Origin of the sequence: Streptomyces sp. NPDC001868 (genome assembly GCF_040297125.1) — a bacterium.
Taxonomy (GTDB): Bacteria; Actinomycetota; Actinomycetes; order Streptomycetales; family Streptomycetaceae; genus Streptomyces.
The window spans coordinates 173,015-228,871 of record NZ_JBEOYO010000006.1 but is presented as its reverse complement, the minus strand read 5'-3'; the positions used below and the strand labels follow the sequence as shown (position 1 = coordinate 228,871).

The 55,857-nt window shown below is 72.1% G+C and carries 52 protein-coding genes, 1 pseudogene and 1 riboswitch (2 of these 54 only partly in view); of the genes and pseudogenes, 19 read left to right on the top strand and 34 right to left on the bottom strand.

What is annotated here, in order from left to right:
- Window positions 1-413: the 3' portion of an immunity 21 family protein gene (locus ABT147_RS10140; RefSeq protein WP_351403919.1), read on the top strand. The gene continues 115 nt to the left of window position 1, outside the view; 413 of the gene's 528 nt are visible here — the last part of the coding sequence; its start codon lies beyond the left edge, outside the window; its stop codon occupies window positions 411-413.
- Between the two features lie 73 nt (window positions 414-486).
- Here the strand turns inward: ABT147_RS10140 and ABT147_RS10135 are convergent, their stop codons facing one another.
- Entirely contained in the window at window positions 487-2,178 is a 1,692-nt protein-coding gene (locus tag ABT147_RS10135; protein ID WP_351403917.1) for a DUF885 domain-containing protein, read from the bottom strand.
- A gap of 107 nt (window positions 2,179-2,285) precedes the next feature.
- The gene (locus ABT147_RS10130) at window positions 2,286-2,777 is read right to left on the bottom strand and encodes an Lrp/AsnC family transcriptional regulator (RefSeq protein WP_351403915.1); all 492 of its coding nucleotides are present in this window, start codon (window positions 2,775-2,777) and stop codon (window positions 2,286-2,288) included.
- Between the two features lie 59 nt (window positions 2,778-2,836).
- Here ABT147_RS10130 and ABT147_RS10125 point away from each other — a divergent pair, with 59 nt between their 5' ends.
- Window positions 2,837-4,063: a trans-sulfuration enzyme family protein gene (locus tag ABT147_RS10125; protein ID WP_351403913.1), complete on the top strand. Its 1,227-nt coding sequence runs from the start codon at window positions 2,837-2,839 to the stop codon at window positions 4,061-4,063.
- 128 nt (window positions 4,064-4,191) lie between these two features.
- Here ABT147_RS10125 and ABT147_RS10120 read toward each other — a convergent pair whose 3' ends face one another.
- The 5 genes from ABT147_RS10120 to pdxR all read right to left on the bottom strand — a co-directional run bounded on the left by ABT147_RS10120 (window position 4,192) and on the right by pdxR (window position 13,388).
- Window positions 4,192-5,487 carry a GNAT family N-acetyltransferase gene (locus ABT147_RS10120; RefSeq protein ID WP_351403911.1) on the bottom strand — a complete coding sequence of 432 codons (1,296 nt, stop codon included), beginning with the start codon at window positions 5,485-5,487 and terminating at the stop codon, window positions 4,192-4,194.
- A gap of 176 nt (window positions 5,488-5,663) precedes the next feature.
- Window positions 5,664-8,339, bottom strand: a complete 2,676-nt coding sequence (locus tag ABT147_RS10115) for a DUF7824 domain-containing protein (RefSeq protein ID WP_351403909.1) — start codon at window positions 8,337-8,339, stop codon at window positions 5,664-5,666.
- The gene (locus ABT147_RS10110; RefSeq protein ID WP_351403907.1) at window positions 8,336-9,808 is read right to left on the bottom strand and encodes an SWIM zinc finger family protein; all 1,473 of its coding nucleotides are present in this window, start codon (window positions 9,806-9,808) and stop codon (window positions 8,336-8,338) included. The genes ABT147_RS10115 and ABT147_RS10110 overlap by 4 nt, the downstream gene beginning before the upstream one ends.
- A gap of 79 nt (window positions 9,809-9,887) precedes the next feature.
- Entirely contained in the window at window positions 9,888-11,483 is a 1,596-nt protein-coding gene (locus ABT147_RS10105; protein ID WP_351403905.1) for an alkaline phosphatase D family protein, read from the bottom strand.
- A 378-nt stretch (window positions 11,484-11,861) separates the two neighbouring features.
- The gene (gene pdxR / locus ABT147_RS10100; protein ID WP_351403903.1) at window positions 11,862-13,388 is read right to left on the bottom strand and encodes a MocR-like pyridoxine biosynthesis transcription factor PdxR; all 1,527 of its coding nucleotides are present in this window, start codon (window positions 13,386-13,388) and stop codon (window positions 11,862-11,864) included.
- Window positions 13,389-13,435: 47 nt separating this feature from the next.
- On the opposite strand from pdxR, the pseudogene ABT147_RS10095 reads away from it, so the two are divergent.
- Window positions 13,436-14,269: pseudogene (locus ABT147_RS10095) on the top strand (EamA family transporter); the annotation flags it as partial.
- 303 nt (window positions 14,270-14,572) lie between these two features.
- Here the strand turns inward: ABT147_RS10095 and ABT147_RS10090 are convergent.
- Window positions 14,573-15,406 carry an alpha/beta fold hydrolase gene (locus ABT147_RS10090; RefSeq protein ID WP_351403901.1) on the bottom strand — a complete coding sequence of 278 codons (834 nt, stop codon included), beginning with the start codon at window positions 15,404-15,406 and terminating at the stop codon, window positions 14,573-14,575.
- Between the two features lie 160 nt (window positions 15,407-15,566).
- Here ABT147_RS10090 and ABT147_RS10085 point away from each other — a divergent pair, with 160 nt between their 5' ends.
- Both ABT147_RS10085 and ABT147_RS10080 read left to right on the top strand, forming a co-directional pair.
- Window positions 15,567-16,454: an RNA polymerase sigma-70 factor gene (locus tag ABT147_RS10085; RefSeq protein ID WP_351403899.1), complete on the top strand. Its 888-nt coding sequence runs from the start codon at window positions 15,567-15,569 to the stop codon at window positions 16,452-16,454.
- Window positions 16,455-16,608: 154 nt separating this feature from the next.
- A complete protein-coding gene (locus ABT147_RS10080; RefSeq protein WP_351403897.1) occupies window positions 16,609-17,370 on the top strand; it encodes a GntR family transcriptional regulator in 762 nt (253 codons plus the stop codon).
- A gap of 88 nt (window positions 17,371-17,458) precedes the next feature.
- On the opposite strand, the gene ABT147_RS10075 is transcribed toward ABT147_RS10080, so the two are convergent.
- On the bottom strand, window positions 17,459-18,616 hold the full coding sequence (locus ABT147_RS10075) for an ROK family transcriptional regulator (protein ID WP_351403895.1): 1,158 nt from the start codon (window positions 18,614-18,616) through the stop codon (window positions 17,459-17,461).
- 340 nt (window positions 18,617-18,956) lie between these two features.
- Here ABT147_RS10075 and ABT147_RS10070 point away from each other — a divergent pair, with 340 nt between their 5' ends.
- Window positions 18,957-19,394: a hypothetical protein gene (locus ABT147_RS10070; RefSeq protein WP_351403893.1), complete on the top strand. Its 438-nt coding sequence runs from the start codon at window positions 18,957-18,959 to the stop codon at window positions 19,392-19,394.
- Between the two features lie 70 nt (window positions 19,395-19,464).
- On the opposite strand, the gene mug is transcribed toward ABT147_RS10070, so the two are convergent.
- The 13 genes from mug to ABT147_RS10005 form a co-directional block, all read right to left on the bottom strand.
- Window positions 19,465-19,962, bottom strand: coding sequence for a G/U mismatch-specific DNA glycosylase (gene mug, locus ABT147_RS10065; protein WP_351403891.1), 498 nt, complete (start codon window positions 19,960-19,962; stop codon window positions 19,465-19,467).
- A gap of 44 nt (window positions 19,963-20,006) precedes the next feature.
- Window positions 20,007-21,449 (bottom strand): adenylosuccinate lyase, encoded by a 1,443-nt coding sequence (purB, locus tag ABT147_RS10060; RefSeq protein WP_351403889.1) that lies wholly within the window; start codon window positions 21,447-21,449, stop codon window positions 20,007-20,009.
- A gap of 59 nt (window positions 21,450-21,508) precedes the next feature.
- Window positions 21,509-21,859 (bottom strand): DUF4326 domain-containing protein, encoded by a 351-nt coding sequence (locus tag ABT147_RS10055; RefSeq protein WP_351403887.1) that lies wholly within the window; start codon window positions 21,857-21,859, stop codon window positions 21,509-21,511.
- 83 nt (window positions 21,860-21,942) lie between these two features.
- Window positions 21,943-23,046 carry an amidohydrolase family protein gene (locus ABT147_RS10050; RefSeq protein WP_351403885.1) on the bottom strand — a complete coding sequence of 368 codons (1,104 nt, stop codon included), beginning with the start codon at window positions 23,044-23,046 and terminating at the stop codon, window positions 21,943-21,945.
- 346 nt (window positions 23,047-23,392) lie between these two features.
- Window positions 23,393-24,454 carry an aminotransferase class I/II-fold pyridoxal phosphate-dependent enzyme gene (locus ABT147_RS10045; RefSeq protein ID WP_351403883.1) on the bottom strand — a complete coding sequence of 354 codons (1,062 nt, stop codon included), beginning with the start codon at window positions 24,452-24,454 and terminating at the stop codon, window positions 23,393-23,395.
- Window positions 24,451-25,791 carry a radical SAM protein gene (locus ABT147_RS10040; protein ID WP_351403881.1) on the bottom strand — a complete coding sequence of 447 codons (1,341 nt, stop codon included), beginning with the start codon at window positions 25,789-25,791 and terminating at the stop codon, window positions 24,451-24,453. The genes ABT147_RS10045 and ABT147_RS10040 overlap by 4 nt, the downstream gene beginning before the upstream one ends.
- A gap of 121 nt (window positions 25,792-25,912) precedes the next feature.
- Window positions 25,913-26,752 (bottom strand): SGNH/GDSL hydrolase family protein, encoded by an 840-nt coding sequence (locus ABT147_RS10035; protein WP_351403879.1) that lies wholly within the window; start codon window positions 26,750-26,752, stop codon window positions 25,913-25,915.
- A 182-nt stretch (window positions 26,753-26,934) separates the two neighbouring features.
- Window positions 26,935-27,951: a hemolysin family protein gene (locus ABT147_RS10030; protein ID WP_351403877.1), complete on the bottom strand. Its 1,017-nt coding sequence runs from the start codon at window positions 27,949-27,951 to the stop codon at window positions 26,935-26,937.
- On the bottom strand, window positions 27,948-29,348 hold the full coding sequence (locus ABT147_RS10025; RefSeq protein ID WP_351403875.1) for a hemolysin family protein: 1,401 nt from the start codon (window positions 29,346-29,348) through the stop codon (window positions 27,948-27,950). The genes ABT147_RS10030 and ABT147_RS10025 overlap by 4 nt, the downstream gene beginning before the upstream one ends.
- 177 nt (window positions 29,349-29,525) lie before the next feature.
- Window positions 29,526-29,951 (bottom strand): GNAT family N-acetyltransferase, encoded by a 426-nt coding sequence (locus ABT147_RS10020; protein ID WP_351403873.1) that lies wholly within the window; start codon window positions 29,949-29,951, stop codon window positions 29,526-29,528.
- Between the two features lie 260 nt (window positions 29,952-30,211).
- The gene (locus ABT147_RS10015) at window positions 30,212-31,093 is read right to left on the bottom strand and encodes an LLM class F420-dependent oxidoreductase (RefSeq protein WP_351403870.1); all 882 of its coding nucleotides are present in this window, start codon (window positions 31,091-31,093) and stop codon (window positions 30,212-30,214) included.
- 49 nt (window positions 31,094-31,142) lie between these two features.
- Entirely contained in the window at window positions 31,143-33,713 is a 2,571-nt protein-coding gene (locus tag ABT147_RS10010; protein WP_351403868.1) for an ABC transporter permease, read from the bottom strand.
- Window positions 33,714-33,717: 4 nt separating this feature from the next.
- Window positions 33,718-34,551: an ABC transporter ATP-binding protein gene (locus ABT147_RS10005; protein ID WP_351403866.1), complete on the bottom strand. Its 834-nt coding sequence runs from the start codon at window positions 34,549-34,551 to the stop codon at window positions 33,718-33,720.
- Window positions 34,552-34,769: 218 nt separating this feature from the next.
- Here ABT147_RS10005 and ABT147_RS10000 point away from each other — a divergent pair, with 218 nt between their 5' ends.
- Window positions 34,770-35,045: a toxin-antitoxin system HicB family antitoxin gene (locus ABT147_RS10000; RefSeq protein ID WP_351403864.1), complete on the top strand. Its 276-nt coding sequence runs from the start codon at window positions 34,770-34,772 to the stop codon at window positions 35,043-35,045.
- 4 nt (window positions 35,046-35,049) lie between these two features.
- The gene (locus ABT147_RS09995; protein ID WP_351403862.1) at window positions 35,050-35,424 is read left to right on the top strand and encodes a fic family toxin-antitoxin system, toxin component; all 375 of its coding nucleotides are present in this window, start codon (window positions 35,050-35,052) and stop codon (window positions 35,422-35,424) included.
- On the opposite strand, the gene ABT147_RS09990 is transcribed toward ABT147_RS09995, so the two are convergent.
- A complete protein-coding gene (locus ABT147_RS09990) occupies window positions 35,393-36,079 on the bottom strand; it encodes a class I SAM-dependent methyltransferase (protein WP_351403859.1) in 687 nt (228 codons plus the stop codon). The two genes, ABT147_RS09995 and ABT147_RS09990, sit on opposite strands and share 32 nt — an antisense overlap.
- A gap of 127 nt (window positions 36,080-36,206) precedes the next feature.
- Entirely contained in the window at window positions 36,207-36,893 is a 687-nt protein-coding gene (locus tag ABT147_RS09985) for an esterase/lipase family protein (protein ID WP_351403857.1), read from the bottom strand.
- Between the two features lie 169 nt (window positions 36,894-37,062).
- On the opposite strand from ABT147_RS09985, the gene ABT147_RS09980 reads away from it, so the two are divergent.
- Window positions 37,063-39,219 (top strand): LuxR C-terminal-related transcriptional regulator, encoded by a 2,157-nt coding sequence (locus ABT147_RS09980; RefSeq protein WP_351403855.1) that lies wholly within the window; start codon window positions 37,063-37,065, stop codon window positions 39,217-39,219.
- Between the two features lie 105 nt (window positions 39,220-39,324).
- Here the strand turns inward: ABT147_RS09980 and bioD are convergent, their stop codons facing one another.
- The 3 genes from bioD to bioB are packed head-to-tail and all read right to left on the bottom strand — an operon-like array spanning window position 39,325 to window position 42,614.
- Window positions 39,325-40,050, bottom strand: a complete 726-nt coding sequence (bioD, locus tag ABT147_RS09975; RefSeq protein WP_351403853.1) for a dethiobiotin synthase — start codon at window positions 40,048-40,050, stop codon at window positions 39,325-39,327.
- Window position 40,051: 1 nt separating this feature from the next.
- The gene (locus tag ABT147_RS09970; protein ID WP_351403851.1) at window positions 40,052-41,359 is read right to left on the bottom strand and encodes an adenosylmethionine--8-amino-7-oxononanoate transaminase; all 1,308 of its coding nucleotides are present in this window, start codon (window positions 41,357-41,359) and stop codon (window positions 40,052-40,054) included.
- Complete coding sequence (gene bioB / locus ABT147_RS09965; RefSeq protein WP_351403849.1) at window positions 41,352-42,614, bottom strand: biotin synthase BioB; 1,263 nt, start codon at window positions 42,612-42,614, stop codon at window positions 41,352-41,354. The genes ABT147_RS09970 and bioB overlap by 8 nt, the downstream gene beginning before the upstream one ends.
- Before the next feature lie 197 nt (window positions 42,615-42,811).
- Here bioB and ABT147_RS09960 point away from each other — a divergent pair, with 197 nt between their 5' ends.
- Window positions 42,812-43,942 carry an 8-amino-7-oxononanoate synthase gene (locus ABT147_RS09960; RefSeq protein WP_351403846.1) on the top strand — a complete coding sequence of 377 codons (1,131 nt, stop codon included), beginning with the start codon at window positions 42,812-42,814 and terminating at the stop codon, window positions 43,940-43,942.
- 57 nt (window positions 43,943-43,999) lie between these two features.
- Here the strand turns inward: ABT147_RS09960 and ABT147_RS09955 are convergent, their stop codons facing one another.
- Together ABT147_RS09955 and ABT147_RS09950 are read right to left on the bottom strand one after the other, a co-directional pair.
- A complete protein-coding gene (locus tag ABT147_RS09955) occupies window positions 44,000-44,224 on the bottom strand; it encodes a DUF397 domain-containing protein (RefSeq protein ID WP_351403844.1) in 225 nt (74 codons plus the stop codon).
- A gap of 9 nt (window positions 44,225-44,233) precedes the next feature.
- A complete protein-coding gene (locus ABT147_RS09950; RefSeq protein ID WP_351403842.1) occupies window positions 44,234-45,094 on the bottom strand; it encodes a helix-turn-helix domain-containing protein in 861 nt (286 codons plus the stop codon).
- 263 nt (window positions 45,095-45,357) lie between these two features.
- Between ABT147_RS09950 and ABT147_RS09945 the strand changes: the two genes are divergently transcribed.
- Window positions 45,358-45,816: an ATP-binding protein gene (locus tag ABT147_RS09945; RefSeq protein WP_351403840.1), complete on the top strand. Its 459-nt coding sequence runs from the start codon at window positions 45,358-45,360 to the stop codon at window positions 45,814-45,816.
- On the opposite strand, the gene ABT147_RS09940 is transcribed toward ABT147_RS09945, so the two are convergent.
- The 4 genes from ABT147_RS09940 to ABT147_RS09925 all read right to left on the bottom strand — a co-directional run bounded on the left by ABT147_RS09940 (window position 45,788) and on the right by ABT147_RS09925 (window position 48,396).
- The gene (locus ABT147_RS09940; protein WP_351403837.1) at window positions 45,788-46,333 is read right to left on the bottom strand and encodes a DUF6328 family protein; all 546 of its coding nucleotides are present in this window, start codon (window positions 46,331-46,333) and stop codon (window positions 45,788-45,790) included. The genes ABT147_RS09945 and ABT147_RS09940 overlap by 29 nt on opposite strands.
- An 82-nt stretch (window positions 46,334-46,415) precedes the next feature.
- Entirely contained in the window at window positions 46,416-46,889 is a 474-nt protein-coding gene (locus ABT147_RS09935; protein WP_351403835.1) for a C40 family peptidase, read from the bottom strand.
- A gap of 3 nt (window positions 46,890-46,892) precedes the next feature.
- A riboswitch (cyclic di-AMP (ydaO/yuaA leader) is annotated at window positions 46,893-47,063 on the bottom strand.
- Window positions 47,064-47,435: 372 nt separating this feature from the next.
- A complete protein-coding gene (locus ABT147_RS09930) occupies window positions 47,436-47,753 on the bottom strand; it encodes a hypothetical protein (protein ID WP_351403832.1) in 318 nt (105 codons plus the stop codon).
- A gap of 7 nt (window positions 47,754-47,760) precedes the next feature.
- Complete coding sequence (locus ABT147_RS09925) at window positions 47,761-48,396, bottom strand: ATP-dependent Clp protease proteolytic subunit (RefSeq protein WP_351404101.1); 636 nt, start codon at window positions 48,394-48,396, stop codon at window positions 47,761-47,763.
- A 445-nt stretch (window positions 48,397-48,841) separates the two neighbouring features.
- Between ABT147_RS09925 and ABT147_RS09920 the strand changes: the two genes are divergently transcribed.
- Window positions 48,842-49,120, top strand: coding sequence for a type II toxin-antitoxin system Phd/YefM family antitoxin (locus tag ABT147_RS09920; RefSeq protein WP_351403830.1), 279 nt, complete (start codon window positions 48,842-48,844; stop codon window positions 49,118-49,120).
- A gap of 244 nt (window positions 49,121-49,364) precedes the next feature.
- Here the strand turns inward: ABT147_RS09920 and ABT147_RS09915 are convergent, their stop codons facing one another.
- Window positions 49,365-50,483 (bottom strand): ABC transporter permease, encoded by a 1,119-nt coding sequence (locus ABT147_RS09915; RefSeq protein ID WP_351403828.1) that lies wholly within the window; start codon window positions 50,481-50,483, stop codon window positions 49,365-49,367.
- A gap of 166 nt (window positions 50,484-50,649) precedes the next feature.
- Here ABT147_RS09915 and ABT147_RS09910 point away from each other — a divergent pair, with 166 nt between their 5' ends.
- From ABT147_RS09910 to ABT147_RS09880, 7 genes are all read left to right on the top strand, one after another.
- Window positions 50,650-51,279 (top strand): TetR/AcrR family transcriptional regulator, encoded by a 630-nt coding sequence (locus ABT147_RS09910; RefSeq protein ID WP_351403826.1) that lies wholly within the window; start codon window positions 50,650-50,652, stop codon window positions 51,277-51,279.
- Window positions 51,280-51,410: 131 nt separating this feature from the next.
- Window positions 51,411-51,713, top strand: coding sequence for an urease subunit gamma (locus tag ABT147_RS09905; RefSeq protein WP_048819736.1), 303 nt, complete (start codon window positions 51,411-51,413; stop codon window positions 51,711-51,713).
- A 10-nt stretch (window positions 51,714-51,723) separates the two neighbouring features.
- Window positions 51,724-52,035: an urease subunit beta gene (locus ABT147_RS09900; protein WP_351403823.1), complete on the top strand. Its 312-nt coding sequence runs from the start codon at window positions 51,724-51,726 to the stop codon at window positions 52,033-52,035.
- Entirely contained in the window at window positions 52,028-53,749 is a 1,722-nt protein-coding gene (locus tag ABT147_RS09895) for an urease subunit alpha (protein ID WP_351403821.1), read from the top strand. The genes ABT147_RS09900 and ABT147_RS09895 overlap by 8 nt, the downstream gene beginning before the upstream one ends.
- A gap of 90 nt (window positions 53,750-53,839) precedes the next feature.
- A complete protein-coding gene (locus ABT147_RS09890; RefSeq protein WP_351403819.1) occupies window positions 53,840-54,514 on the top strand; it encodes an urease accessory protein UreF in 675 nt (224 codons plus the stop codon).
- Window positions 54,515-54,832: 318 nt separating this feature from the next.
- Window positions 54,833-55,522: an urease accessory protein UreG gene (gene ureG, locus ABT147_RS09885; protein ID WP_351403817.1), complete on the top strand. Its 690-nt coding sequence runs from the start codon at window positions 54,833-54,835 to the stop codon at window positions 55,520-55,522.
- Window positions 55,519-55,857, top strand: partial view of an urease accessory protein UreD gene (locus ABT147_RS09880; RefSeq protein WP_351403815.1) — the beginning only. Its footprint extends 438 nt past the window's final position; the window shows 339 of its 777 coding nt (coding positions 1-339); the start codon lies at window positions 55,519-55,521; its stop codon lies beyond the right edge, outside the window. The genes ureG and ABT147_RS09880 overlap by 4 nt, the downstream gene beginning before the upstream one ends.

Below are 55,857 nucleotides of genomic sequence, written 5' to 3'. Positions count from 1 at the left end.
ACGGCGACGAGACGTCGTCCGACTACGACCGCGCCTGTGACGTCGACGGATACGTGGGCCTCCTGCCGGTCGGCGACACCCGGGCCCTGGTCCTCGGCCACGAACCCGCCTCCACCGCCTATCTGCCCGAGCACGGCACCTTCGTACGCCGGTACGCGGCCGACTCCGAGGCCGAACCCCTCGCCGACGTCCCGACGGCGCTCGGCCAGGCCGCCTGGGAGCCCGAGGTGCGGTGGCGGGTGCCGGGTCCGGTCGTCCTGTTCGACGCCGCCCGGCCCGGGGACGCCTTCCGGGAGACGGACCATGTACGGGTGGACCTGGACCCCGGCCACTACGGCGTGCGCGCCGCCCGGGTCCCGACGGGACCGGAGACCTGGCTCGGCCTCGTCCAGGTGAGACCCCTGACCGACTGAAGCGGCGCGGAGGCCGGGCCCGACCGCACCTATGGCGAACCGCACCTGTGGCGAGGGGCCCGGCCTGCCCGGATCACAGCTGGGACAGCTCGTCCACCAGGTCGTCCAGGCCCAGGGACCCCTGGGACAGCGCGGCCATGTGCCAGGCCTTGGCGTCGAACGCGTCGCCGTGGCGCCGCTTGGCGTTCTCCCGGCCCAACAGCCAGGCGCGCTCGCCCAGCTTGTAGCCGATGGCCTGCCCCGGCATCGTCAGATAGCGCGTCAGCTCGCTCTCCACGAAGTCCGCCGGGCGGCTGCTGTGGGCACCGAAGAACTCCTGCGCCAGCTCGACGGTCCAGCGCTCACCCGGGTGGAAGGGCGAGTCCGCCGGGATCTCCAGCTCCAGATGCATACCGATGTCGACGATGACCCGGGCCGCCCGCATCATCTGCGCGTCCAGATAGCCGAGCCGCTCCTCCGCGTCCTTGAGGAAGCCCAGCTCGTCCATGAGCCGCTCCGCGTACAGCGCCCAGCCCTCGGCGTTGGCGCTCACCCCGCCGATCGTGGCCTGGTAGCGGGACAGGTCGTCCTTGACGTACACCCACTGCGCCAGCTGGAGGTGGTGGCCGGGGACGCCCTCGTGGTACCAGGTCGAGACCAGGTCGTACACGGGGAAGCGGGTCGCACCCATCGTCGGCAGCCAGGTGCGGCCCGGGCGGGAGAAGTCCTCGGTCGGGGCCGAGTAGTACGGAGCCGCCGCGCCGCCGGGCGGGGCGATGCACGACTCGACCTTGCGGACCGGCTCGGCCAGGTCGAAGTGCGTGCCGTCCAGCGCCTCGATCGCCTCGTCCATCAGGGACTGCAGCCACTCACGGACCTCGTCGACACCCTCGATGTGCCGGCCGTGCTCGTCCAGATGCGCCAGCGCCACCCACGGCGTCTCGGCGCCGGGCAGGATCTTCGCGGCCTCCTTCCGCATCTCGCCGAGCAGCCGGTGGAACTCGGCCCAGCCGTACGCGTACGCCTCGTCGAGATCCAGGTCCGAGCCCGTGAAGTAGCGGACCAGCTTGCCGTAGCGCTCCCGGCCGACCGTGTTCGGCGCGTCCTCGACCGCCGGGGCGTACACATCGCGCATCCAGTCGCGCAGCTCCACCACGGCCCGGGTCGCCGCGCGGGCGGCCTCGTCCAGCTCGGCGCGCAGCGACTCGGGGCCCGCCGCCGCGAAGTCCTCGAACCAGCCGCGCCCCGAACCGTCCGTGTCCGCCCACTCGGTGAGCTGGCCGACGAAGGTCGCGGTCGGGCGGGGGCCCGCGTACAGCTTGCGCTCCAGGCCCAGCGCGAGCGACTCGCGGTAACCGGCGTACGCCGTCGGCACCGCGCGCAGCCGCTCCGCGATCGCCGCCCAGTCCTCCTCGGTCTCGGCCGGGGTGATGGTGAAGACCTCGCGCACGTCGTGCGGCGGCGTGACCATGTTGCCGACCGCGCGCAGACCCTCGTCGGCCTCGTGCACGGCCAGCTCCGCCGACAGCCGCTCGCGCAGCAGGCGCGCGCACCGGCGCTCGGCGTCACTGTCCGCGCCCGGCTGCCGCTCCGCCTCGTCGAGCCGCGCGAGCGTCGCCCGGATCAGCTCCGCCCGGGCCTCCTGGCCCGCCGGCGAGGTGTCCGGCAGCCTGCTGGAGCTCTCCTTCACACCCAGATAGGTGCCGGTCACGGGGTCGAGGGCGATGAGGTCGTCGACATAGGCGTCGGCGACCTCACGGGGCAGGGGACTCTTGGTGTCAGACATGCCGACAATCTTGGTACGGCGACGGGGGCGACGTCAGCTGCTTAACGGGCGCTTGAGCCTTACGTCGGCCGGATTCCGCTCACGGCGTGATCCGTACCCAGGGGGTTTCAGAGCGTGGGTCGGTCGGTGTCCGGTGGGAGCAGAGGCCCGCAGTCCCACTGCTGGAAGATCAACCGCGTCTCCACCCGCGCCACCTCCCGCCGGGACGTGAACCCGTCGAGCACCAGCCGCTGCAGATCCGCCATGTCCGCGACCGCGACATGCACGAGATAGTCGTCCGGGCCGGTGAGGTGGTAGACGGTCCGTGACTCCGGCAGCGCCCGGATCCGCTCCACGAACGGCCCCACCAACTCTCGCCGATGCGGCCTGACCTGCACCGAAAGCAACGCCTCCAACCCGCGCCCCAGCTTGGCCGGATCCAGCCTCAGCTGATGGCCGAGGATCACGCCCGCGCGGCGCAGCCGTGTCACCCGGTCCAGACAGGTCGACGGCGCGACCCCGACCTGCGCGGCGAGATCCCGGTACGTCGCCCGGGCGTCGTTCTGCAACAGCCGCAGCAGATGGAGGTCCACCGGATCGAGTACGACGGATTCGGCCATTGTTCGAACGTAACACGGGGTGCGACCGCCCCCGCCCGGTCGATGTTCACTCTGACGCCATGAACTCAGCGAGCACGCACGCGTACGACCACGCACGCACCACGCCGAGAGCGCTGGCCACCGAGGCCGTGCACGCCGGCCGCGACGACCTCGCGCGCCAGGGCCTGCACGCCCCGCCGATCGACCTGTCGACGACCTACCCCTCGTACGACAGCCGGGGCGAGGCCGCCCGCATCGACTCCTTCGCCGGCGACGGCGCCGAGCCGGAGGGCCCGCCGATCTACGGACGGCTCGGCAACCCGACCGTCGCCCGCTTCGAGACCGCCCTCGCCCGCCTCGAAGGCACCGAGAGCGCGGTCGCCTTCGCCAGCGGCATGGCCGCACTGAGCGCGGTGCTCCTGGTCCGCGCCTCGATGGGCCTGCGCCATGTCGTCGCCGTACGACCCCTGTACGGCTGCAGCGACCATCTCCTCACCGCCGGGCTGCTCGGCACCGAGGTCACCTGGGTCGACCCGGCCGGCGTCGCGGACGCGCTGCGCCCCGACACGGGCCTGGTCCTGGTCGAGTCCCCGGCCAACCCGACCCTCGCCGAAATCGACCTCCGCGCCCTCGCCCACGCCTGCGGCTCGGTCCCGCTCCTCGCGGACAACACCTTCGCCACGCCCGTCCTGCAACGCCCCGTCGAACAGGGCGCCCGGCTCGTCCTGCACAGCGCCACCAAGTACCTCGGCGGCCACGGGGACGTCATGGCCGGGGTCGTGGCCTGCGACGAGGAGTTCGCCGGGCGGCTGCGCCAGGTCCGCTTCGCCACCGGCGGCGTCCTCCACCCGCTCGCCGGATACCTCCTGCTGCGTGGCCTGTCCACCCTCCCGGTGCGCGTCCGCGCGGCCTCGGAGACCGCCGCCGACCTCGTCCGCCGCCTCGCCGCCGACCCGCGCGTCGCCCGCGTCCACTACCCGCGCATCGGCGGCGCCATGATCGCCTTCGAGGTCCACGGCGACCCCCACCAGGTCATCGCCGCCGTCCGCCTGATCACCCCGGCGGTCAGCCTCGGCAGCGTCGACACCCTCATCCAGCACCCGGCCTCGATCAGCCACCGCATCGTGGACGAGACGGACCGAAGGGGCGCCGGGGTGAGCGACCGGCTGCTACGGCTCTCGGTGGGGCTGGAGGACGTGGACGATCTGTGGGCGGATCTGGACGGGGCGTTGGGGACGGGGGACGAGGGGGCGACGGGGGAGCGGGGCCTTGGTGAGGCGGTCGTGTCGGCGACGAGAGGCGCCTGAGTACGAGGGCTGATCGGTGGGTGCTGCCGGGCGGGGCCGCGCCCCTTCAGGGGCGCGGGGAACTGCGCGACCAGCCCCCACTCACCCGCACCCGACAACGCGCCCCGCAGCCCCCCCGCGCCTCCGCGTCACTCGGTCAATCCAGCCGACCGCATCCGCGCCGCACGCGAAGCGACCGCCACCTCATCCAACCTCGCCGTGATCACCAACGTCCCCTCCTCGATCTGATAGTCGAGCGGCAGCTCGAGCCCCCGCATCGCCGCGACCATCCCCGTGTTCGACGACTGCGTCACCACATACACGTTCTCGCAGCCCGTCCCGGCCGCCATGTCCACCAGCCTGCGGAGCAGCTCCCCGCCGATCCCACGCCGCTGCCACTCGTCCTCGACGAGCAGCGCGATCTCCGTCTCATCGCCGTCCCACAGCAGATGACCGAGACCCACGAGGCGCCCCGAGGCCGTCTGCGCGGCGAGCGTCCGCCCGAAACTGGGGCTCAGCAGATGCTTGAGATACCGGTCGGCGTCACCCACCGGCCCGTGGTACCGCATGCTCAGCGTGCGCGCGGAGCACCGGTCGTGCATCGCCTTCGCCGCCCGCAGGTCCCCGCCGTCGGCCCGCCGCACCGTGATGTCGTTGCCCTCCGGCAGCGTCAGCACATCCTGGCTGCGCGGGATCCGCGGGCCCAGCCGCGCGTCCAGCTCCACCAGCGCCCGCGCCCGCGCGAACTCCGTCGGTGTGAACGGCAGATACGGCCGCTCCACCGTGATCACCCCACCCTCCGGCGCCCGCAGCCGCATCACCGTGTCCTCCAGGGCCCCTTCGACCGGGGCGCTCTCCTGGGCCCGGCCCGAGCCGGGAGCGATGGCGGGCAGCGAGCGGATGGTGCAGCGGCCCAGCAACTGCCGCAGCGCGAGCGGGAGTTCCGCCGCGTCCAGTGCCGTACGGGTGGCCAGGCCGAGGATCCGGGTCGGCGCGTCCACCAGGTCGTGGGCGTCACCGCGCTCGATCCAGGTCCCCGTGCCGCCCGCCTCCGACACGGCCCGGTCGATCTCGGAGGCCGGCAGCTCCTCGGGGGCCCGGAGCAGGAACTCGTCCACCGTGCCCTCGGCCAGCGGATGCGTCTGCAGGCTCAGGATGTCGACCCGGTGCTCCGCCAGCGCCGTGCACAGCGCTGCCAGCGAACCCGGCGCGTCCTTCACCGTCGTCCGCATCCGCCACATCAGGGTCGCACCGGTGACCACCGGTGCGACCGCCTCGGACAGCCCGGCCTGCTGCCCTGCGGCGAGCGGCGGCCGGGCGTCGGTATCGCTCGTCGGCGGCGCGTGACCGTGGCGCCGTTCCCACCAGCTACGGAACCCCGCCGTGGCCGACAGCAGACGGTGGTGCACCGGGCGGCCGTCGCGCGACCGCGTCACATCAGACATGTCTTGAGTCATGCAGCCACTGTGAACGAACGGTGTTGCGTGATCACGAACGCATTGTGACTGACCGGTAAAAGCATCGTTCCGCACCTTTTGTTGCTTTTTGTATGACTCGTGCTGTCGGAACCGACGCCAACCATGACCGTATCGGTCGCACGGCATCGGTCACACGGCCTCGGTCAGACGGCTGCCTCCTCCAGCGCCGCCCGCAGCCGCCGGGCCTGAGTCACCAGCCGGGACGAGCCCCGGCGCTCCGCCGCCTCCGCGAGATACGGCAACTCCCCGTGTGCCCCGGTCCGCTCCGCGCATTCGGCGGCGACGGCCATGAGATCCCCGAGACCGTGCGGAGGAGACTTCTTCCCGTCCCCGCCGGCGAGTTCGGCGAGCAGCGGCGGCAGCGCCTCCCGCACCACCGACCAGGCGGTGCCGTACGCCCCGGTCGCGGCGGCCGTCCGTATCGCCTCGGCGAGCCGCGACGGTTTCACACTCCTCAGTACGGCCAGCTTCCCCAGGTCGGTGCCCAACTGCTCCGCGTCCAACTGTCCGCGCGCCGCCAGCACCAGCAGGGCGTCCACGGCGGCGAGGCGGTCCTCCGCACGCTGCGCGCCCAGCCCGTAGGCCACACAGAGATGGACGGCCAAGCCCGCCTCGCCCTCCGCCTCGGCGAGGGTCGGCAGGAACGCGTACCCGGCCCGGGTGTCCTCGAGGGTGGCCGTGGAGAGATCGCGCAGGACACGTCCCGCCACCAGCTCCGGTCTCCCCGGCACCATCGCCAGCCAGTGCTTCCACTCGTCGTCGTCCCAGTGCGGGCAGTAGTACCGGTCCGTGTACACGGACGTCTCCCGGCCCAGCCGACGGAACTCAGACGGGAACGACGGGCCCCGCATCTCGGGCAGTTCACCGAACTCCACGAGCATTCTCGGCCCGGCCGTACGGCTCCGCTCGGCGGGCTGCGACGGTACGTCCGTCAGCAGCCACTCGGCCAGCCGGTCGCCCTCGCCCGTGCCCAGCCGCCGGGCCGCCGCCGCGGCGGACGCGAGCGCCGCCGTGTCGTCGCGCCGCACACGCAGCAGGGCCTGCGCGAAGTCCGCCTCGCCCGGTCGGGCGCCCGACCGCCGGTAGACATCCAGACGCGCCACCAGGTCCGCGGCCTCCAGCGAACACGTGCTCCAGGTGGGCGTCGCCAGCAGGAACGGCAGCGGCTCGGTCCGGATCCGATACGCGATCTCCCGCAACCGGGCGTCGAACGCCCAGGTCAGGCCGCTGTGCACGCAACCCGCCGACTCATCGGCCCTGTTGCGAATCGGACGCAGGGTGTCGGTGCGCACCCGCTCGAACAGCGTCGCGAGGACGATCTCCAGACCGTGGGGCGACTCACGGAAGTACTTGTCGACGAACCCCGCGTCCATGTCCGTCCACCAGCGTCCGGCCCACGCCGGGCCCAGCGCTTCCACCAACGCGTCCCGGTCCCGGTGCGCGTGCCGTACGAGTCCGTCCAGCGCCCGCTCGAACGCGCCGACCTCGCCCTCCGTGGCCAGCAGGGCACCGATCTCCTCGGCCAGTTCGGTCACCGTCTCCGGCGCGGGGGCGAGCCGGGTCGGCGTGGGCACGGGCGGGAGGAGCTCCTCGTACACCTCGGGGGCGGGCTCCTCCGCGTCCGGAGCACCGAGGAGCCGATGGGCCCGCGCACGCAGACCGGGGATCAACTGGGCTGCGGCGTCGGCGATCTCGGCCCGTACATCGACCGTCTCGCCGCCGCTTCCGGGGCCGAGGTCGCCCAGGTCGCCGAGGTGACGCTCCACCAGCTTCAGCGCCCTCTCCTGCACATCCGTGTCCGGGTGCCCGAACGCCTGGGCGATGACCGGCAACAGCTCGGCCGCCGTGGACGGTTCCCGCTTGAGCACCTTGCCCAGCAGCACGAGCTGGGCTCGGACGAGCTTCTTCTCGGTGCGGAAGAGCACCGCGCCGGACAACTCCGCGAGCCGGCGCGGCCCCAACTCGCCGTCCAGCGCGAAGCCCGCGAGGACCGAGTGCGCGTGCGCGGCCACCGTGGAGGGCGCGTCGGAGCTCAGCGCCGTCCAGTCCGGGATCCGCGCGCGGTGCTCGTCGCGGGTGAGGTCGAGCGCGGTCAGCAGGCCCAGGAAGACCTTGCTGTCCGCCGTGGAGCCGCCGCCGCGCAGCAGCCGGGCCAGGCACCCGTCGACCATGACCTTGCGGTCGAGCAGGCCCTCGCGGGTCAGCTGGGTGAGGGCGTACGTCCAGTCGTTCAGCCCTTCGCCGTACCGCCAGTCACTGCGGGCGCCGATCTCCTCGGTCTCGAACAGCGCGGCGACCAGCTCCGCCAGATGCGGGTCCTTACGCAGGCTCCCGATGACCGTGCCCGTATGCCGGCGCGTCCGTCCGATGTGGTCCATCCACCCGTGGACATAGGCCTCGGACGTGGGCACCGGGCAGCCCGCGAGCCGCACGAGGCCGGCCATCAGCTCGTACGGGACATCGGCGGAGAGCGGGCGCTCCGCCAGCCGGCGCACGACCTCGGCGAGCCAGGCGGGATCGCGGTCGCCGAGCACATCGATCAGCACCCGTGGCGGTGCCTGCCGCCAGCGCAGCTCGGACCCGGTGAGCCAGGTCGCCACGGCGGCGGCCCCCGTCTGGCAGGCGGCACCGGCCGCGTGCAGCGCGGGATAGGCGCGCTGGGCGCGGGACCCCCACGGCTCGGCCCGCAGCTCCTTGCGCAACCGCTTCAACTCCGGCATGCACGCACGCCGTTCCGCGTCCGTCATCCCGTCCACCAGAGCGACCAGGTCACTCAGATCCCCTGCCCGCACCGCCCTGACCAACGACTCCGAACTCATCGCGCACCCCCGTCGATCCGTGCCTCGTCAATCCTCGCCCCGTCGATCGCCCCGCCGGCCGCCCCGTCGGCCGGTCCGGCCTCCACGTGGGTCCCCTCCGGCACCGCCGTCGCGCCCCGGCGGACCATGCGCACCGCCAGCGCGTGTTTGCAGGGGCCGCGGCCGCCCCGGTACTTCGCCCACCAGAGGCAGGAGCAGCTCAGGGTGCCCGCGCTGTCCCGTACCCGGTGGACATGGCCGTCCTCGGCGGTGACGGTGCCGAGGTCGCCGTCGAGGGAGACCCCTCCGGCGGCCACCAGGGCGCGGGCCGAGCGCAGGCGTGGATTGTGGCGCTCGACGCGGTCGGCGTCGTAGGGGAGTTCGCGGTGGAAGTACGCGGCCTCCGCCGTGTCGTAGCCGACGCGTCCCGAGGTGCCCAGCCGGGTCAGCGCCGCCCGCACCCGCTCGGGCGACAGGCCGGAGGAAGCGGCGAGATCTCCGATGTCGATGCGCGGCTCCCAGGCGAGCAGGACCCCGATCAGCTCCGCGTCCTCGGCGGCCTCGTCGGTGGCCAGTGCCTCCAGCACACCGCCCTCGCCGGAGAAGCCCCGCGCGGCCTTCGGGGACAGTGTGAGGGTGAGCCGCATACCGGGGAGCACGACCTCCCAGGCGCTGGCCAGGGCGGCTTCACCGGTGGCCGGCGGACCGTAGACGCGCAGGGCCGTCGCATGGCGCAGGACCCGCTGCAGGGCCACCAGCCGCTCCGGGCCCGGCAGACACACCGCGCCGGGGACGGGCCGGGTGGTCGGCCGCAGGGCGCGTCCGGCGGGCACGACCCACTGGGCGCCTCGCGAGGCCCCGCGAGCGCCCCCGCGCGGCAGCGACCGCAGGAACCGCACGGCCTCGGCGGCGGGCAGCTCGGCCCGCAGGTCGAACCCGGCCGCGATCACCTGGGCCTCGGCGAAACCGCGCAGCCAGCGGTCCGGCAGCGGCACCTTCTTCTCCACCACCGGACCGTCCAGGGTGGTCACCGCCAACTCCTCGGGGCCGACCCGCAGATGCAGCGGATCGTCCCCGCCGATCCGGGACAGCGCCTCCCGCAGCGGGTTGTTGACGTCCACATTGGTCGTGCCGTGCCCGACCTCGCCGCCGTCGAGGCCCGGCTCCAGCACGTCCAGCCGGGCGTAGACCCCGCCGCAGCCCGAGAACGACTCGAACCGCAGCCGGTCCCCGTTGCCCGTCACCACCGGGTCCAGCCAGGCCCGCAGCTGCTGCTGGTAGTACCGCGCCGCCGCCACGTCGGCCACCGCCAGCAGACCCGCCGCGGCCACCTGAGGGGAGGCCAGGAAGCCCGCGAAGAACCGCGGATGGTCCTCGACCCCCGTCGGGGTCGCACCCCGCGAGGTTTCGAGCCCCAGCCGGTGTCCGCCCGCCACGGACTCCAGCACGGAGGGTCGGGTGTAGGCCACGGCCTGTAGAGATCGCGTCATGGGAAAACCGTAGGAGCGACCACTGACAATCGCCCCTGACCTGCGAAAACGCGAAGGTCAGGGGCTCAAGTCACACGGGTTACTGCCCGACGAGACCCGGCTGCAGCACCTTCGTGTAGAGCACGGTCCCGTCCTGCTCCCGCAGCCGTACCGTCAACTCCCCGCTGTGGCCGTCGATGTCGACCTCGCCGAAGAACTGGTACCCGCCCGCCGGCGACACGTTCGCGGTGGTCGGCGCCTTCACGAACACCCGCTCGGGGCCGAAGGTGTTGTCCAGCGCGTTCGCCGGGAAGGCACCGGCGTTGAGCGGGCCGGAGACGAACTCCCAGAACGGCTCGAAGTCGGTGAAGGCGGCCCGCGACGGCTGGTAGTGCTGCGCCGAGGTGTAGTGCACATCGGCGGTCAGCCACACCGTGCCGGTGATCTTCCGGTGCTTGATGAACCGCAGCAGTTCGGCGATCTGCAGCTCCCGCCCGAGCGGCGCGCCCGGGTCGCCCTGCGCGACGGCCTCGATGTTCGGCTTGCCGTCACCGGTGTCCGGCACGACCAGGCCGAGCGGCATGTCGGAGGCGATCACCTTCCACACCGCGCGCGACCGGGACAGTTCCCGCTTGAGCCACTGCAGCTGCTCGGCGCCGAGAATGCCGACCCGGTCGGTGGTCTGCGTGTCGGGCGAGTTGGCGTTGCGGTACGTCCGCATGTCCAGAACGAACACGTCCAGCAGGGGGCCGTGGCGCAGCACGCGGTGCACCCGGCCCTCCCGGGCGCCGGGCCGCAGCGTGGAGATCGGGAAGTACTCACTGAAGGCCCGCCGCGCCCGCGCCGCCAGCACGTCCACGCTCTTCTCGGTGTACCGGGTGTCCGTGAGGATCTCGCCCGGGTACCAGTTGTTGGTGACCTCGTGGTCGTCCCACTGCACGATCGCCGGCACCTGGGCGTTGAACCGCTTCAGGTTCTCGTCCAGCAGGTTGTAGCGGAAGTTGCCCCGGAACTCGGCGAGTGTCTCCGCGACCTTGGACTTCTCCTCGGTGGTGACGTTGCGCCAGGTGCTGCCGTCGGGGAGCGCGGCCGTCGCCGCGATCGGGCCGTCGGCGTAGATCGTGTCACCGCTGAACAGGAAGAAGTCCGGGTCCAGTGCGCCCATCGCGTCGAAGATGCGGTAGCCGCCCCGGTCCGGGTTGATGCCCCAGCCCTGCCCGGCCAGGTCGCCCGACCACACGAACCGCGCCCCGGACCGGCGTTTCAGCGACGTCGTACGGAACGTGCCGGTGACCGGCTCGCCGGTGCGGCGCGGGTCGTCCGGGTCGGCGAGCAGCACCCGGTAGTGGATCTGCTCGCCCGAGGGCAGGCCCCGCAGCCGCGTCGTACCGGTGAAGTCCGTGCCGGCGCCGAGCAGCGGGCCGTGCCATCTGCGCGGGTTGCGGAACGACTCGGTGGCGGACGTCTCGACGATCATCCGCGCCGGACGGTCCGACCGCACCCACACCAGCCCGGAGTGTGCGGTCACATCCCCGGTCTGCACACCCCAGCCGGCCTTCGGCCGCCCCGACAGGGCCAGCGCCGGCACCGAGCCGAGCGCGACGGAACCGGGCAGCGCCAGGGCCGCCGAGGCGGCGAGCGAGCCGCGCAGCACGCTGCGGCGACCGGGCAGGGAACTCGGCGGACGGTGTGACATGAATGCGCCTCCAGCGACGGATCCGGCCAATGTGCACAGCCACAACTACTGGTACGCCGCAGCGCACACGGAAACGACAAGTGAACAACTGCCCGGGCCGAGGGGGAAGCGGACGGCGCCTGATGGCGCGGGGGTTCGGTGCGTTTGCGGGTGCGGCTGGGTGGGGGCTGGTCGCGCAGTTCCCCGCGCCCCTAAAAGAGCCAGGCCCCTGCGGGTCTGAAAAGCACGGGGCGCAGCCCCTGCTTTTCAGGGGCGCGGGGAACTGCGCGACCAGCCCCCACCGAACCCGCACCCGAAATCCGATTCCAGGGGGTCGAAGGGGCGCAGCCCCTGGGGATGGGACGGGTAGGGGCGGCGGGGGCGAGGAAAACCCGTGGATCAGCCGACCACGGACGCCAACACCCCCACCCCCTCCCGAATCCGCGCCGGAGACAGATGCGCGTACCCCATCACCAACCGCACCCCACCCTCCGCCCCCCACCCGTACCGCGCCAGCCCCCGCACCAAGACCCCACCCCCCGCGGCCCTCTCCACAACCCGCTCAAGCGACCCGTACCGATCAGGCAACACGACGATGACATGCAACCCCGCCGCGATCCCGGACACCGCCGCCCCGGGAAAGTACTCGGCCAGCGCGGACACCAACGCATCACGCCGCTCCCGATACACCCGCTGACACCGCCGCAACTGCCGGTCGTAGTCCCCCCGTTCCACGAACCGAGCGAAGACCGCCTGGTCGATCGTGGGATGCCCGAGATCCATGGTCCGCTTGCGCTCCACGACCTCCTCCGCCAGCGACTCCGGCACGAGGAGCCAGCCGAGCCGCAACCCGGGCGCGAGGGACTTGCTGACGGACCCGGTGTACGCGACCCGCTCGGGGTCCAGCCCCTGCAAGGCACCCACGGGCGCACGGTCGTAGCGGAAGTCCCCGTCGTAGTCGTCCTCGACGATCAGCCCGTCCACCGCCCGCGCCCAGTCCAGCAGTTCTACCCGCCGCCGCGCGGAGTACGCGATCCCGGAGGGGAACTGATGCGCCGGCGTAGTAACCACCGCCCGCACCCCCGACTCCCGCAGCGGCCCGACGGCCAGCCCCTCCGCGTCCAGCGGCAGCGGCACGGTGCGCAGCCCGGCCGCGCCGTACAGCGTCCCGTGCTCGGGGCTGCCCGGATCCTCGACGCCGATGACGCGCGCCCCGCGCGCGTGGAGCACGAATCCGAGCAGGGTCGTCGCCTGGGCCACCCCGGAGACGACGACGATCCGCTCGGGGTCGGCGACCACACCCCGGCGCCGGACGAGCAGCTCGGCGAGGGCGGTACGCAGCCGGGGCAGCCCTCGCGGATCGGGGTAGCCCAGCGCCTGGTGCGGCAGCTCCGTGAGCACCCCGCGCTGAGCCGCCGCCCACGCGGCGCGCGGGAACAGCGACAGGTCAGGCGTGCCGGGGACGAAGTCGGCGCGGGCACCGGGGGAGCGCGGAGCGAGATCACGCGCGCGTGGCGGGGCGGCCCGCACGGCGGCCCCCACCCAGGTCCCGGCACCCCGGCCACTGCGCAGATACCCCTCCGCGACCAACTGCTCGTACGCCTCCGTCACCAGCCCGCGCGACACCCCGAGGTCGGCGGCCAGCTCCCTGCTCGACGGCAGCCGCGTCCCCCGCGCGAGCCGCCCCGACCGGATCGCCTCCCGCAGCGCCGCCTGCAAAGTGCGCCCACGCGCGCGTGCGGGCGCTTCGGCGACGGGCAGCAGCAACTCCCAGGCGGTGGCCCAGACGACGGACGCCGAGGGCGCACCGTCCGCCGAAGCGGCGTCCCGCGAACCACCGTTCTCCGTCGCGTCGATCTCTGTCGCGCCGTCCTCCGCAGCGCCGTCCCCCTCGATGGCGGCCGAATTGGTCCCCGATGACGTCATGAAAGTGGACCTTAAACCGGGCCGCCCTCCTCCCTAGCGTCACGACCATGAAAGCCTCGACCGCGCGGACCAGCGCCACGAACACCCGCGCGACACACGCCACCACCACCCAGGGCGCCCTCCTCGCCGCTCTCGCCTGCGTCCTCGTCGGCGGCTCCTTCACCGCCAACAGCGTCCTGGGCGCCTACCCGTACGCGGGCGGCCAGTTCCTCCGCTACGGCCTCGCCTGCCTCCTGCTGCTCCCGCTCCTCGGCCGGGGCGGCACGGCACCCTTGCGCCGTCTCACGGCACGGCAGTGGGCGCGGCTGGGGCTGCTCGCGGCGATCGGCATGGTCGGCTTCAACGTCGCCGTGATCGCCGCCGAACGCACGGCGGAACCGGCCGTACCGGGGGTCTTCGTGGGCTGCGCCCCGGTGGTCGTGGCCGTCCTCGTCCCGCTGTCGGAGGGGCGGCGTCCGCAGCGGCTGGTGCTCCACGGGGCGTGCCTGGTGGCGGTCGGCGCCTTCACCGTCCAGGGGTGGGGCCGTACGGACGGCGCCGGCCTCGCCTTCTCGGTGGGCGCGCTGGCGGGCGAGGTCGGCTTCGCGGTGCTGGCCGTGCCGGTACTGCGACCGCTCGGACCGAGGCTGCTGTCGGCCACCGTGTGCGGCGTGGCGGCGATCGAGTCGGCGGTGGTCGGGCTGGTCGTCGACGGGGGCGCGTGGCTGCGCCGCCCGGACGGCACGGAGACCGCCGCGCTGCTGTGGCAGGCGGCGGTCGTCACGGTCGTCGGGTTCGTGTGCTGGTACATGGGCATGCAGCGCATCGGCGCCGAGCGCGCCACCCTCTTCTCCGGCCTCATCCCGGTGGCCGCCGCCTGCACGGCGCCCCTCGTCGGCACCGGCTCCTACGGCGCGGCGCAGGCCGTCGGCAGCGCGCTGGTGGGCGCCGGAGTAGCCCTGGGCTCCGGGGCGTTGACCCGCCGCAGGGCCACGCCCGCACTCGCGAAGCAGCCGACGCCCGCTCTCGCGAACCAGCCGCCCCCCGCTGTCGCAAGCCGGCCGACACCCCCGGTCGAGAACCGGCCGGTGCCCGTCCCCGAAAACCGGAGGCTGCCCGCCGCCGAAAACCGGAGGCTGCCCGGTGCCGAAGACGGGAGAGTGCCCGCCCCCGATGCCCGAAGGCCGCCCGCCCCCGAGCCCCGGTCAGCGGCTGCCGTCGAGGATGACGCGGGCGACGAGCGCGGGGTCGTCGTTCATGGGGCAGTGGCCGCAGCCGGGCAGCCGTACGAGCCGGGCGCCGGGGATGACCCGCTTGGCGCGGACGCCCTGACGGGGCACGAGCAGCCAGTCCCGCGTGCCCCAGGCCACGGTGATGGGCAGTCCGGGAATGTCGTCGGTGAACAGCACGCTGCCGCCGGCCCGGAGGGTCTCGTCGAACCCGGTGGCCCCCGCGAGCGCCAGGGTCTCGGCGACCACGGCCTCGGGTGAACGTCGGCTCGGGCGGGCGTAGATGGTGCTCGTCAGGGCGGTGCGGCCGGCCGCCGAACGGGACAGCCGCTCGACCAGGGGCAGCGGCAGCCGCCGCGAGATGTGCCGCATGGTGAGCAGGACGCCGAACGCGTACCGCCGCTCGGCCTCGTTCCAGAATCCGGCCGGGGACAGGGCCGTGACGGACCGTACGAGCTTCTCGCGGCCCAGTTCAAGGGCGAGCAGCCCGCCCAGGGAGTTGCCCGCCACATGGGGCCGGTCGAGCTCCAACGCCTCGCAGAAGGCGCCGAACACGGCGGTGGTCGTGGGCAGGTCGTAGGTGAGGCCGTCCGGCAGCGCGGGGGACTCGCCGAAGCCGGGGAGGTCCACGGTGATGACCTCGCGCTCGGCCGCCAGGATGTGCGTCACGGGGTCCCAGGCCTGCCGGTGGTGCCCGATGCCGTGCAGCAGGAGCAGCGGCTCACCGGTGCCCTCGCGCGCGTAGGAGACCGTCACGGGCCGCGGGCCGAGCGGGGTGGGGACCTGGAAGGAGACCGTGGCGGCGGACATGGTGCAGCTCCTCGTCTGGGAGGGGGGCGCGCTGATGTACGGCGTTCATAGACAGCTTGTCAGCAACTGCTACCGGCGGGTAGTCCCTGTCGGTAACAAGCCCGCGCACGTGCCCGGAATCGCCTGGACAGGGCCGCGTTCCTCGGGATGGGATGGAACGGTGACCACCGACATCGCGACCGACGTCTTCGAAGAACACCGCCCCGTCCTCATGGGAGTCGCCTACCGCATGCTCGGCCGGGTCGCCGACGCGGAGGACGTGGTCCAGGAGGCCTGGCTGCGCTGGTCCGGCGCGGACCGCTCCGACGTACGCGAACCGCGCGGCTACCTGGTCCGGGTCACCACCCGGCTGGCCATCGACCGGCTGCGCCAGGTGCAGTCGCGCAACGAGGCGTACCCCGGTCCGTGGTTGCCCGAGCCTTACGTCACCGACTACGGGGCCACTGTCCCGGACACCGCCGAGCGGGCCGTCCTCGCCGACACCGTCTCCCTCGCCGTCCTCGTCGTCATGGAGTCCCTCTCGCCCCTGGAGCGCGCGGTGTTCGTGCTCCGGGAGGCCTTCGGCTATCCGTACGCCGAGATCGCGGCCATGATCGACCGCGCCGAGCCCGCCGTGCGGCAGCTCGCCGGGCGTGCCCGCCGCCACGTCGACGAGCGGCGCCCGCGCTACGAGGTCGACCCGGCCGAACGCCGCGAGCTGACCGAGCGGTTCCTCGCCGCCGCGGCCGGCGGCGATCTGGACGGCCTGATGTCGCTGCTGGCCCCCGACGTCCGGCTGGTGGGCGACGGCGGCGGTCTGGGCAAGGCCCCCGTGCGTGTCCTCGAAACCGCAGACAAGGTGGGGCGGTTCGTGCACGGAGCGGCCGGCAAGGGGCTCGCCGAAGTGTCGTTCCGGTTCATGGAGATCAACGGCGGTGTCGCGGCGGTCCTCCTCAGCGGAGGCAAGGTCGACAGCGTGTTCCAACTCGACGTCGCCGACGGCCGTATCCAGTGCGTCTACATCGTGCGCAACCCGGAGAAGCTGCTCTCCCTGGCGGTGGAGCGGTAGCCCGTGCGTCCGACCTGTCGGATGCCTGAGCGTTCGTCGATTGGTCTTGACCAAGGGTGGGGGCAGGCCTATGGTCGCAAGAAAGTGCAACAACCTTTAATAAACAAGGGCGCTAAAAACGCCGCCGGGCCACGGCGAAGCAGCGGAGGACAGGGTGGGGACCCAGCAGCTGGAATCGGTGCCGGAACCGAAGTACTGGCATCTGAAGACCGTGCTCAGTGAGGCATTGGACTCCGAGTTCTCGGTGGGGGAGATCCTGCCCAACGAACGCGACCTCGCGGCCCGTTTCGGTGTCGCCCGAGCCACCCTCCGCCAAGCGCTGGAGCAGCTCGAACTGGAGGGCCGACTGCAGCGCCGTCGCGGCGTCGGCACCACCGTGGCGCCCCCGCGCGTGGGCGTGGCGGTGGGCACCGAACAGCAGGCGTGGCCGGGCACCGTCGGCGACACCTGGCAGTCGGTGGACTGTGTGACCGGGGCGCCGCCCGCCGCGGTCGCCGGCATCCTGGAGAGCGTGCACGGCGAGCAGGTGCACGTCGTCCGCCGCTCGCGGATGTCGCACGGCCAGCCCGTCGCCGCGGAGCTGCTCTACATCCCGGCGGACTCGGTGCCCGCCCTCTCCGCCATAGACGCGCCCTCCGGTGCCGCACGCGCGCGTGCCGTGCTGCGTGAGTTGCAGCGCCTGGAGCTGGAGGGGCAGGACCGCTCGGTGGAGCTGGGCTCCGCCCGCGCGGACGACGCCAAGGAGCTCGACCGGCTGCCCGGCGCGCCCGTCCTCGTCGTCACCACCCGCTTCTTCGCCGAGGGGCGCACGGCGGCCGTCTCCCTGGCCACCTACCGCGCTGACACGTGCCGCCTGACCTTCGGCGACTCCGGCGGCGTCGAGATCCACCACGGCCCGGAGCGCCGCGCGTCCTGACGACACGGGCAACCCGCGAGCCGCACCTGCCGCACCCGCCGCGCTCCCGGACATCCGGGGGCGCGGCGTCGTCATGCCGCCGACCGGCTCAGCGCCGAGCGGTCACCGTGCCCTCCACCGCGAACAGCTGTTCCTCGACATGGTCCAGGGCCAGACGGAGCGCACCCATCGCGACGGCAGTCTCGCCCAGCCGGGACAGGGCGACGCGGGGCGGGCGCAGGCAGTAGCGGGCCAGCTCGTGGCGGAGCGGTTCGAGGACGTCGTCGATGCCGGTCGCCCAGCCGCCGACGACGACGAGTTCCGGATCGAGGGCGAGGACCAGAGCCGTCACGTCGTGGACGAGCCGCTGTATGAAGCGGTCCACGGCCTCGCGGGCCCGTTCGTCGCCCTCGCGCGCGTGCTTGAAGACCTCGGCGACCGCCTGCTCGTCCAGCGGGTGCAGGGGCTCGCCCGTGGTGGACAGCAGCGCCTCCGGCGTGGCCTCGCGGCCCAGCAGATGCAGCGCGCCGATCTCCCCGGCCGCGCCGCCGTAGCCTCGGTGCAGCCGCCCGCCGATCAGCGAACCGGCGCCCGGGCTCAGCCCCGCCAGCACGAACACCACGTCGTCCGACTCGGCCGCCGCGCCCTTCCAGTGCTCGGCGACGGCGGCCGCGTTGGCGTCGTTCTCGACCAGGACGGAGCACTTGAAGGAACGGCTCAGCCGCTCGCCCAGATTCAGACCCGTCCACTCCGGCAGGGCCGAGCACAGCCGTACGGCGCCGTCCGCCTCGATGATCCCCGGACTGCCCACCCCGACCGCGCGCAGCGAGGCCCGCGAGACGCCGGACCTGCGGAGCAGCTCGGCGACGACCGAGCGCAGCCGCTCCAGCCGGTCGTCCGCCGACGCCGACTCGGAGACGTCCTTGGACAGCGAGCCCAGCACCCTCCCGTCGAGGTCCGCGAGCAGCGCGGTCACCTGGTGCGAGCCCACGTCCAGGCCCAGCAGATGGCCCGCCTCGGCCCGGAACCGGTAGTGCCGCGCCGGACGCCCCTGCCGCCGCGCGGCACCCTCCTCGGCGGCCCGCTCGACCACCAGCCCCGCCTCGACCAGCCCGTCCACGACGCCCTCGACGGTGGGCCGCGACAGCCCGGTGACCCGGGTGATCTCCGTGAGCGTCGCATGGTCCGTGGCCCGCAGCGCGTGCAGCACCACGGCCGAGTTGATTCTTCGAAGCAGAGAGGGATCCCCGCCGGTCAGTCGCCCCAACGCCCGTCCTCCCAGCTCGCGCCCGTGTTTGCCGGATCGTACTCGCCGCAGCGGACCCCGGCGAGTGCCTGACGCCCCCGACCTGCGGAATCTCCCAGCGGCTCTCCCGACCACCACTGGCCTGGTTCGACTCACGGCGGGCTCCGGGTCACCGGCCCGGGTCACCGGCCCGGGTCGGCCCCCGGCGGGCTTCCGACCGCCGTCCCGGCTCCGCCCGGCGCCACGGACCCTCACGCTCCGGCGCCGACGACCTGTCGCACCCCGACCGGTCAGGGCGGTGCACGACCACGACCTCCTGACGCCGTGCCAATTGTCAGTGGTGCCCGCTTTACTGGACCCCATGAGCATCACGCAGCTCCTCGCCGTCATCGATCGGCTGTGCTCCGCGGACTTCCCGGCGGAGTCCGGCCGGTCGGACGTCGGCACGGCCGGACCGGGCTGGCATGTCGCCGAGTTACGGACGAGCGCCGACTTCTGGGAGGACGACGGGACGCGGCGTGAGGAGACCGAGGAGCAGTACGAGGCGGAGCGGGACGCCCTGTCGGAGCGGCTCGCCGAACGCTGGGGCGCCCCGGACGTGTTCAGCCTGTGGAGCGTCCTCGACCGGTCCATGGACGGCGAGGACATACCCGAGCCCTGGGCGGTGCTCAGCTCCCACGTCCCGGACGTGCATCTGTGGCGGGCCGACGGCCGCTGGGTGGCCCTCGGCGTCTCCCAGTGGGACAAGGAACTGCCGTTCCAACTCATCGCGGTGATCACGGAGACAGACCCGCCGTGACGGCACGACGCGAGGCGTCCGACCCCGGACCGACCCCGCAGGCCGGGCCTCCGCCGACCGACCCCGCCGGTCAGGCCTCCGCCGCCACCCGCAGCCGCCCGAACTCCTCCGCCATCGTCGCCGCCGTCCAGTGCGCGTTCAACCCACTGGGGTTGGGCAGGACCCACACGCGCGAGGCCCCGATCGTCCGCTCCTGCGGCCCGATGGCGGCCTTGCTGTCATCGAAGGCGGCCCGGTAGGCGGTCACACCGACCACCGCGAGCCAGCGCGGCCGGAGCCGCTCCACCTTGGCGGTCAGCAGGCGTCCGCCCTCGACGTACTCCTCGGCCGTCAGCTCGTCGGCCCGCGCCGTGGCCCGGGCCACGACATTCGTGATGCCGAGCCCGTACGACGGCAGCTCGCCCTGCTCGGAGGGCTTGAACAGCCGCGGAGTGAAGCCGGACAGGTGCAGGACGGGCCAGAAGCGGTTGCCGGGGCGGGCGAAGTGGTGGCCGGAGGCGGCCGTCATCAGCCCCGGGTTGATGCCGCAGAAAAGGACCCGGAGGCCGTCCGCGGTGACATCCGGCACCAGCCGGTCGCGGGCGGCCTCCAGCTCGGCCTGGGTGTAGCGAGTCAGAGGATCGCTCCCGGCGTGTAGCCGGCGGCCTCCGGGCGCTGCTTCACGATCTCCTCGATACGGGCCACGACGACGGCGACCTGGTCGGCGGCGGCACCTGTGAAGGAGAGCTTGTCGGCCATCAAAGCGTCCAGCTGGGCACGGTCCAGCGGGATGCGGTCGTCGGCGGCGAGCTTGTCGAGCAGCTCGTTGCGCTCGGCGCCCTGCTCGCGCATGGCGAGCGCGGAGGCGACGGCGTTCTCCTTGATGGCCTCGTGCGCGACCTCACGGCCGACGCCCGCGCGCACCGCGCCCATCAGCACCTTGGTCGTGGCGAGGAAGGGGAGGTAGCGGTCCAGCTCACGCGCGACGACGGCCGGGAACGCGCCGAACTCGTCGAGGACGGTCAGGAAGGTCTCCAGCAGACCGTCCAGCGCGAAGAACGCGTCCGGCAGCGCGACGCGGCGCACCACCGAGCAGGACACATCGCCCTCGTTCCACTGGTCGCCCGCCAGCTCGCCGGTCATCGAGGCGTAGCCGCGCAGGATGACCATCAGACCGTTGACGCGCTCGCACGACCGCGTGTTCATCTTGTGCGGCATCGCGGACGAACCGACCTGACCCGGCTTGAAGCCCTCGGTCACCAGCTCGTGCCCGGCCATCAGCCGGATCGTCTTGGCGATCGACGAGGGCGCCGCCGCCACCTGGACGAGAGCCGTCACGACCTCGTAGTCCAGCGAGCGCGGGTAGACCTGGCCGACCGAGGTGAACGCCTGCGCGAAGCCGAGGTGCCCGGCGATCCGGTCCTCCAGCTCCGCCAGCTTGGCGGCGTCCCCGCCCAGCAGGTCCAGCATGTCCTGGGCCGTGCCCACCGGGCCCTTGATCCCGCGCAGCGGGTAGCGGCCGAGCAGCTCCTCGACCCGGCCGTACGCCACCAGCAGCTCGTCGGCGGCCGTCGCGAACCGCTTGCCGAGGGTGGTCGCCTGCGCGGCCACGTTGTGCGAGCGGCCCGCCATGACCAGCTCGCCGTACTCACCGGCGAGCTTGCCGAGGCGCGCCAGCACCGCCACCGCACGGTCCCGGATCAGCTCCAGCGAGAGCCGGATCTGCAGCTGCTCGACGTTCTCGGTGAGGTCGCGGGAGGTCATGCCCTTGTGCACGTGCTCGTGCCCGGCGAGATCGTTGAACTCCTCGATCCGCGCCTTCACATCGTGCCGCGTGACCTTCTCACGCTCGGCGATGGAGGCCAGGTCGACGGTGTCGAGGACCCGCTCGTAGTCGGCGAGCGCCTCGTCCGGCACCTCGATGCCGAGGTCCTTCTGCGCCCGCAGCACGGCCAGCCAGAGCTGCCGCTCCAACCTCACCTTCTGCTCGGGCGACCAGAGCGTGGCGAGCTCGGCGGAGGCGTAGCGTCCGGCGAGGACGTTCGGGATGCGGGGCTTGGCTGGCGCGGAAGTCACGTGTACGGATTCTACTGGCGATTCGTGCAGGTGAGCGCCGACCCCCTCTTCAGAGGAACCTACGAAGAGGAGTTCGGCGCGTCGGCCAGCTCCGCCAGGATGTCCCCGTGGCACAGCTCAGGCGCACACCAGCAGGCCAGTGTCTTCCCGCGCAGCTCCGGGACCAGGGCCAGGAGGTCGGGGTCGGCCGTGAGGTACTCGCGGTACTTCGCCATGACCTCGTCCCGGGTCCCGTCGCGTTTCTTCTTCTCGGTGTCGTACTGGAACGGGTTGAAGAGCGGGTGCTGCGGCAGGTCCCAGTGGCCCATGGTCCAGCGGCGGCCGATGTACACGAGGTCGCTGGGGGCGTGCTCCAGCCGGGGGCCGAAGTCGCGGATACGGCCCTTGAGGTTGATCACTGTCGTGGACACGGATGCCTCCCGGTACGGCGGCTCCCCACGCTAGCGGCCCCTCGTACGGCGGCAACTCGGGCGACGAACCACCCGCCGTCGCGCTACGTGAACGACCGGCTGTCGTACTGGGCGCGCTTGAGCGTGGGCATGAGGCGGAGGGCGTTGTCACGGTTGATGCCGCGGCGTTGGCGGTGGGTGAAGACGGGGTCGGTCTCGATGGCTGGCACCGTGAAGCCGGTGATGATGTCGGCGGAGGCGGCCGGCCAGTCGGTGCCGAAGAGGATCCGGTCGGCACCGGCGGTGGCCACCAGAGTGCCCGAGGGGGCCAGCGGGCCCGCTGTGTCGTAGTAGAAGCGGTGGAGATAGTCCTGCACACGGGCGGCGTCGAGGGGCGGCGTGCAGAAGCTGCCGAAGGCCTTCATGCGGGTGGCGATCTGCGGGAGGAACCCGCCAGCGTGGGGCAGGACGACCGACAGGCGCGGGTAGCGGTCGAGTGCGCTGGTACGGATCAGGTTCACGGCGGCGCGCGTGGAATCCAGCAGGAAATCGCACATGAAGTTCGGAATCCCGGGGACGGTGGGCACGCCGGGTGGTCCGCCCGGGAGGTCGAGCGGGTGGGTGATGAGGACCGCGGCGCGTTCGTCGAGTTCTGCGAGGAAGCGGTCGTAGGAGGGGTCACCGAGGTAGACACCGTTGTAGTTGGCCTTCACGCTGACTCCGACGGCACCGAGCTCGTCGAAGGCGCGCTTGAGTGCCCACGTGGTCACGTCGGGATGGTCCAGGACGGCAGGGCTGAGGACCGCGAAACGGCCCGGGTGCGCGGCCATCAGGTCGGCCAGTGCCTCGAAGACGACGGTGAGGCCTTCCCTGGCCTGCGCGGCGGAGCGGTACCGGTCCTGCATGGTCGGGTTGAGGACCGCGGTCGCGATGCCCACCCGGTCCATCAGCGCCAGAGTGGAGTCCAGATCCCAGCGCGCCCACCACGGCAGTTCCTCCCGCCGCACCAGGCCCTCACGCTCGGCCCAGTCGACCCATGCCGGAGCGGTGTAGTGGTGGTGGACGTCGATCCTTCCCCGGCCGCCGTCGTCACCGCTCTGCGAGCCCTGCGGCGCCGCTTCCTCCCTGGCCAGAGCACTGGCCCCGCCCGTCGCGGCGACGGTGGTCGCCACCGCGCCACCGGTGATCAGCAGACTGCGCCTACTCATGGCCTCGGTCGATTCCGGCATCCGCGTATCCCATCCGTAGCTCCAGCTGGCTGCACCACGATGGCCCGGCGACGGGTCTGCGATCAGCACGGCGTGCCCTGTTCGAGGCCGGTTACCTCGGACGGACGCGGCTCAGCTCGGATGTGTGACCGGTGGCGACGGCGGATCGCCGAGCCGGCCGTTGGCGGTCTGGCTGTCAGTGGTCTGGGAGGGGCAGCACAGGAGCTGCTTCGGCGAGGTGCTCGTGAACGCGGATGTCCCGGCAGTCCTGTTCCAGCCACTCGACGGGCAGTCGTTCGTCCGTAGAAGTCCGGATCGTCCTACACGGCCAGGTCCTCCAGCGGCCTCATCGCGCCGCCGCGCGCGTCGGGCCGAAAGCGTCGGCGAGGCTGGTCAGGATCGAGCCGGACCACCTGCTCTCCCCGAACACGCCGACCGGCATGGCGAGCACGCCGCACTCACGCCGGAGGGTCTCCGCCGGTATGCCGACCGGGAAGAAGTAGTTGCCGGGACACGTCCGGCTCGCCGTGGGAATCGCCCCGAGCACCTCGTCCGGCAACCGTTCGAACAACCGCTCAGCCCGTGCGGCCAGTTCGCCGACGACCTGCCGGGGTACGTCGCTGTGCTCGGTCAGCAGGCGGTCGGCGAGCCTCAGCTGAGCCGGCGTCGGCGGATCCGTCCGGAACGCTTCGGCCAGTTCGGCGTGCGCCGGGCCCAGCAGGACCACGCCGAATGTACGGGGCCACAACCATCCCTTGGTGACCGAATGCAGCAGGACCGCGCGACCGGTGTCCAGCAGTCGCCGTGTACCGGCAGCGAAGGGGGCTCCCAGGTCGTAGACGCTGTCGATCAGCAGGCGGCGGTGCGGTGATTCCCGCAACCACGACAGCACCGCGGCGCACTCGGCGTCGGACAGGTACCGGCCGAGCGGCTTGCTGGGGTTGGCGAGCAGCAGGTATTCGGGCAGGTCGTCCGCCGGCGGTCCCGGCAGGGCCGGCGCCGGCAGCGTCGGGTAGGACGCGGGCGCCAGGCCCGCGGCGCGGGCCAGTTCGAAGTAGACCGGGTACACGTCGCTGGGCAGCCACAACCGCGCCCGCACGGCGCGCAGCCAGGGGAACACCACACCGAGCCCGTGCCGGACCCCTCGACAGACCATGGCGCGGCCGGACCACTCTTCCGGCAGCTCGAAGCGCCGCAGCCAGGCACGGGCGAGATCGCACCGGTGCACCGTACGTACGTCGGCCGGTGGTTCCGGTCGCAACGGAGCGAGCGCCCGGTACACGTTGGTCTCGGCGGCGTCCAGAAGCGACGAGGAAGCACCGAGTTGCCGCAGCCGGAACTCCTGGAAGTCCTGGAAGTTCTGCAACTTCTCGAACTTCTCGAACTCCTGGAACTTCTCGAACCTCATGCCGTCGCGCCTTCCGGCACGATCTCGCTGGCCCGGTCCTCCAGGGAGGCGTAGCAGCGCCCGTCGGCCATGACGTTCCAGCTGCGCGCGATCCCGTTGGTGCGTTCCCAGAGCAGGCTGGGCTCGGTGTAGGCGGCGATCCGCATCGGCCGTCCGTCCCAGCTGCCGTGGTAGACCGGCGCGCCCCAGGGCAGGCGGCTCGCCAGGTCGAAGCCGTGCCGCTCGGCGAACTCGGTGACGACGGACAGCGAGACCTGGTGCTCCCGGCTCCAGACGTTGGCGGCGCGGTCGAAGTAGAGCGACTCTGTGCTGGTGGAGACGTAGAGCTCTTTGAAGCAGACTTCCTCGACACCGAGAGCCGCGGCCCACGAAAGGTAGCCGGCTACCTCGGCCGCGTCGGCGACGCCGCCGTGCTGGAGTACGCAGATCAGCCTCATCCGCAGCCCCGGCCAGCGGTCACGTTCCACGCGCCAGGTGTCGATGACAGAGCTCACCGGCGTGCGCAGCATCATCAGCCGCTCGTTGACGGCGTCGTCGTGATGGTGCCGGGAGACCGCCAGCACGCTCAGGCCCGCGGTGCTCAGGGCGGCGAGGCGGTCGGCCCGCTCAGCGTGCCCGCCTTTCGCCAGGGTGTGCGCGTTGGTGATCAGGACGACCTTCGGGAAGGCCGCCGAACAGGCGGACACCAGTCGCAGTTGCTGTTCGAACGGTATGAGCGTGGGCTCCCCGCCGCCGGTGATCACCGCACGCTCGGCCCCCGCCGCACGGGCGCGCTCCAGCCACTGGGCGACCGCGTCCCACGGGACCCGTGCCGGCGTTTGGTCGCTGGAGATCGAAGCGGAGGAGAAGCAGAACGAACACCGGGCCTGGCAGGCGGAGGCGACCGGCAGAAGCGACACCGAGCGCGGTCGCGTGTCGGCGTAGCGACGCAGTGCCGATCCGTGCAGGTGCAGGGAGGCCGCCATCGCGTCCTCGACGGTCGTCGGGCGGAGAGTGAACTCGTCGCCTGTGTGGTCGAGTTCGTGGACCGCCGACAACCGGATACGAGCCTCGTGCAGTTCCATGCCGAGACCGGTCGACACATTGGGCACCAACTTGTCGGGATCCACCGTGGTTTCCAGCACCAGCGGCCGGTCGCCCGCGATGGCCAGACGGTCCAGCAGGCGTCGCGCCTTGCCGATGCCGATCCCCAACTCCGCACGGGTCAGCAGGTGGAACCGGTCGGGATAGGTACTCTCCGGAATCCCCGCCTTACCGTAAGCGAAGGCGTACTTGTCGAAGCCCTTCGCGAAGTTCGACAGCACGATGACGTGGAAGCGCTGGTCGCCATGGTTCATCCCGTCATGATGCATGAACGGGATCCGGACGCCATGGGCCGAACCGCAGGTGCCGACGGCGCGGCGGCGGACCGGTGACACGTCGGAGCGGGTCGGCTCAGGTTGCTTTCTCGTAGCGGGGTCAGGGCCCTACCTGGCGCCAGTCCGTCACAGGGCCGGGATTCGTGTGGTCCACAGGGGTGATCCAGAAGGCTTTGCCCAGCTCGGCGCTGAACTGGGCGCCTGTGCGGCCGTCTCCCGAGGAGCGGCCGGTGAGGCGGCGGGCGATCCACGGCAGGAGGTGCTGCCGGGCGAACCGGGCGTGGGCGATCTGGCGGGCGGTCCAGCCGGGCGGCGGTGTCACGGGCATCGGTGTGTGCCACTCCGGGTCCTCCGCCTCGTGGCCCAGCGCCTGCCAGACCGCCTCGGCGACCCGGCGGTGCCCGTCGGCCGTCAGATGCAGCCGGTCCACGTCCCACATGCGGGGATCGGCCAGCGAAGGCGCGCCGTACAGGTCGACGACGAGGGCGCCGTGCCGGGCGGCCAGGTCGTCTACACAGGCGAACAGTTCCTCCATACGCGGCCGGAACCGTTCCAGGACGGGGCCCTGGCGGCCGGGGCTGCGCATCAGGACGAGCTGCTTGCAGGAGGGGGCCAGGCGTTCCACGGCCTCCTCCAGCAGGCCGCGCACCCGGACCATGTCGCACTTGGGCCGGAGCGTGTCGTTCAGGCCGCCGACCAGGGTGATCACGTCCGGCTCCAGCGCGGCGGCCACGTCCACCTGCTCGGCGACGATCTGGCCGATCAGTTTCCCGCGCACCGCGAGGTTGGCGTACCGGAAGCCGGGCGTCCGCGCGGCCATACGGCCGGCGAGGAGATCCGCCCAGCCCCGGTAGGAGCCGTCGGGGAGGAGGTCGGACATGCCCTCGGTGAAGGAGTCGCCGACCGTGACAAGGCTGGAGTAGGTGGGATTCGTCTGCATGGCGACAGAGATGATATCCCGTGCACATACCCGTCGGTCGGTCGGCTCCGTCCCCCGCGGGACACGGTAGGCCCCGTGAGGCCGGGAGGCCCCGTGAGGCGCGGGGAGGCCCCGGGGTCCCGCTGGGAGGCCCCGCGGGACCCCGCGAGACGCCGTAGGGCCCCGCGAGATCCCGTGGGACCTCAGACGGCCGGCTGGCCGAACAGCTCCCGCAGCACGTCCTCCATGGTCACGATGCCGGCGAGCCGGCCGTCCTCGCCCTGGACGGCCGCGAGGTGCGTCCGGCTGCGGCGCATCGCGCTGAGCACGTCGTCCAGCGGTGTGGTCTCCCGGACGCGGGCGATGGACCGCATGTCCCGGACGGAGAACGGCACGTCGCGCGGGGTCGCGTCGAGCGCGTCCTTCACATGGAGGTAGCCCACGATCCGGCGCCCCTCGTCGACCACGGGGAAGCGCGAGAACCCGGACTCGGCCGACAGCCGCTCCAGCTCCTCCGGGGTGACACCCATGCCCGCGTAGACGACCCGCTCCAGCGGGAGCACGACATCGCGCACGGGCCTGCGGCCCAGCTCCAGCGCGTCGCGCAGCCGCTCCTGCGCGCGGTCGTCGATGAGTCCGGCCTCGCTGGAGTCCCGGACCAGACGGGCGAGTTCGGTGTCCGAGAACGTCGCCGTGACCTCGTCCTTCGTCTCGATCCGCATCAGCTTCAGCAGGGCGTTGGCGAAGGCGTTGACCGTGAAGATCACCGGGCGCAGCGCGCGCGAGAGCGTCACCAGCGGCGGGCCGAGCAGCAGGGCGCTGCGCACCGGCTCCGCGAGGGCGATGTTCTTGGGCACCATCTCGCCGAGCAGCATGTGCAGATACGTGGCGAGCGCCAGGGCGATCACGAAGGACACCACGTGGCCCGCGCCCTCCGGCACACCCACCGCGTGGAACAGCGGCTCCAGCAGGTGCTCGATCGCGGGCTCCGCGACCACACCGAGGACCAGGGTGCACAGGGTGATGCCGAGCTGCGCGGCGGCCATCAGCGCCGACACGTGCTGCAGACCCCACAGCACGCTGCGCGCCCGCCGGTCGCCCTGTTCGGCGTACGGTTCGATCTGGCTGCGGCGCACCGAGATCAGGGCGAACTCGGCGCCCACGAAGAAGGCGTTGACGACCAGCGTCGCGAAACCGATCAGCAGCTGGACGGCGGTCATCGCGTCCCCTCCTCGTGCTTCTCGTGCTTCATGTGCTTGTCGTGCCGCTCTCGCTTCACGGGTTTCTCGTACTCCTCGTGCTCCTCCTCGGACGCGACCGGCGCGTGCAGCAGCACGCGCGCGGCCCGGCGCCCGGCGGCGTCCACCACGTCGAGCCGCCAGCCGACGACCTCGACGGTGTCCCCGACGGCCGGAATACGGCCCAGCTCGGTGGCGACCAGGCCCGCGAGGGTCTCGTACGGCCCGTCCGGCGCGCGCAGGCCCACCCGGGCCAGCTGATCGGTGCGGGCCGAGCCGTCGGCCGAGTACAGCTCGCGGCCGTGCTCGTCCGTGCCGACGGGGGCCAGATCGGGGGTCTCGTGCGGGTCGTGCTCGTCCCGTACCTCGCCGACGACCTCCTCGACGATGTCCTCCAGCGTCACGACGCCGGCGGTCCCGCCGTACTCGTCGATGACGACGGCCATCGTGCGCTTGCCCGAGAGCCGGTCCAGGACCCGGTCGACGGTCAGTGACTCGGGGACGAGCAGCGGCTCGCGCAGCAGCTCCGCGACGGAGGTGCGCAGCCGGCGCTCGGCGGGCACGGCGAGGACGTCCTTGATGTGCACGGTGCCCACGACCGAGTCGAGGCCGCCGCGGTAGACGGGGAAGCGGGACAGGCCGGTGGCCCGGGTCGCGTTCGCCACGTCCTCGCAGGTCGCCTGGGCGTCGAGGGCGATGACCTGGACGCGCGGGGTCATCACGTTCTCCGCGGTCAGGTCGGCCAGGTTCAGCGTCCGCACGAACAGCTCGGCGGTGTCCGCCTCCAGGGCACCCTCCCTGGCCGAGTGTCGGGCGAGGGCCGCCAGCTCCTGGGGGCCGCGCGCGGAGGCCAGCTCCTCGGCGGGCTCGATGCCGAAGAGGCGTACGAGACGGTTGGCGGTGTTGTTGAGGTGGGAGATGAAGGGCCGGAACGCGGCGCTGAACCAGCGCTGCGGGTTCGCCACCTTCTTCGCCACCGGCAGCGGCGCGGAGATCGCCCAGTTCTTGGGCACCAGCTCGCCGACGACCATCAGCACGACGGTCGACAGGGCCGTACCGATGACGAGCGCGACCGAGCTGGACGCGGAGTGGGGCACACCGACCGCCTCCAGCGGGCCCGCGATCAGCTTGGCGATGGACGGCTCGGCGAGCATGCCGACCACCAGGTTGGTGACGGTGATGCCGAGCTGGGCGCCGGACAGCTGGAACGTCAGATTCCGTACGGCCTTGAGGGCGCCGGCGGCACCCCGCTCGCCGCGCTCCACGGCCCGCTCCAGCTTGCCGCGGTCGACCGTGGTCAGCGAGAACTCGGCGGCGACGAAGGCACCACAGATCAGCGAGAGCAGCACCGCCACCAGAAGGAGGAGCACTTCGGTCATCGGGTCACCTCCGTCCCATGATCGGACAGGGGCGGGAGGATCGCGCGATGTCGTGCACCGGCTCGGGTACCTGGGGTACCGGGTCGGGTACTGGGAGGCTCGCCCATGGGCGGACGCTCACAACCTTTCCGTAGAGGTTGACGGGATCCACCCATGGTAAAGGATCGGCAAAAAGGGTCAGACCCCGAGCGGCTTCACCCAACGCCGCCACTTCTCCTCGGGCGCGTACCCCGCCGCCCGCCACGCATGTTGGGCCGTCTCGTTGCGAACGAGCACCATCGCGTCGCCGCGCCGCCCGCCGAGCCCGACGAACCGCTCCTCGGCCGCGGTGAGCAGCGCCGAGCCGATGCCCCTGCGCCGCCGCTCCGGATGCACCGCGAGCCGGTACAGATGGCACCGCCAGCCGTCGAAGCCGGCGATGACCGTGCCCACCAGCTCGCCGTCCAGCTCGGCGAGGATCAGGGTCTCGGGGTCACGGGCCACCAGCCGCTCGACGCCCCCACGGTCGTCGCTGATGCTCGTGCCCTCGGCGGCCACCTTCCAGAAGGCGAGGACGGCGTCGAGATCGTCGGGCGTCGCGTTCCGTATACGCAGATCGGTCATGGCGGGATCCCACCACGAGGGTCGGACGGCGACCTGGAATTCCAGGATCCGGACAGTGCCCGCGCGGGGGAGAACCCGCGCAGATCTCGCACCGGCGCGACCGGATCCCGTGTCCGCCTGACCGGATCCCACACCCGGCCCGGCCGGACCCCGCATCCGGCGCGACCAGATCCTGGCCCGGCCCGACCGGATCCCTGACCCAGCCCGACCGGATCCCACACCTGGACCGGCCCCTCGCGGCCGGCCCGCCCCCGCTCGCGTCACCTGCCCCGCAGCGCCTCGACCACCTTCGCGAAGACCTCCATGTTCGGTTCCAGGACGGTCAGATACGAGAATCCGTACCGCTCCCGCTGTGCCAGCACCTGTTCGACGATCTCCTCCAGGGTCCCCACGAGGACCAGCGGCAGCTGGAGGACCTGCTCCTCGCTGAGGTTCGGGAGATGGCTGAGCCACGGCCGTACGGCGGCCCCCCGGTCCTCCGTGAGCTCGACGATCTGGACCAGCAGATTGAACTCGGCCGGTTCCTTCCGCCCGGCGGCGAACTCCCGGTAGCGGCCGACCCGTTCGTCGAGTTCCCCGGCGGTCAGCGGTTCCAGCTTGCCGCCCGCCGCCGTCCGCGCGCCCGTGAACGCCGCGATGTCCGCGTGCTCGGCGGTGATCCGCAGCATCCGGTCGCCGTTGGCGCCGATGAGCAGCGGCACCCGGGGCCGCTGCGCGGGACGCGGCTCGTGCTCCTCGGAGCCGAGCAGCCGGTCCAACTCCTCGACCGTGCGCAGCAGATGGTCGACGCGCTCACCCGGCGACCCCCACGGCAGCCCGGCCTTCTCGTGCTCGGCAGGTACGTACCCGGTGCCGAGCCCCAGCTCCAGCCGCCCGCCGGTCAGCGCGTCCGTGGTGGCGACCTCGCGTGCGAGCAGCGTGGGGTTCCAGAAGCCCGTGTTCAGCACGAACGTGCCGACCCGTGGCCGCTCGGTCGCGTCCGCCGCGGCGACCAGGGACGGGAAGGGGGCCGGCATGCCCAGATGGTCCGGGACCAGGATCACGTCGTATCCGAGCTGTTCGGCGCGGCGGCACTTGGCGCGCCACTCCTCGGCCGACGTGGGGCTGAGCAGATTGACGCCGAAGCGGAACGGGCGCGGCATGAACTCTCCTCACCTACAAGGGACTTGAGCCGACAACCCGGTGAGTACATCACTCGTGGGCGATGGCCGCCAGCACGTTCATCCGGGACGCGCGCAGCGCGGGCAGCAGGGCCGCCACGACACCCACCACCGCCGAGCCGATCACCACGGCGACGACCGTGCCCCACGGGATCGCGAGCGCCTTCATGCCCTGCAGCGCCAGTACCTGCTGGACGCACACGCCCCAGATCAGACCCAGCACGAGCCCGAGGACCGCTCCGAACACGGCGATCACCACCGACTCCAGCCGGATCATCCGCCGCAACTGCCGCCGGCCCAGCCCGATCGCCCGCAGCAGCCCGATCTCGCGGGTGCGCTCGACCACCGACAGGGCGAGGGTGTTGACCACTCCGAGCACCGCGATGACGATCGCCAGGCCGAGCAACGCGTAGACCAGATAGAGGAGTACGGCGATCTGGTTGCGGATCAGCTCCTTGTAGTCGGCCTGGTCGCGGACCTGGACCTGGGGATACGCCTCCAGGGTCCGCTCCAGGTTCGCGCGCAGCTCGTCCGCGCCGACGCCGGAACCCGCGTTCACGTACAGCGACGAGTCCTGGCCCTCGGGCACGTACTTCTCGATGGTGCCCATCCCGAAGTACAGCCCGCCCTGCATCCCGAAGCCGTCCGCGGTGTCCTGGTCGGTGAGCGCGGCCACCTTCAGCTCGGCGTTCTCCCCGGCCGGGAACCGGACGGGGATCGTGCTGCCGATCCGCACGCCGTGGTCCCGCGCGAAGTCCACGTCCATGGCGATGGCGCCGTCCGCCAGCGCGGCGGCGCTGTCGCCCTCGGCGTAGGTCACGTTCGCGACGTCGTCGAGTTTCGGGTCGTAGGCCGCGGCGGTCGTCTCGACCCGCTCGCCGTCCGGCAGCCGCACCGCGACCGGGGTGAACCGCTGCCGTACGACGAGGCCGGCGCCGTCCGTGGCGCGGACCTTGTCGGTGACCTCCTGCGGGAACGGCATGAAGTTCTGGTTCTGGATGACGAAGTCGGCGCCCAGGGTCTTGTCGATCTCGTCGTCGAAGGACTTGGCCATCGACGCGCTCGCCACGGACATCCCGGCGACCAGCGCGATCCCCACCATCAGCGCGGCGGCGGTGGCCCCGGTCCGGCGCGGGTTGCGCAGGGCGTTGCGCTGGCTCATCCGGCCGACGGAGCCGTACAGCGCGGGGAACGCGCCGCCGAGGACCCGGATCACCGGCCGCACGAGCAGCGGTCCCGCGATGACGGTCGCGACGAGGGTGAGGACCACGCCGAGGCCGAGCAGGGAGGCCGCCGAACCGGTGTCGGTCGCCGTCGCGCAGCCCACGAGCGCGGCGGCACCGGCCGCCCCGACGACCCCGCCGACGATCGCGCGGACCTTCAGGGGCCGCCCCACCCCGGCGATCTCGGCGTCCGAGAGCGCCGCCATCGGCGACACGGTCGACGCCCGCCGCGCCGGCAGATAGGCCGCCACGAAGGTGACGCCGAGCCCGACGACGTACGCCGCGATCGGCGTGCCCACGCCGATCACCATCTCGGCCGAGCTGAGGTTCATGCCGAAGGCGCCCATGAGCTCGATCAGCCCGAAGGCCAGGGCGATGCCCGCGGCGAGGCCGAGCGTCGACCCGACCAGGCCGAGGAGCGCCGCCTCGGTGAGCACCGACCGTCGTACCTGCCGCCGGTCGGCGCCCAGCGCGCGCAACAGGCCCAGTTCCCGGGTGCGCTGGGCGATGAGCATGGAGAAGGTGTTGACGATGAGGAAGACGCCCACGAGCGTGGCGATGCCGGCGAATCCCAGCATCACGTACTTGATGACGTCGAGGAATCCGCCGAGCGAGGCCGCGGCCGACTCGGCCTGCTCGTCGGCGGTCTGGTAGTCGTACGCCGTCGGCCCCAGCTCGTCGGCGATCCGCCGCTTGAGCACGTCGTCGCTCACACCCGGTTCGGCGGTCACCGAGATGGTGGTGGCGGCGTCGGGGTCGCCCAGCAGTTCGGTCTGCGCGGCCCGGGTGTCGAGGAAGACCAGCGCGGCGCCGGGGTTGGTGGTGGTGAAGGTGGCGATACCGACGATCTCCACCTTGAAGGAGCCCGGCTGGGCGAGCACCGTCAGGGTGTCGCCGATCTTCACGTCCTTGTTCTTCGCGGTGTCCGCGTCGAGCAGCGCCTGACCTGGGCCCTCCGGCGCGTGCCCGTCGGTGAGCTTCACCGGGCTGCGGTCGGTGACGTACCAGTTGGTGGCGATGGTGGGGGCGCCCGTCGTCGGCCCCACCGACTCGTTCTCGCTGTCGACGACCGTGACGTTCTCGACGGCCGCGTCGACATGGGTGTCCGCCACGCCGTCGATGCCCGCGACCCGCTGCGCGAGCGAGGCGGGCACGGTCTCCACGGCCCCGGTCGGCAGTTGTCCCGACAGGTCGTCGTCCTTCGGGCCCACGGTCACATCGGCGGAGGTGGAGGCGAAGAGCCGGTCGAAGGTACGGGTGACCGTGTCCGAGAAGATCAGACTGCCCGCGACGAACGCCACGGACAGGACGACCGCCAGCGCCGAGAGCAGCAGCCGCCCCTTGTGCGCGAGGAAACTCCGCAGGGTCGCCTTGAGCACGGCCTCAGTCCTTGTCGAGGTCGGTGGGCGCGGGGGCCGGGGCGCCCTCCGGGTCGAGGGCCCCCCGGATCGTGTCGAACCGCTTCATGCGCTCCAGGACCGCGTCGGCGGACGGGCGCTCCATCCGGTCCACGATCCGTCCGTCCGCGAGGAAGAGCACCAGGTCGGAGTGGGCGGCGGCGCCCGGGTCGTGGGTGACCATGACGACCGTCTGGCCCAACTGGTCGACGGCCTCGCGCAGGAAGCCGAGAACTTCGAGCCCGGCGCGGGAGTCGAGGTTGCCGGTCGGCTCGTCGGCGAAGATCAGTTCGGGCCGGGAGGCGAGCGCGCGGGCGCAGGCCACGCGCTGCTGCTGGCCGCCGGAGAGCTGGGACGGGCGGTGCTTGAGCCGGTCCCGCAGTCCGAGGGTGTCGATGACCTGGTCCAGCCATTTCTCGTCGGGCTTCTTGCCCGCGATGTCCATCGGCAGGGTGATGTTCTCGGCCGCGTTGAGCGTGGGGATCAGATTGAAGGACTGGAACATGAAGCCGATCCGGTCCCGGCGCAGCCGGGTCAGGTCGCGCTCCTTCAGTCCGGTGATCTCGGTGTCCCCGAGCCACACCTGTCCGGCCGAGACGGTGTCGAGCCCCGCCAGACAGTGCATCAAGGTGGACTTCCCCGAGCCCGAGGGGCCCATGACCGCGGTGAAGCGGCCGCGCGCGATGTCCACGTCGACCGAGTCGAGGGCGAGAACCGTCGTCTCGCCCGAGCCGTACGCCTTCGTCAGACCCCGGGCACGGGCGGCGATGCCCTCGGCTTCCGCGCGGCCGAGGGTGTGCTCAGCGGCAGCAGTGGACAAAACGGCCTCCAGGCTCGAACCAGTTCGAATTCCGGGCGTTCCCGGCCGAGCCTAGTGTGACTCAGGGCACAGCAGGAATCCTCCCGAAGTCCCAGGCCGTCTCCGCCGCAGGTCGGGCTTCCGGTATCGGTGTAAGGGGCAACGGCTCGGGCCCGTAGGGGTGGTGCGCGGCGAAGGCGCCCTTGCCTCTGCTAGCACTCCGGCGCTAGCGTCGAACCATGGCCAAGACCCAGCTGAACGTACGGGTGGACGAGGACACGGCCCGAGCCGCCCGTGAACGAGCCCTGGAGCGCGGGATGAGTGTGAACCGGTACATCGAGGAGTTGGTCCGGCAGGACACCGGCGAGGCGGGCCACACCTTCGTCGAGTCCGCCGCCGACTTCATGAAGCAGTACGAGGCGGTCTTCGCCGAGGAGTTCGATGGGGGTCCCCCCGCCCGAGCGAAGTCGAGGGTGGGGGAGGAACCCGAAGGTCGACGCGAGGGACGTCACTGAGCCCTTGAGTCAGCTCCGCATCGACCTCGCCTGGCTCCTGATGGTCGCCGAACGCAAGACGCCCGGAGACCCCCAGGTCACCGACTGGGGCGCCCTCGTCGCGGCCGTCGCCCGGCACGAGGCCCAGATCTTCGACGTCCCCGTCTACGACACCCCGCACGCCCGGGCCGCCGCCCTCCTCCAACTCCTCATGCACGTCCCGGCGCTGGAGCGCTCCAACGCCCTCTTCGCCTCCGCCGTCGCCTACGGCTACCTCGTGGCCAGCGGCGTCAAGGTCGTCACCTCCGCCGAACAGGTGCGCGAACTGGCCAGGCTGGTGAAGAGCGGCGAGGCCAGCGTCCACGACATCACGCGGGAGCTGCGCCAGTGGAGTCTGTGACCTCCGGCCGCCGGGCCCGGCCCACCACGCAGTAGGAGCTGGGCAGCCGCGGCCCCCGCTCGGGCACCAGGACCTCGCGGACCGGCCCGATCTCGAAGCCGGCGGCCCGGATCATGGCGGCCGGGTCGCGGGACACATGGCAGCCGCCGAACAGCAGCGGCCACACCGTGCCGTCCAGCGCCCGCTGGGCCGTCCGCATCGCCCGTCCGCCGCCCCGGCCGTGTTCGAAGAACCGCAGCTCACCGCCGGGGCGCAGCACCCGCCGCACCTCGTTCAGCGAACGCCGTACGTCCCGCACACTGCACAGCACCAGCGACACCACGGCCGCGTCGAACGCCTCGCTCTTGACCGGCAGCGCCTCCGCCGCGCCCGGCACCACGTCCACGGGCACCTCGGCGCGCAGGGCGGTCTCCAGGGCCAACCGCCGCAGGGAGTGCTCCGGTTCGATCGCCACCACCTCCGAGACCGTGCTCGGGTAGTGCGCGAAGTTCAGACCGTTCCCGGCGCCGATCTCGATCACCCGTCCCGACAGGCCGGCGAGCAGCTCGTCGCGCAGGGGGCCGATCCTCGGCTCCGCCGACACGCTGAGTCTGGCGTAGAACCGGGCGAAGAGGGGGTGGTGCACGGCGTCCTTCGTGGCGCGGGCGCGGGCCATCGGGACCTCCCGAAGAGGACGGCAGATACCGCGATTGTCCCCCGGGAAGCACCGGCTCACCCGTCGCACGGCCGTGGGGAACGACTGTGCGACGGGTGCGGGGCGTACGACGTACCGGACCGGCCGGTCAGGCGATGAAGGCCCGGACCTGCTCGTAGATCCCCTCGTCGTTGTTCATCTCGTTGTGCGCGACACAGCCGACCTCGACGTTCGTCGCGCCGCTGAGGATCGCGGAGGTGTCCGGGGTGAGCGCGTCGTCGCAGTTCGACCAGTAACTGGCGTACGACACACTGCCCGGCGTCTCGTCACCGGAGTTGAGCGAGGTCAGGAACGAGCTGCCGGTGTACATCTCGCCACAGGACGTGTAGAGCCAACGGCACCAACCGGCTACGGACGTCCCGTGGTTCACACCGGCCGTGGAGACGAAATCGTCCACGTACGCCGTCCCGCCGAGGTTCTTGAGGTAGTAGCGCGAGCTCAGCGCGCCCATCGAGTGGACGACCACGTCGACCTTGGAGGCGCCCGTCGCGGCGCGCACGCTCTCGATCTTGGTCTTGAGCTGCGCGGCCGTCGTGACATTGGACTGGCCCCAGTCGTAGGACCAGGCGTGCAGCTCCGAGGACGTGTAGCCGTCCGCCTTGAAGTACGAGACCCAGTCGTCCCAGCTGCTGGACGAACTGCTCAGACCGTGCACGAAGACCACGGGGTTGTGGGTCGCGGCCTGAGCGGAGGTCGCGGAGAAGGAGAGCGACAGAAGGAGCGTGGTGGTCACGGTCGCGAGGGCCGTGGCGATACGGCGCATGCTGCGCTGCATGGTGCCTCCTGAAACGGGTGGGGTTCGTCAGGAGTGTCAGGCGGGTCTACGCGCGCCGCATCGGTGTAATCGCCGGTCTTTACTGGCCGGTTAACTCGCCAGTAGCGTGATGAGTGTGGTGACTCCGGTGAACCCCCCGCACCTTCCGCATCGCTCGCCACCGCCCCCCATGAACGTGTGGACGAGCCCGAACACAGCGTCGGCCGCCGCGCCCACGCTGTCCGAAGGCGTGCGCGTACGTCTGTTGCACGCCGCCCACGGCGATCCGCGGGCCGCCGCGGAACTCGCCGCCGCCCTGACCCGGCGCCAGCTCGCGGGCCTCGACCCGCTCCCCGCCGAGCCCTTGGCGCTGGCCCCGGCCCTGCTGCGCACCCACCGGCGGGACGTACGGGCCCTGCCCGACGACACCCGCTTCCTGCTGCTCCTCGCCGCCGCCGACCAGTACCCGGTCCCGACGCACGCCTACGCGCGAGCCGTCACGGCGGCCCGCCTCGACACCCGCCCCCTCGACACGGCCGAGGGGGCGGGTCTCGCCCACGCCACGGCCCAGGGCATCGTCTTCCGCGACGCCTGGACCCGGATCGCCGTATACGAATCGGCGTCCATGGCCGACCGGCGCGAGGCCCACCGCCTCCTCGCCGCGGTCCTCAGCGGCGAGGGCGAGAGACCCGGCCGGTCCTGGCACCGGGCCGCCGCCGCCCTCGGACCCAGCCGCCGCCTCGCCGCCGAACTCCGTCTGGCGGCACGGGTGGCACGTGCCATCGGCGACCCCACCCTCGCCTCCGCCCTCGCCGAACGCGCCGCCGGCCTCACCCCCGAACCGGCCGAACGCCCGCCCCTGCTCGCCCAGGCCGCCGCCGAGGCCTGGCAGTCGGGCGACGGCGACCGGGCCCGCCGCCTGGTCGCCGCCACCGACGACGACGCACTCGGCGGACTGCTCGCCCTGCGCGCCGGAAACGCGGCCGAGGCCTTCGACGCCCTGCTCACCGCCACCGTCCGGCACGTCGGCGACCACACCCCGGACCGGGCCGCCCATCTGCTGGCACGAGCCACCGAGGCCGCCATCTACACCGGGGACCTCCGCCGCTGCCGGGAGGCCGCCGCCGTCGCCGACAGCCTCGGCATCCTGCCGCCCAGCACCCTCGGCGCACTCACCGCCGCGTTCGAAGGACGCTACGACGACGCCCGGGACGTCCTCGAACGCGCCGCCGGACGCTGCGGCCCCGGCGGCGACCCCACCCAGCTGATCCACTCCGGGATCGCCGCCCTCCTCCTCGGCGACCACACCCTCGCCTACACCGCCACCGCCCGCGCCGCCGCCTCGGCCCGCGCCCGGGGCGAGACGGTGACCGTGCCGCAGGCCATGGAGTTCCGGGCCTACGCCGAGTTCTGGACCGGCCGCCCCAAGGCCGCCGAGGCCGCCGCCCTGGACGCCCTGCGCCTGGCGTACGCCACCGGGCAGGACAACGGGGCCTGCCATCTCCAGGCCGCCCTCGCGATGTTCGCCGCCGTCACCGGTGACGAACAGGTCTGCCGGGAGCGCGCCGAGTCCGCCCGCGCCTACGCCCTGGAGCGCGGCCTCGGACTGCCCGCCGCGCTCGCCATGTTCGCCCTCGCCTTCCTCGACCTGAGCACCGGCCGGTACGCCGCCTCGGCCGCCCGCCTCCGCGCGCTCGCCGGCTTCGGTCCCGGGCACGGGCACCGGGCCATCCGGCACATCGCCACCCCGCACTACGTGGAGGCCGCCGTCCGCACCGGCGACACCCGGGTGGCCCGCGCCGCGCACGCCGACTACGACCGCTGGGCCCGCACGGTCCGCAGCGCCGACGATCTCGCCCTCAGCGCCCGCTGCCGTGCGCTGCTCGCCACCGGGGAGGAGGCCGTCGAGCACTACCGCACCGCGCTCGACCTGCACGCGTCCGGCACCCGCGACTTCGAACGCGCTCGTACGGAACTGTTGTTCGGCAGTGCGCTGCGGCGGCTCCGCAACCGCACCGAGGCCCGTGACCGGCTCCACAGCGCCCTGGAGGCCTTCGACCACTTCGGCTCCCCGCACTGCGCGGCCCAGGCCCGGGCGGAGCTCCGGGCGCTGGGTGAGCGGGCCACCGCCGCGCCCGCCGAGGAGGACCTGGCGGCGCGGCTCACCGCCCAGCAACTGATGATCGCCCGCATGGCCGCGGAGGGCGCGACCAACCGGGAGATCGCGGCGAGGCTTCTGTTGAGCCCTCGCACGATCGATCACCATCTGCGGGGTGTGTTTTCGCGGTTGGGGATCAGGTCGAGGATCGAGTTGGTGCGGTTGTTGGGAGAACAATCCGCGCCGTAGGGGTGCTCACCTCGGTCGGCTGCGGGTTCGTCGTGGCTGGTCGCGCCCACGCGGCGAAGCCGCATATCGGCACAGCCCCGCGCCCCTTTGGGGCGCGGGTGGGCCTCAGAGTTCAGCGGGGCCTTGCCGTGCCGTGAACGTGTCGGCATCCCAGACGCCGTCCAACTCCGGCGCCAGCCAACCCGTGGCCGCCGCGCGGAAGTCGGCCGGAGCCAACGCCCCCGCCCCCGCAGGCACCGCCCCCAGCAAGGGTGCCCCCGCCACCACCGGCAGGTCCGCCAGGTTGCAGCGGGACGCCAGATCGGGCGTCTCGGGCCAGCTGCCGATGACGACGCCCGTCAACTCCAGGTCGCGCACGGCGAGTTCGCGGGCCGTCAGCTCGGTCGTGTTGAGGGTGCCGAGGCCCGCCGAGGCGACCAGCAGCACCGGTGCGCCGAGCAGGCGGGCCGTGTCCGCCAGGCTGCCGCCCGCCTCGTCGAACCGTACGAGGAGGCCGCCCGCGCCCTCGACCAGGACCAGGTCGTGGTCGACGGCCAGCTTGGCCGCCGCCTCGGCGACGTCCTCGGGGTGCACGGGCGGGAGACCGGACCGCCGGGCGGCGGTTCCCGGGGCCAAGGGTTCGGGATAGCGCGCGAGTTCACGTGCCGTCACAGCCCCCGCGAGCCGGGCCACCTCGTCCGCGTCGCCGCGCTCGTCCGGCCGTACGCCCGTCTGCGCGGGCTTGAGGACGGCCACGGACCGGCCGGAGGCCACGGCCACCGCCGCGACGGCCGCCGTGGTGACCGTCTTGCCGACCTCCGTACCCGTCCCCGTGATCACCAGGACCGTCATGTCATCCCTCCCGCACCGCCGCGCACACCGCGCGGGTGATCCGTGCCACGTCCTCGTCGCCCGTGACGTACGGCGGCATCGTGTAGACGAGGTCACGGAACGGCCGCAGCCACACGCCCTCGCGCACGGCGGCCCGCGTCGCCGTCGTCATGTCCACCGCGTGGTCCAGCTGCACGACCCCGATCGCGCCGAGGACCCGTACGTCCTTCACGCCCGGCACCTCGCGCGCCGGAGCCAGCCCCTCCCGCAGTCCCGTCTCGATCCGCTTGACCTCCGACAGCCAGTCCTGACCGAGCAGCAGCTCGATCGAGGCACAGGCGACCGCCGCCGCCAGCGGGTTGCCCATGAAGGTGGGGCCGTGGGCGAGCACCGGCACCTCGCCCCGGGAGATCCCGTCGGCCACCCGCGCGGTGCACAGGGCCGCCGCCATGGTCAGATAGCCGCCGGTCAACGCCTTGCCGACGCACATCACATCCGGCGTCACCGCCGCGTGGTCCGCCGCGAACAGCGCGCCCGTGCGCCCGAACCCGGTCGCGATCTCGTCGAACACCAGCAGCACGTCGTGCGCGTCGCACGCCTCGCGCAGCACCCGCAGATACGCGGGGGAGTGGAACCGCATCCCGCCCGCCCCCTGTACCACGGGCTCCACGATCACGGCGGCCAGCTCGCCGGCGTGCCGTTCGACCGCTGAGCGCAACTCCTCCGCGTACGACTCCTCGTACTCGGCCGGCGGCGGGTCCACGAACACCTGCCGGGGCAGGACGCCCTGCCACAGCTCGTGCATCCCGCCCTCGGGGTCGCACACCGACATCGGCTGCCAGGTGTCGCCGTGGTAGCCGCCGCGCCAGGTCAGCAGGCGCTGTTTGCCGGGGCGGCCGAGCGAGCGCCAGTACTGCAGGCACATCTTGACCGCGACCTCGACGGAGACCGAGCCGGAGTCGGCGAGGAACACGTGCTCAAGTCCCTCGGGCGACATGTCGACAAGGTGCTTCGCCAGCCGCACGGCGGGCTCATGGGTGAGCCCGCCGAACATGACATGGCTCATCCGGCCGAGCTGCTCGCGCGCGGCCTCGTTGAGGACGGGGTGGTTGTAGCCGTGGATCGCCGACCACCACGACGACATGCCGTCGACCAGCTCGCCCGAACCGTCCGCGAGCTTCAGCCGGACCCCGCTCGCCGACTCCACGACGAGCGGTTCCTGCCGGCCGGGCATGGGCCCGTACGGGTGCCACACATGCCGCCGGTCGAGCTCCAGCAGTTCCGGCACGCCGGGAGCGGACGGGGCGGACGGGCGGGGCAGATCAGGCATTGGGCGCGAGGTCGGTCCCGGCGCCCCGGCGGCGTACGGCCACGAGGTCGGTACGGGCCTCGCCGACCGAGGTCGCGGCCGCCGGGGTCGCGGTGGCCGGAGCCTCGGCGGACCCGCACACCCCACCCCCCGCGTGCGACCCACAACCCGCGCCCGCGCCCTCGTCCTCGTGCGCCCCGCAGCCGCCCCCGGCGTGCGACCCGCACCCGGCGCTCTCCCGCGACCCGCAGCCGCCCCCTACCGCGACGTGCGCCCGGTGCGCCGGCAGCGTCACCTGGTCGGCGCCCTCCACCTCGAACCCGGCGTCCGCGATCATCTCCAGGTCGGCCTTGCCGGCCTGGCCCTCGCTGGTGAGGTAGTCACCGAGGAAGATCGAGTTGGCGAGGTGCAGGGCGAGCGGCTGCATCGTGCGGAGATGGACCTCGCGGCCGCCCGCGATCCGTACCTCGCTGTCCGGGCAGACGAACCGCACCATCGCCAGGATCCGCAGACAGCGCTGCGGGGTGAGGTTCCACTCCTTGGCGAGCGGGGTGCCCTCGAACGGGATCAGGAAGTTGACCGGCACCGAGTCCGGGTCCAGTTCGCGCAGCGAGAAGACCACGTCGACCAGGTCCTCGTCGCTCTCGCCCATGCCCGCGATCAGACCCGAACAGGCCGACAGACCCGCCGCGTGCGCCTTCTGGACGGTGTCGACACGGTCGGCGTACGTGTGCGTCGTGGTGATCTCGCCATACGTCGCCTCGGACGTGTTCAGGTTGTGGTTGTAGGCGTCCGCGCCCGCTTCGCGCAGGCGTTCGGCCTGGCCGTCGGAGAGCAGCCCGAGACAGGCGCACACCTCGACGCCCTCGTTCTGGTCCTTGATCGTCTTGATGGTGTCGGAGACCCGGTCCACGTCCCGGTCGGTCGGGCCGCGCCCGGACGCCACCAGACAGACCCGCTTGGCGCCCCCGGCGAGCCCGGCCGCCGCCGCCTTCGACGCCTCGTCGGGTTTGAGCCAGGTGTACTTCAGGATCCCGGCGGTGGAGCCGAGCCGCTGGGAGCAGTAGGAGCAGTCCTCGGGGCAGAGGCCGGACTTGAGGTTGACCAGATAGTTCAGTTTCACCCGGCGCCCGTACCAGTGCCGGCGCACCTTCCCGGCCGCGGCCACCACGTCCAACAGCTCGTCGTCGGAGGTGCCGAGGACGGCGAGCGCCTCGGCACGGCTCAGCGGCTCGCGCCGGAGCCCCTTGTCCACCAGCGTGTTCAGCAGGTCCATGAGAGCCGATCCTGTCCTACCGGGCCGCTCCCGGCCAAGGAGAGTTCGGACAACAGAGTGGGATCGACGTGTGGGTATCACCACATCGTGGGCGGACGGTCGTGCCGTTAGTGTCTGTGCACTGCCTACAAAAGCCCTCGCCGTGCCGTCCACGACGGCGTGGCGTCGCGGGCTGCCCACACCACCCCGGAGGACCCATGGCGTTCGGCTGGATCGACGAGCAGGCGTCGGCGCGTCGCCGGGCCGGGCTCGTACGGACCCTGCGCCCCCGTCCGGCCCACTCACCGCTCCTCGACCTGGCGAGCAACGACTACCTCGGTCTCGCCCGGCACCCCGAGATCACCGAGGGCGCCGCCGAGGCCGCGCGCCGGTGGGGCGGCGGGGCCACCGGCTCCCGGCTCGTCACCGGCACCACCGAGCTGCACGCCGAGCTGGAACGGGAACTGGCCGACTTCTGCGGCTTCGAGGCCGCCCTCGTCTTCTCCTCCGGCTACGCGGCGAACCTCGCCGCCGTCACCGCGCTCGCGCCGCACGGCTCCCTGATCGTCTCGGACGCGGGCAACCACGCCTCCCTCATCGACGGCTGCCGGCTGGCCCGGGGCACCACCCAGGTCGTGGCCCACGCGGATCCGGAGGCGGTCCGCAAGGCGCTGGGCACGGGCGGCGGGGTGCCCGCCGTCGCCGTCTCCGACACGGTCTTCTCCGTGGACGGCGACGCCGCCCCGCTGGCCGGACTCGCCGCCGTCTGCCGGGAGTACGGTGCCGGGCTGATCGTGGACGACGCCCACGGGCTCGGTGTGCTGGGCGACGGGGGCCGGGGCGTGCCGCAGGCGGCGGGGCTCGCGGGCGACCCCGACGTCGTCGTGACGGTCACACTGTCGAAGTCGCTGGGCAGCCAGGGCGGTGCCGTCCTCGGCCCGGCGCACGTCATCGACCATCTGGTCAACGCGGCCCGGACGTTCATCTTCGACACGGGCCTCGCCCCGGCCGCGACCGGCGCCGCGCTCGCCGCGCTGCGGCTGCTGCGCCGTGAGCCGGAGCGTGCCGCGCGGGCCCGTGCGGTGGCGCGGGAGCTGCACACACGGCTGACGGCGTCGGGCCATGAAGCGGTGCGGCCCGACGCCGCCGTGGTGTCCGTACGCGCGCCGTCGCCGGATCAGGCGGTCCGATGGGCGGCGGACTGCCGGGCGGCGGGTCTCGCCGTCGGCTGTTTCCGCCCACCGTCCGTGCCCGACGGCATCTCCCGGCTGCGGTTGACCGCCCGCGCGGATCTCACACAGGGGCAGATCGACCGAGCCGTGGGGATCATCGGCGATACGCGACCGTGAGTCGGCGTCCCGGCCGAGCGTCGCCGCAAGCGGAAGTACACACGCTGTCGGTGGTGGTCACCGCAGCGTGGTGATGAATCCCTCCCAGGCGTCGGGGTCGAACAGCAGGGCGGGCCCCGCCGTGTTCTTGGAATCGCGGACGGCCACCAGGCCGGCCCAGCGGCCGGACCAGGGACGGGCCGTCTCCACGCAGTTGTTCATTCCCGTGCTGCGGCTGCTGCGCAGCCATCGCACACCGCGCAGTTCTGTACTGGTGGGTACGTTCCGAGGCAGTGCGGACATGGTGCCTCCTTACGCGCCGGCGGCTAGCCCGGCGATGTAATCCAACGAGTCCTCGGGCGAAAGGGCGTGGATCTGAAGGGTGTTGAAGGCCTCGACATACGCCTTGAGGTCTTCTTTCCGTTCGAGGTAGAGGCTACTCGTCAAGTGGTCGAGAACAACCACGTCCAGATCGGATGTGCTCGGAAATGAGAAAATTACGAAAGGTCCGGTGACGCCGATATGCGCCCCGGCAGTGAACGGGAGTACCTGCAGTCGCACCTGAGGAAGCCGCGCCGCCTCGACCAGACGGACCAGCTGCCGGGCCATGATCTCGGGACCGCCCACCTCACGTCGGAGAACGCCCTCGTCGAGCACGGCGCTCAGCTCCATCGGCGGTGTCCCGCGCAGAACTTCCTGCCGCGCGAGCCGCACCTCCACGAGCGCGTCGAGTTTGTCGTCTTCCAGCCCCTCCACCGCGGCCCGGGTCACCGCCCGCGCGTACTCCGGGATCTGCAGCAGACCCGGCACCACCGAGGTCTCCAGCGTCCGCATCCCCCCGGCCTGCGACTCCAGGCTGATGAAGTCCCGGTACGTCGGCGGCAGTACGCCCCGGTACGCGTGCCACCAGTTGTGCCGCCCGCCGCCGTCCTCGGAGCCCGCGAGCGCCAGGAGCAGCTCCCGTAACTCCGTGTCGTCGATCCCGTACGCGTCCAGCAGCTTGCGGACGTCCGCGGGCTTCACCCCGCTGGCGCCCGTCTCGATCCGGCTCACCTTGGACTGGTGCCAGCCCACGCGATGGGCCGCCTCGATACTGGTGAGCGCGGAACGGGTGCGCAGGAGGCGCAACTCGGCACCGAGCTTGCGGCGGCGCACCGCCGGACCGTACTGCATGGGATTCTCCTTCCGCCCGGCGCGCGAAGTCGGGGAGACGACAGTCGGGGGTGACGACAGAGGATGGACGAAGACCCCACCCAAATACGGTCGGCCGTCGGATAGTTCACCGCTTCGAGCGACAGATATATGCATATCTTGGTGGATCGCCACCCGAGACGGCCCAGGTAGTGGCAGTCTGGCGCGAAGCACCAGTCCGGGACCGTAGTCGAACCATCCGCTCCCTGTCGGACACCGGTCCCGTGGGAAAGGGACGCCTCGCCATGGCAGATCACCTGGAAGCATCCGTCACTCTGCCGAGCGATCCCGCCTCGGTGTCCGCAGCCCGGAACTACGTCGCCAGTGTGCTCGCCGAATGGGGTCTGCCGGGCGACACGGACATCGCGGACACCGTGCGCCTGATCGTGTCCGAACTCGCCACCAACGCCGTCCAGCACACGCTGGGGCAGTCACCCACCTTCACCGTGGACATGGCACTCGACCGGGACGAGCACCTGCGTATCGGCGTCACCGACAGCCATCCGCGCTTTCCCAAACGCCTGCCGGCCGCCGTCCAGCAGGACAACGGCCGGGGCATGGTCATCATCCGCTGGCTGACCGCCGAGTGCGGCGGCAGGCTGAGCGTCAGACCCACACGGGAGGGCGGCAAGACGGTGGCGATCGAACTGCCGTGGACGGTTCCCGTGCGGCCGGTCAGGACAGGCGGTCCGCAGGAACCCTGACGGAGTCCTCGCCCTGACGCGAGGCCGGCGAGTCGTCGTCGCGGTCGGCGCGTCCCACCAGCTTCGGGAGCAGGGCCCACAGGAACAGACAGACGGCGAGGGTGCCGGACCCGGCGATGATCCCGGCCGTCCGGTCGAGCGTCACATCCACGACCAGCAGCACGGATCCGGCGAAGGCCGGTATCAGCACCGCGAGGCCGGCGCCGGCCAGCCGGGACGAGACGCGGACGACGACGGGCTTGGCGTTCTGCCCGAAGAGCGAGCGGTGCAGTGCGGCCGGGGCGGTGAAGAGCGCCGCCGCGAGGACCGCGAGGAGCAGGGTGACGACATAGGTGGCGCGCTGTACGGAGTCGAGGTCCGGGAAGCGCGGGGTGAAGGCCAGCGTCAACAGGAACGCGAAGAGGATCTGCACCCCCGTCTGGGTGACCCGCAATTCCTGCAACAGTTCGGCGTAGTTGCGGTCGGCGCGCTCATGAGGCGTCTCGTCACGTGCGGGGTGGGTGCGTTCGTCGGCCATGGATGAACGGGTAACCAGTTTCGCCCCGGGCAAGCCCGTCGGGGGGGGGGGGGGGGGCCCCCCCCCCCCCCCCGACGGTGGGTCAGCGAACCCGGCCGTACCAGACGTTCTTCGTCCAGAGCTTCTGCAGCCGGACGACGTCACCCGTCTTCGGCGAGTGCCAGATCTTTCCCTTCCCCGCGTAGATGCCCACGTGGTAAACGCTGGAGCCCGAGTGGAAGAAGACGAGGTCTCCGAGCTTGCGGTTGCCCGCGGAGATGTGCTTCGTCTTGTTGTACTGCTGCTGAGCAGTACGAGGCAGCTTCTTGCCCGCCTTCTTGAACGAGTAGAGCGTCAGCCCGGAGCAGTCGAACCTGCCGGGGCCCGTGGCGCCGTACTTGTAAGGGGAGCCCTTCTTGGAAGCCGCGACCTTGAGTGCCTTCGACGCCACTGTGGCGGCCTCGGCGTCGGATGCGACGCCCGGGACCACGATGCTGCCGCTCACTGCGGCGATGGTGAGAGCCGAGGCCGTGCCGGCCCGGGTCAACAGCGACGGGACACGATTCAGCGCAGTCATGCGCAACCCTTCGTCAGCCGCCTGTGAAGGATGACCTGTCGGATTCGGGCTGGCGAAGTTGCCCGGCCGCTCGCGCGGCTTCACCCCAAGGGCTGCTCGGCGCGGTCATGGCTTGACCGTTCCGGCGACCCGTCGTGCCTGGGTCCTCCACTCCTGCCGATGCAATCCTGTCGACCGGTCATCCGGGCGGCGGCAGGACTCGGCGTCCACCCGGATCGCCCCGCCGCTGCGGCGGGGGCTTGTCGTCAGGAAGGGATCTTGGCGCACGGACGTCCGAAAATCCCAACGGAACCGTGGATTTGTGGTCTTACTCACCACTCGCCCGTTCGGGTGGACAGGGTGATTTTCCCTGGTGTGTCCAGGTGGTCGAGGAGGTCCGCACCAGCACCGGAATGATGTGTTCCGGCCATGTACCAGGCACGTTGCGCAACTTCACAGGTCCTCACGACGTATGGGCCGATGGGTCGATCGCGGTAGGCCGTCCGGAGGGCGCGAAACCCGGACCGGACGCTCCGTCAGTAGTACGGCGAGCGGCCCGGGATCGTTTCACGCGGGTGAGTCCTCCGGCTCCGGCGGCAGCGCCACGCGGCCCGCCCGCCGCTCCCCGTCGAGCACCCGCAGGGCTCGCGCGAGCGTCGGGGCGTGCACCTCGTTCTCCCCGCGCCTGTGCATCAGTTCGAGCGCGTCGCGCAGGGCGGTCGCCTTGGCGACGAGCGCCTGCGCCGCCCGCAACCCGCGGTAGGTGTCGTCCGCGCGCGCCGGATTGATCCGGCCGAGCAGGTCGACCACGTCCAGATAACGGTCGATCAGCTCCGCCTCGGCGCGCGTGAGCGCGGGCAGCGGAGGCAGTTCCGGTGGCAGCATCCGTGCCTCACCTCTCCCCGGGGGGCGTACGCGAGTCCCGGCGGCTCGGGATCACCCGGTCCGCCAGGCCGTACGCCACCGCCGCCTCGGCGTCGAGGAACTTGTCCCGCTCGATGTCGGCACTGATCCGCTCCGGGCTCTGTCCCGTGTGCCGGACGAGCATCTCCTCCAGTTTGCGGCGGTTGCGCGCCAACTCCTCGGCCTGGATCGTCAGATCGCTCACCTGCCCCTCCATCCGCTCGGCCACCGACGGCTGATGGATCAGCACCCGCGCCCCCGGCAGCATGAACCGCTTGCCCGGTGTCCCCGCCGCCAGCAGTACCGCGGCGGCCGAGCCCGCCTGCCCCAGACAGATGGTCTCCACGTCACAGGTGACGAAACGGATCGTGTCGTAGAGCGCGGTCATCGCGCTGAACGAACCGCCGGGCGAATTGATGTACAGCGAGATGTCGCTGTCCGGTGCCTGGTACTCGAGGTGCATGAACTGCGCCATCACGTCGTTCGCCGACATGTCGTCGATCGGCGTCCCGAGGAACACGATCCGTTCCTCCAGCAACTTCGAGTACGGATCCATGGTTCGGGTTCCCGCACTGGTGCGCTCGGTGAACTCGGGCAGCACATGACGGGCCGACGGTCGGTTCACGGGCATGGGGCGCGCCTCCTCTGATCGACTTCTGTACAGAATGTACAGGACGTACGAGGCGCTGGGGAGGGGAGTCCGGACGAAAGGCGGCGCCCCGGACCGAGGTGGTCCGGGGCGCCGTGAAGTGCGGGGCGCGCGAGTTCGGTTGACGGCCACGGGGGCCGGTCGGCCCGAGAAGGCTCCACGCTCAGACCGGAGCTCCCGGAGAACTCGGTGCCGGGCGGGAACTCCACCGCCGCCGCCCCGCTCTCGCTCTCGGCGCTCGCGCTCACCGCCGAGCCCGCCTGTGCCGTGCCGCTCGACGCGAGCACCGCTCCCGCCGCCGCCCATCCCGACGCCTCCCGCGGGAGGCCGAGCCCGAGCGTACGAACGGAGGGGGCGCCGTGGGCCAGAACGGGATCTTCCGCTCAGGGCGGCGCGGCGCGCCCGGTCTAAGCTGGACTCCATGGCCTACGAGATTCCGGTGACGCAAGCCAGGGCTGAGCTCGCCGATCTGATCAACCGCGTGGTCTACGGCGGCGAGCGCGTCGTCGTGACGCGGCACGGAAAGCCCCTCGTCGCCCTGGTCTCCGCCGCCGATCTGGAGCAGCTCGAAGCCCTCCAGGAACCCGCCGACGAGCCGGCGATCAGCGCGGTCGCCGCCGTCCGCGAGGTCGCGTCGGCACCGCGGGAACAGCAGCGGTTCGGGATCACGGCGGAGCATCGGGGGACGGGGGCTTCGTAGCTCCGGCGCGATCTGCTCGGCGTCCCCGGGCGCGGCACCCGATTCGGTACCGGCGCGGCATCGATGCGGTGACGATGCGGCGACGCGTCCGCCCGGCATTGCGTCCGCGCGGCGACGCGTCCGCACGACGATGTGGCAATGCGTCCATGCGGCGATGCGTCCATGCGGCGAAAGGCCGTGCGTCCCCGTCCGCTACAGCGGGGGCGCACGGCCGGTATCGGTGGTGGTGGGCGTCGGGCTCGGGTCAGTGCGCCGGGGCCGGGTCCGGGGCCGGTTCGGTGGTCGCCCGCTCCGTGGGCTTCGGGTGGCGCTTGAGCAGGTGGCCCAGGAGGACCGCCGCCAGGCCGAAGGTCGCCCATGCGGTCAGGACGAGGGTCGGGGCAAGGGCGGCGGCGCCGTCGAAGAACGACACCGAGCGCAGTAGTGACGCACCCGCGCCCGGCGGGAGGAGCTGGCCGAGGGTGCCCACGGGCTCGGGGAGCATCTGGGGTGCCGTGGCGGCGCCCGCGAAGGGGTTGCCGAGGAAGACGACCAGCAGCCCGCCCAGGCCGATGCCCGCCCGGCCGAGCAGCGCGGCGCATCCGGCCACGGTGGCGCCGACGGCCAGGGTCGCCAGGCTCAGCACACCGGCCTCGGCCCACCAGTTGCCGCCCAGTACGCCCAGCCAGCTGTCCGCGATCGTGGTGGCGACGATGCCGACCAGGACGGCGGCCCCGACCAGCGCGCCGGCCGCACGCCCCCGGCGCAGTCCGAACAGGGTGACCGCGGCACCGGAGACGGTGCCGGCCAGGGCCAGCGGCAGCACGCTCGAACCGAAGGCCGAGCCCCGCGGATCGTTCGCCGGGGCGGCCACCACATCGGTGGTCTCGACCTGGACACCCTCGGCGGCCGCCTGCTGGGTCACGGCCTGCTGCAGCAACTGGGCGACCATCGGACTCGCGGCCGAGGCGGTGAGCAGCTTGGGCCCGGCCTGGGTGACGACCACCGCGCCGTATACGGTCCGCGCCTCGATCGCGTCCCGGGCGGCCGCCTCGTCGGCGTAGCGGTGGATCTCGAAGGCGCCCTCGTGCTGCTGCAACTGCTGCTCGACCTGGGCGGTGGCGGTGGCGGGCCCGGCCACGCCGAGCGGCAGGTCGCGGGGCGCGGTGCGGGCGTTGGGCCAGGCGAAGGCCCAGAGCGCGAGCGCCGCGATGATCGGGATCAGGACGATGATCGCGACCATACGGCGGCTCGGGGGTGCCGAGTGGGCCGGGGTCGCAGTGCCGGTGGCTGCGGAAGTGGCGGCGGTGGCGGTGGCGGGGGTGGTGCCTGCGCCGGTGTCGGTGGCCTGGGCCGCGGTGGGTGCAGCGGACGGGGCGGACATGGTTCTCCTTGGTCGGGAGTGGTGGATAGGGGGAGTGGGAGCGGCTGAGTCGGTGGCTCGGTGACTCGCGACCGCTAAAAAGAAGGAGCGTTCGTTTTTCTTGACTTCACCATGGCCCCGGCGCTGCGCCTTGTCAAGAAGGAACGTTCGTTTTACGTTTGGCGGTATGCCCCGCGTATCCCAGGAGCGTCTCGACGCCCGCCGCCGCCAGATCCTCGACGCCGCCGCCCGCTGCTTCGCCCGCAACGGATTCCATGCCACCTCGATGCAGGACGTACTGAAGGAGGCCGACCTCTCCGCCGGGGCGGTCTACCGGTACTTCAGCGGCAAGGAGGAGCTGATCGCGGCGATCGTCGGCGCGGTCCTCGGCGAGGTACGCGAGTCGTTCGAGGAGGCCGCGCTGCAGAGCCCGCCTCCGCCGCCGGACGTCCTGATCGGGGCGGTCCTGCGCCGGATCCTGAACCGGGAGCCGGTGCTCGGGGAGGCGGGGGAGTCCCTGTATCCGCGGCTGATGGTCCAGGTGTGGGCCGAGACGCTGCGCAACCCCGAGCTGCACGCCATCCTCGAAGACGGGTTCGCCCAGGTCCGGAAGCCGTGGATCAAGATCGTCGAGGGGTATCAGGACGCGGGGATGATGCGTGCCGACATCCCGGCTCTCAGCGTGGCCCGCACGATGGTCGCGCTCGCCCAGGGCTTCGCGGCCCAGTACGCCCTCTTCGGCGACGTACCGATCCAGGTGGTGGAACTGGGTGTGAAGGCCCTGATGAGCATGGAGGACAAGGACGACCGGAACTGAGGGGATCACGGTCCGGTTAACGTCGCCGAAACGCCGCCCAATTAGCCTGCGGCCACGCCACCAGCGAATTTGCCCGGTGGTGAGGCAACCGGACCCCGCACGGTCCGGAGCGAGGATGTGAGGTGGACGCCGTGCAACTGACCCCGCACGAGCAGGAGAGGCTGCTGATCCATGTGGCGGCCGACGTGGCGGAGAAGCGCCGGGCCAGGGGCCTGAAGCTGAACCACCCCGAGGCCGTCGCGCTCATCACCGCGCATATCCTCGAGGGCGCGCGGGACGGTCGTACGGTGGCCGAACTCATGGCGTCCGGGCGGAAGTTGCTCACCCGGGACGACGTCATGGAGGGCATCCCCGAGATGATCCACGACGTCCAGGTCGAGGCGACCTTCCCGGACGGAACCAAGCTCGTCACCGTCCACGACCCGATCGTCTGAGGGGGCCTCGATGATTCCCGGAGAGATCCTCTTCGCCGAGGACCCGATCGTCTACAACGCGGGCCGTGAGGTCACCCGGCTCACGGTCCTCAACGCCGCCGACCGGCCCGTCCAGGTCGGCTCCCACTACCACTTCGCCGAGGCCAACCCCGGCCTGGAGTTCGACCGCGCCGCAGCGCGCGGGCTGCGGCTGAACGTCGCCGCCGGCACCGCCGTGCGCTTCGAGCCCGGGATCCCCGTCGACGTAGAACTCGTCCCGCTCACCGGCGCCCGTGTCGTGCCCGGACTGCGCGGGGAGACCGGAGGTGCCCTCGATGCCTGAGATCTCGCGTGCCGCGTACGCCGACCTGTTCGGCCCGACCACAGGTGACCGTATCCGGCTCGCCGACACCGACCTGCTCGTCGAGATCGAGGAGGACCGTTCCGGCGGGCCCGGACTCGCCGGTGACGAGGCCGTGTTCGGCGGTGGCAAGGTCATCCGGGAATCCATGGGCCAGGCCCGCGCTACGCGCGCAGAAGGCACCCCGGACACGGTGATCACCGGTGCGGTGATCATCGACCACTGGGGCATCGTCAAGGCCGACATCGGCATCCGCGACGGCCGGATCACCGGCATCGGCAAGGCCGGCAACCCCGACACCATGGACGGCGTCCACCCCGACCTGGTCATCGGCCCCGAGACGGAGATCATCGCGGGCAACGGCCGGATCGTCACCGCCGGTGGCGTCGACGCCCACGTCCACTTCATCTGCCCGCAGATCGCCGACGAGGCCCTCTCGTCCGGTGTCACCACGGTGGTCGGCGGGGGCACGGGACCGGCGGAGGGCTCCAAGGCCACGACCGTCACCCCCGGCCCGTGGCACCTCGCCCGGATGATGGAGGCGATGGAGCAGTACCCGCTCAACATCGGCTTCCTCGGGAAGGGCAACACCGTCTCGCACGAGGCGATGCTGTCCCAGATCCGCGGCGGCGCCCTCGGCCTGAAGCTGCACGAGGACTGGGGCTCCACCCCGGCCGTCATCGACGCGTCCCTGACCGTCGCCGACCGCACCGGCATCCAGGTCGCCATTCACACGGACACCCTCAACGAGGCCGGGTTCGTCGGTGACACGCTCGCCGCGATCGGTGGACGCGGCATCCACGCGTACCACACCGAGGGCGCGGGCGGCGGGCACGCGCCCGACATCATGACCGTGGTGTCCGAGCCGCACGTCCTGCCCAGCTCCACCAACCCGACCCGGCCCTACACCGTCAACACCGCCGAGGAACACCTCGACATGCTGATGGTCTGCCACCACCTGAACGCGGCCGTGCCGGAGGACCTGGCGTTCGCCGAGTCCCGCATCCGGCCGTCCACCATCGGGGCCGAGGACATCCTGCACGACCTCGGCGCCATCTCGATCATCTCCTCGGACGCGCAGGCCATGGGGCGGGTCGGGGAAGTCATCCTGCGGACCTGGCAGACCGCGCATGTGATGAAGCGGCGCCGGGGCGCGCTGCCGGGCGACGGGCGTGCGGACAACCACCGGGTACGTCGCTATGTCGCCAAGTACACGATCAACCCCGCCCTCGCGCAGGGACTCGCCCGTGAGATCGGCTCCGTCGAGACCGGCAAGCTCGCCGACCTCGTGCTGTGGGAGCCCGCGTTCTTCGGCGTCAAGCCGCAGCTCGTGATCAAGGGCGGGCAGATCGCGTACGCGCAGATGGGCGACGCTAACGCCTCCATTCCCACGCCGCAGCCGATCCTCCCGCGTCCGATGTTCGGGGCGATCGGGCGGGCGCCCGCCTCGAACTCGTTCAACTTCGTGGCACCGCTCGCCATCGAGGACGGGCTGCCGGAGCGGCTGTCGCTCGGGAAGCGGTTCGTCGCCATCGAGTCGACGCGCGGGGTCACCAAGGCCGACATGCGCGAGAACGACGCGCGGCCCGAGGTGCGGGTCGATCCCGACAGCTTCGCCGTACACATCGACGGGGAGTTGGTGGAGGCGACGCCGGCCGCCGAACTGCCCATGGCACAGCGGTACTTCCTCTTCTGATGGCCGGGGTGGGAGGCGGTGTGGCCGCAGTGGACCGCGTGAGGTGCCAGGTGCGATGCCCGGGGTTCGGGGGACATTTGGGGGGGTGTGGTGTCTAGGGCCGCGCTTCTCGTCCTGGCCGACGGCCGGTTTCCCGCCGGGGGGCACGCGCACTCCGGCGGGGCCGAGGCGGCCGTCAAGGCCGGGCTGATCACCGGGGCGGAGGGGCTGGAGGCGTTCTGCCGGGGGCGGTTGCACACGGCCGGGCTGGTGTCGGCGTCCCTCGCGGCCGCCGCCGCGCTGGGCAACGATCCGGTGGAGCTGGACGCCGCCGCCGACGCGCGTACGCCGTCGCTCGCGCTGCGGGTCGCTTCGCGGAAGCTGGGGCGGCAGTTGACTCGGGCGGTGCGGGCGACGTGGCCGTCGGGAGAGCTGGACGCGTTGGCGCGGGCGTTCCCCAAGGGGGCGCATCAGCCGGTGGTGTTGGGGGTGGCGGCTCGGGCGGCCGGGTTGGGGGCGGATGACGCGGCGTACTGCGCTGTCTACGAGAGTGTGAGTGGGGTGGCCAGTGCGGTGGTGCGGTTGTTGAGTCTTGATCCGTTCGATGCGAGTGGGGTGTTGGCGCGGTTGGCTCCCGAGATGGATGTGGTGGTGGGGGCGGCGGTCGATGCGGCTCGGGGGGTGGGGGGTGTGGGTGTGGGGAGCCTGCCTGCGGCTTCCGCGCCGTTGTTGGAGATCGGGGCGGAGGTGCATGCGGCTTGGTCCGTCCGGTTGTTCGCGTCCTGAGTTTCTTTCGCCCCCCGCCGCCCCTACCCGTCCCATCCCCAGGGGCGGTGCCCCTTCGACCCCCAACCTGCGGGTCCGGCGGGGGTTGCTCGCGCAGTTCCCCGCGCCCCTGAAAAGCAGGGGCTGCGCCCCATGCTTTTCAGGCCCGCAGCCCGTCACCTGTCAGGACCGCGAGGGTCGTGGTTTTTCAGGCCCGCAGGGGCCTGAATCTTGAGGGGCGCGGGGAACTGCGCGAGAAGCCCCACGCACCCGCACCCGCCAACGCACCCGAACCCCCGAGCTCTCCCGCGAGCCGCAGTCGAACAAGGAGTCGTAGTCATGCATCTTGGTCACGTCCATTCCCACGACGGCCCCTCCGCCGTCAGCGCTGACGCGCAGAGGCCCGACGGCAGCCGCCGGGCCCTGCGGATCGGGCTCGGCGGCCCCGTGGGGTCCGGCAAGACGGCGACCGTGGCCGCGCTGTGCCAGGCGTTGAGGGACGAGTTGTCGCTCGCCGTGGTGACGAATGACATCTACACGCGGGAGGACGCCGAGTTCCTGCTGCGCGAGGCCGTGCTGCCGCCGGAGCGGATCACGGCCGTGGAGACGGGCGCGTGCCCGCACACCGCGATCAGGGACGACATCTCCGCGAACCTCGAAGCGGTGGAGGACCTGGAGGACGAGGTCGGGCCGCTCGATCTGATCCTCGTCGAGTCCGGGGGCGACAACCTCACCGCCACCTTCTCCAAGGGTCTCGTCGACGCACAGGTCTTCGTCATCGACGTGGCCGGCGGGGACGACATCCCGCGCAAGGGCGGCCCCGGCGTCACCACGGCCGACCTGCTCGTCGTCAACAAGACGGACCTCGCGCCGTACGTGGGCTCCGACCTCGCCCGGATGGCCGCGGACGCGAAGGCGCAGCGGGCGGAGCTGCCGGTGGTGTTCCAGTCGCTGCGGAGCGAGGCCGGGGTCGGGGAGGTCGCCGCCTGGGTGCGGGAGAAGCTCGCGGCGTGGACGGTAGGAGAGTGACGGAACAGGCACGAGGGACCTCCGGCGTCAGGGCCACTGCCCGGATCGCGGCCCGCGTCGACGGGCGGGGCGGTACGGCCCTGCCCGTACTGGAGAGCGACGGACCGCTCGCGTTGCGCCGCACCCGGGGGAGCGGCGACGAGGCACGGGTCATGCTCGTCGGGGCCATGAGCGGGCCGCTGGGCGGGGACCGGTTCGCCGTCGAGGCGGAGGTCGGCGAGGGGGCCCGGCTGCGCGTCGGGTCGGCCGCCGCGACGATCGCGCTGCCGGGGCAGGCCAAGGGGGAGGCCCGTTACGACGTACGGATCGAGGTCGCCGACGGGGGCGAACTGCGG

Bases quoted from the DNA above. Each gene is read 5' to 3' on its own strand.
- ABT147_RS10135 (WP_351403917.1), bottom strand. From the start codon at position 2,178: ATGTCTGACACCAAGAGTCCCCTGCCCCGTGAGGTCGCCGACGCCTAT.
- ABT147_RS10130 (WP_351403915.1), bottom strand. From the start codon at position 2,777: ATGGCCGAATCCGTCGTACTCGATCCGGTGGACCTCCATCTGCTGCGG.
- ABT147_RS10125 (WP_351403913.1), top strand. From the start codon at position 2,837: ATGAACTCAGCGAGCACGCACGCGTACGACCACGCACGCACCACGCCG.
- ABT147_RS10120 (WP_351403911.1), bottom strand. From the start codon at position 5,487: ATGTCTGATGTGACGCGGTCGCGCGACGGCCGCCCGGTGCACCACCGT.
- ABT147_RS10115 (WP_351403909.1), bottom strand. From the start codon at position 8,339: ATGAGTTCGGAGTCGTTGGTCAGGGCGGTGCGGGCAGGGGATCTGAGT.
- ABT147_RS10110 (WP_351403907.1), bottom strand. From the start codon at position 9,808: ATGACGCGATCTCTACAGGCCGTGGCCTACACCCGACCCTCCGTGCTG.
- ABT147_RS10105 (WP_351403905.1), bottom strand. From the start codon at position 11,483: ATGTCACACCGTCCGCCGAGTTCCCTGCCCGGTCGCCGCAGCGTGCTG.
- pdxR (WP_351403903.1), bottom strand. From the start codon at position 13,388: ATGACGTCATCGGGGACCAATTCGGCCGCCATCGAGGGGGACGGCGCT.
- ABT147_RS10090 (WP_351403901.1), bottom strand. From the start codon at position 15,406: ATGTCCGCCGCCACGGTCTCCTTCCAGGTCCCCACCCCGCTCGGCCCG.
- ABT147_RS10070 (WP_351403893.1), top strand. From the start codon at position 18,957: ATGAGCATCACGCAGCTCCTCGCCGTCATCGATCGGCTGTGCTCCGCG.
- ABT147_RS10050 (WP_351403885.1), bottom strand. From the start codon at position 23,046: ATGAGTAGGCGCAGTCTGCTGATCACCGGTGGCGCGGTGGCGACCACC.
- ABT147_RS10045 (WP_351403883.1), bottom strand. From the start codon at position 24,454: ATGAGGTTCGAGAAGTTCCAGGAGTTCGAGAAGTTCGAGAAGTTGCAG.
- ABT147_RS10040 (WP_351403881.1), bottom strand. From the start codon at position 25,791: ATGAACCATGGCGACCAGCGCTTCCACGTCATCGTGCTGTCGAACTTC.
- ABT147_RS10035 (WP_351403879.1), bottom strand. From the start codon at position 26,752: ATGCAGACGAATCCCACCTACTCCAGCCTTGTCACGGTCGGCGACTCC.
- ABT147_RS10030 (WP_351403877.1), bottom strand. From the start codon at position 27,951: ATGACCGCCGTCCAGCTGCTGATCGGTTTCGCGACGCTGGTCGTCAAC.
- ABT147_RS10025 (WP_351403875.1), bottom strand. From the start codon at position 29,348: ATGACCGAAGTGCTCCTCCTTCTGGTGGCGGTGCTGCTCTCGCTGATC.
- ABT147_RS10020 (WP_351403873.1), bottom strand. From the start codon at position 29,951: ATGACCGATCTGCGTATACGGAACGCGACGCCCGACGATCTCGACGCC.
- ABT147_RS10015 (WP_351403870.1), bottom strand. From the start codon at position 31,093: ATGCCGCGCCCGTTCCGCTTCGGCGTCAATCTGCTCAGCCCCACGTCG.
- ABT147_RS10000 (WP_351403864.1), top strand. From the start codon at position 34,770: ATGGCCAAGACCCAGCTGAACGTACGGGTGGACGAGGACACGGCCCGA.
- ABT147_RS09990 (WP_351403859.1), bottom strand. From the start codon at position 36,079: ATGGCCCGCGCCCGCGCCACGAAGGACGCCGTGCACCACCCCCTCTTC.
- ABT147_RS09985 (WP_351403857.1), bottom strand. From the start codon at position 36,893: ATGCAGCGCAGCATGCGCCGTATCGCCACGGCCCTCGCGACCGTGACC.
- ABT147_RS09980 (WP_351403855.1), top strand. From the start codon at position 37,063: ATGAACGTGTGGACGAGCCCGAACACAGCGTCGGCCGCCGCGCCCACG.
- bioD (WP_351403853.1), bottom strand. From the start codon at position 40,050: ATGACGGTCCTGGTGATCACGGGGACGGGTACGGAGGTCGGCAAGACG.
- ABT147_RS09970 (WP_351403851.1), bottom strand. From the start codon at position 41,359: ATGCCTGATCTGCCCCGCCCGTCCGCCCCGTCCGCTCCCGGCGTGCCG.
- bioB (WP_351403849.1), bottom strand. From the start codon at position 42,614: ATGGACCTGCTGAACACGCTGGTGGACAAGGGGCTCCGGCGCGAGCCG.
- ABT147_RS09960 (WP_351403846.1), top strand. From the start codon at position 42,812: ATGGCGTTCGGCTGGATCGACGAGCAGGCGTCGGCGCGTCGCCGGGCC.
- ABT147_RS09955 (WP_351403844.1), bottom strand. From the start codon at position 44,224: ATGTCCGCACTGCCTCGGAACGTACCCACCAGTACAGAACTGCGCGGT.
- ABT147_RS09950 (WP_351403842.1), bottom strand. From the start codon at position 45,094: ATGCAGTACGGTCCGGCGGTGCGCCGCCGCAAGCTCGGTGCCGAGTTG.
- ABT147_RS09945 (WP_351403840.1), top strand. From the start codon at position 45,358: ATGGCAGATCACCTGGAAGCATCCGTCACTCTGCCGAGCGATCCCGCC.
- ABT147_RS09940 (WP_351403837.1), bottom strand. From the start codon at position 46,333: ATGGCCGACGAACGCACCCACCCCGCACGTGACGAGACGCCTCATGAG.
- ABT147_RS09935 (WP_351403835.1), bottom strand. From the start codon at position 46,889: ATGACTGCGCTGAATCGTGTCCCGTCGCTGTTGACCCGGGCCGGCACG.
- ABT147_RS09930 (WP_351403832.1), bottom strand. From the start codon at position 47,753: ATGCTGCCACCGGAACTGCCTCCGCTGCCCGCGCTCACGCGCGCCGAG.
- ABT147_RS09920 (WP_351403830.1), top strand. From the start codon at position 48,842: ATGGCCTACGAGATTCCGGTGACGCAAGCCAGGGCTGAGCTCGCCGAT.
- ABT147_RS09915 (WP_351403828.1), bottom strand. From the start codon at position 50,483: ATGTCCGCCCCGTCCGCTGCACCCACCGCGGCCCAGGCCACCGACACC.
- ABT147_RS09910 (WP_351403826.1), top strand. From the start codon at position 50,650: ATGCCCCGCGTATCCCAGGAGCGTCTCGACGCCCGCCGCCGCCAGATC.
- ABT147_RS09900 (WP_351403823.1), top strand. From the start codon at position 51,724: ATGATTCCCGGAGAGATCCTCTTCGCCGAGGACCCGATCGTCTACAAC.
- ABT147_RS09895 (WP_351403821.1), top strand. From the start codon at position 52,028: ATGCCTGAGATCTCGCGTGCCGCGTACGCCGACCTGTTCGGCCCGACC.
- ureG (WP_351403817.1), top strand. From the start codon at position 54,833: ATGCATCTTGGTCACGTCCATTCCCACGACGGCCCCTCCGCCGTCAGC.